Annotated in this window: 66 protein-coding genes, 4 tRNA genes and 1 rRNA gene (1 of these 71 cut by a window edge); 9 read left to right on the top strand and 62 right to left on the bottom strand. The window is 57.8% G+C overall.

Features of this window, described 5'->3' with window-relative positions; all coding sequences use genetic code 11:
- Window positions 1-290 carry the 5' portion of a transcriptional regulator NrdR gene (nrdR, locus tag HCI85_RS19065; protein WP_090255738.1) on the bottom strand. 175 nt of this gene lie to the left of the window's left edge, so 290 of the gene's 465 nt are visible here — the first part of the coding sequence; the start codon lies at window positions 288-290; its stop codon lies off the left edge, out of view.
- A gap of 116 nt (window positions 291-406) precedes the next feature.
- On the opposite strand from nrdR, the gene HCI85_RS19060 reads away from it, so the two are divergent.
- The 3 genes from HCI85_RS19060 (at window position 407) to trxA (ending at window position 2459) form a co-directional block, all read left to right on the top strand.
- Window positions 407-862 (top strand): YbaY family lipoprotein, encoded by a 456-nt coding sequence (locus HCI85_RS19060; protein ID WP_167147158.1) that lies wholly within the window; start codon window positions 407-409, stop codon window positions 860-862.
- Window positions 859-1515, top strand: a complete 657-nt coding sequence (locus HCI85_RS19055) for a class I SAM-dependent methyltransferase (RefSeq protein WP_167147155.1) — start codon at window positions 859-861, stop codon at window positions 1513-1515. The genes HCI85_RS19060 and HCI85_RS19055 overlap by 4 nt, the downstream gene beginning before the upstream one ends.
- 71 nt (window positions 1516-1586) lie before the next feature.
- A complete protein-coding gene (trxA, locus tag HCI85_RS19050; protein WP_167147152.1) occupies window positions 1587-2459 on the top strand; it encodes a thioredoxin in 873 nt (290 codons plus the stop codon).
- 36 nt (window positions 2460-2495) lie between these two features.
- On the opposite strand, the gene HCI85_RS19045 is transcribed toward trxA, so the two are convergent.
- Window positions 2496-2834 (bottom strand): hypothetical protein, encoded by a 339-nt coding sequence (locus HCI85_RS19045; protein WP_167147149.1) that lies wholly within the window; start codon window positions 2832-2834, stop codon window positions 2496-2498.
- 126 nt (window positions 2835-2960) lie between these two features.
- Between HCI85_RS19045 and HCI85_RS19040 the strand changes: the two genes are divergently transcribed.
- From HCI85_RS19040 to HCI85_RS19025, 4 genes are read left to right on the top strand one after another with little or no spacing between them, the layout of a single operon-like run.
- Window positions 2961-3536, top strand: a complete 576-nt coding sequence (locus HCI85_RS19040) for a DUF2796 domain-containing protein (RefSeq protein WP_160089332.1) — start codon at window positions 2961-2963, stop codon at window positions 3534-3536.
- A 47-nt stretch (window positions 3537-3583) separates the two neighbouring features.
- Window positions 3584-4294 (top strand): ABC transporter ATP-binding protein, encoded by a 711-nt coding sequence (locus HCI85_RS19035; protein ID WP_167147146.1) that lies wholly within the window; start codon window positions 3584-3586, stop codon window positions 4292-4294.
- 2 nt (window positions 4295-4296) lie between these two features.
- A complete protein-coding gene (locus tag HCI85_RS19030; protein ID WP_167147143.1) occupies window positions 4297-5562 on the top strand; it encodes an ABC transporter permease in 1266 nt (421 codons plus the stop codon).
- Between the two features lie 9 nt (window positions 5563-5571).
- A complete protein-coding gene (locus tag HCI85_RS19025; protein ID WP_090255756.1) occupies window positions 5572-6093 on the top strand; it encodes a DUF3299 domain-containing protein in 522 nt (173 codons plus the stop codon).
- Window positions 6094-6173: 80 nt separating this feature from the next.
- Here the strand turns inward: HCI85_RS19025 and HCI85_RS19020 are convergent, their stop codons facing one another.
- Genes HCI85_RS19020 through HCI85_RS18995 form a run of 6 tightly spaced genes read right to left on the bottom strand, consistent with a single transcriptional unit; the run spans window position 6174 to window position 11031 of the window.
- On the bottom strand, window positions 6174-7271 hold the full coding sequence (locus HCI85_RS19020) for a tetratricopeptide repeat protein (protein WP_167147140.1): 1098 nt from the start codon (window positions 7269-7271) through the stop codon (window positions 6174-6176).
- 1 nt (window position 7272) lies between these two features.
- On the bottom strand, window positions 7273-7956 hold the full coding sequence (locus HCI85_RS19015; RefSeq protein WP_167147137.1) for an energy transducer TonB: 684 nt from the start codon (window positions 7954-7956) through the stop codon (window positions 7273-7275).
- A complete protein-coding gene (locus HCI85_RS19010) occupies window positions 7956-8366 on the bottom strand; it encodes an ExbD/TolR family protein (protein WP_090255761.1) in 411 nt (136 codons plus the stop codon). Before HCI85_RS19010 ends, HCI85_RS19015 begins: the two co-directional genes overlap by 1 nt.
- 10 nt (window positions 8367-8376) lie before the next feature.
- Window positions 8377-8925 (bottom strand): MotA/TolQ/ExbB proton channel family protein, encoded by a 549-nt coding sequence (locus tag HCI85_RS19005; protein WP_167147134.1) that lies wholly within the window; start codon window positions 8923-8925, stop codon window positions 8377-8379.
- Window positions 8918-10264, bottom strand: a complete 1347-nt coding sequence (locus tag HCI85_RS19000; protein WP_167147131.1) for a MotA/TolQ/ExbB proton channel family protein — start codon at window positions 10262-10264, stop codon at window positions 8918-8920. Before HCI85_RS19000 ends, HCI85_RS19005 begins: the two co-directional genes overlap by 8 nt.
- Window positions 10261-11031, bottom strand: a complete 771-nt coding sequence (locus HCI85_RS18995) for a DUF3450 domain-containing protein (RefSeq protein ID WP_167147128.1) — start codon at window positions 11029-11031, stop codon at window positions 10261-10263. Before HCI85_RS18995 ends, HCI85_RS19000 begins: the two co-directional genes overlap by 4 nt.
- A gap of 264 nt (window positions 11032-11295) precedes the next feature.
- On the opposite strand from HCI85_RS18995, the gene HCI85_RS18990 reads away from it, so the two are divergent.
- Complete coding sequence (locus tag HCI85_RS18990; RefSeq protein ID WP_160089348.1) at window positions 11296-11982, top strand: OmpW/AlkL family protein; 687 nt, start codon at window positions 11296-11298, stop codon at window positions 11980-11982.
- A 55-nt stretch (window positions 11983-12037) separates the two neighbouring features.
- On the opposite strand, the gene HCI85_RS18985 is transcribed toward HCI85_RS18990, so the two are convergent.
- Genes HCI85_RS18985 through HCI85_RS18970 form a run of 4 tightly spaced genes read right to left on the bottom strand, consistent with a single transcriptional unit; the run spans window position 12038 to window position 15769 of the window.
- A complete protein-coding gene (locus HCI85_RS18985; RefSeq protein WP_160089350.1) occupies window positions 12038-12973 on the bottom strand; it encodes an NAD-dependent epimerase/dehydratase family protein in 936 nt (311 codons plus the stop codon).
- Complete coding sequence (locus tag HCI85_RS18980) at window positions 12966-13850, bottom strand: sugar nucleotide-binding protein (RefSeq protein WP_167147125.1); 885 nt, start codon at window positions 13848-13850, stop codon at window positions 12966-12968. Before HCI85_RS18980 ends, HCI85_RS18985 begins: the two co-directional genes overlap by 8 nt.
- Before the next feature lie 21 nt (window positions 13851-13871).
- Window positions 13872-14363, bottom strand: a complete 492-nt coding sequence (locus HCI85_RS18975) for a single-stranded DNA-binding protein (RefSeq protein WP_160089354.1) — start codon at window positions 14361-14363, stop codon at window positions 13872-13874.
- A gap of 17 nt (window positions 14364-14380) precedes the next feature.
- Window positions 14381-15769 (bottom strand): MFS transporter, encoded by a 1389-nt coding sequence (locus tag HCI85_RS18970; RefSeq protein WP_167147122.1) that lies wholly within the window; start codon window positions 15767-15769, stop codon window positions 14381-14383.
- A 134-nt stretch (window positions 15770-15903) separates the two neighbouring features.
- Here HCI85_RS18970 and uvrA point away from each other — a divergent pair, with 134 nt between their 5' ends.
- Complete coding sequence (gene uvrA / locus HCI85_RS18965; protein ID WP_090255822.1) at window positions 15904-18738, top strand: excinuclease ABC subunit UvrA; 2835 nt, start codon at window positions 15904-15906, stop codon at window positions 18736-18738.
- 57 nt (window positions 18739-18795) lie between these two features.
- Here uvrA and bfr read toward each other — a convergent pair whose 3' ends face one another.
- From bfr to rrf, 50 genes are all read right to left on the bottom strand, one after another.
- Window positions 18796-19260, bottom strand: a complete 465-nt coding sequence (gene bfr / locus HCI85_RS18960; RefSeq protein ID WP_167147119.1) for a bacterioferritin — start codon at window positions 19258-19260, stop codon at window positions 18796-18798.
- Window positions 19261-19421: 161 nt separating this feature from the next.
- On the bottom strand, window positions 19422-19808 hold the full coding sequence (gene rplQ / locus HCI85_RS18955; RefSeq protein WP_069519894.1) for a 50S ribosomal protein L17: 387 nt from the start codon (window positions 19806-19808) through the stop codon (window positions 19422-19424).
- 42 nt (window positions 19809-19850) lie between these two features.
- The gene (locus HCI85_RS18950) at window positions 19851-20852 is read right to left on the bottom strand and encodes a DNA-directed RNA polymerase subunit alpha (RefSeq protein ID WP_090255780.1); all 1002 of its coding nucleotides are present in this window, start codon (window positions 20850-20852) and stop codon (window positions 19851-19853) included.
- 22 nt (window positions 20853-20874) lie between these two features.
- The gene (gene rpsD / locus HCI85_RS18945) at window positions 20875-21495 is read right to left on the bottom strand and encodes a 30S ribosomal protein S4 (protein WP_090255783.1); all 621 of its coding nucleotides are present in this window, start codon (window positions 21493-21495) and stop codon (window positions 20875-20877) included.
- 17 nt (window positions 21496-21512) lie between these two features.
- The gene (gene rpsK, locus HCI85_RS18940; protein ID WP_013789773.1) at window positions 21513-21902 is read right to left on the bottom strand and encodes a 30S ribosomal protein S11; all 390 of its coding nucleotides are present in this window, start codon (window positions 21900-21902) and stop codon (window positions 21513-21515) included.
- Between the two features lie 30 nt (window positions 21903-21932).
- Entirely contained in the window at window positions 21933-22289 is a 357-nt protein-coding gene (gene rpsM / locus HCI85_RS18935) for a 30S ribosomal protein S13 (protein ID WP_090255786.1), read from the bottom strand.
- A 131-nt stretch (window positions 22290-22420) separates the two neighbouring features.
- Window positions 22421-22537 carry a 50S ribosomal protein L36 gene (rpmJ, locus tag HCI85_RS18930; protein WP_002555468.1) on the bottom strand — a complete coding sequence of 39 codons (117 nt, stop codon included), beginning with the start codon at window positions 22535-22537 and terminating at the stop codon, window positions 22421-22423.
- A 26-nt stretch (window positions 22538-22563) separates the two neighbouring features.
- A complete protein-coding gene (secY, locus tag HCI85_RS18925) occupies window positions 22564-23892 on the bottom strand; it encodes a preprotein translocase subunit SecY (protein WP_090255788.1) in 1329 nt (442 codons plus the stop codon).
- Window positions 23893-24327: a 50S ribosomal protein L15 gene (rplO, locus tag HCI85_RS18920; protein ID WP_090243121.1), complete on the bottom strand. Its 435-nt coding sequence runs from the start codon at window positions 24325-24327 to the stop codon at window positions 23893-23895.
- Between the two features lie 3 nt (window positions 24328-24330).
- Window positions 24331-24510, bottom strand: coding sequence for a 50S ribosomal protein L30 (gene rpmD, locus HCI85_RS18915; protein WP_079204534.1), 180 nt, complete (start codon window positions 24508-24510; stop codon window positions 24331-24333).
- A gap of 2 nt (window positions 24511-24512) precedes the next feature.
- Window positions 24513-25013, bottom strand: a complete 501-nt coding sequence (gene rpsE / locus HCI85_RS18910; protein WP_090255789.1) for a 30S ribosomal protein S5 — start codon at window positions 25011-25013, stop codon at window positions 24513-24515.
- 3 nt (window positions 25014-25016) lie between these two features.
- Entirely contained in the window at window positions 25017-25367 is a 351-nt protein-coding gene (rplR, locus tag HCI85_RS18905; RefSeq protein WP_003293038.1) for a 50S ribosomal protein L18, read from the bottom strand.
- A 10-nt stretch (window positions 25368-25377) separates the two neighbouring features.
- Complete coding sequence (gene rplF, locus HCI85_RS18900; protein WP_160089362.1) at window positions 25378-25911, bottom strand: 50S ribosomal protein L6; 534 nt, start codon at window positions 25909-25911, stop codon at window positions 25378-25380.
- A gap of 12 nt (window positions 25912-25923) precedes the next feature.
- Window positions 25924-26316 carry a 30S ribosomal protein S8 gene (rpsH, locus tag HCI85_RS18895; RefSeq protein WP_069519903.1) on the bottom strand — a complete coding sequence of 131 codons (393 nt, stop codon included), beginning with the start codon at window positions 26314-26316 and terminating at the stop codon, window positions 25924-25926.
- Between the two features lie 183 nt (window positions 26317-26499).
- On the bottom strand, window positions 26500-26805 hold the full coding sequence (rpsN, locus tag HCI85_RS18890; protein WP_090255793.1) for a 30S ribosomal protein S14: 306 nt from the start codon (window positions 26803-26805) through the stop codon (window positions 26500-26502).
- 13 nt (window positions 26806-26818) lie between these two features.
- Window positions 26819-27358 carry a 50S ribosomal protein L5 gene (gene rplE, locus HCI85_RS18885; RefSeq protein WP_090255796.1) on the bottom strand — a complete coding sequence of 180 codons (540 nt, stop codon included), beginning with the start codon at window positions 27356-27358 and terminating at the stop codon, window positions 26819-26821.
- Window positions 27359-27378: 20 nt separating this feature from the next.
- Window positions 27379-27693, bottom strand: coding sequence for a 50S ribosomal protein L24 (gene rplX, locus HCI85_RS18880; RefSeq protein ID WP_167147115.1), 315 nt, complete (start codon window positions 27691-27693; stop codon window positions 27379-27381).
- An 11-nt stretch (window positions 27694-27704) separates the two neighbouring features.
- The gene (gene rplN, locus HCI85_RS18875) at window positions 27705-28073 is read right to left on the bottom strand and encodes a 50S ribosomal protein L14 (RefSeq protein WP_003281831.1); all 369 of its coding nucleotides are present in this window, start codon (window positions 28071-28073) and stop codon (window positions 27705-27707) included.
- Between the two features lie 23 nt (window positions 28074-28096).
- Entirely contained in the window at window positions 28097-28363 is a 267-nt protein-coding gene (gene rpsQ, locus HCI85_RS18870) for a 30S ribosomal protein S17 (protein ID WP_090255823.1), read from the bottom strand.
- A gap of 2 nt (window positions 28364-28365) precedes the next feature.
- Window positions 28366-28557 carry a 50S ribosomal protein L29 gene (gene rpmC / locus HCI85_RS18865; protein WP_002555481.1) on the bottom strand — a complete coding sequence of 64 codons (192 nt, stop codon included), beginning with the start codon at window positions 28555-28557 and terminating at the stop codon, window positions 28366-28368.
- Window positions 28557-28970, bottom strand: a complete 414-nt coding sequence (gene rplP, locus HCI85_RS18860; RefSeq protein ID WP_090255798.1) for a 50S ribosomal protein L16 — start codon at window positions 28968-28970, stop codon at window positions 28557-28559. The genes rpmC and rplP overlap by 1 nt, the downstream gene beginning before the upstream one ends.
- Window positions 28971-28982: 12 nt before the next feature.
- Complete coding sequence (rpsC, locus tag HCI85_RS18855; protein WP_069519907.1) at window positions 28983-29669, bottom strand: 30S ribosomal protein S3; 687 nt, start codon at window positions 29667-29669, stop codon at window positions 28983-28985.
- Between the two features lie 13 nt (window positions 29670-29682).
- Window positions 29683-30015, bottom strand: a complete 333-nt coding sequence (rplV, locus tag HCI85_RS18850) for a 50S ribosomal protein L22 (RefSeq protein WP_003210077.1) — start codon at window positions 30013-30015, stop codon at window positions 29683-29685.
- A gap of 11 nt (window positions 30016-30026) precedes the next feature.
- Complete coding sequence (gene rpsS, locus HCI85_RS18845) at window positions 30027-30302, bottom strand: 30S ribosomal protein S19 (RefSeq protein WP_010486981.1); 276 nt, start codon at window positions 30300-30302, stop codon at window positions 30027-30029.
- A 16-nt stretch (window positions 30303-30318) separates the two neighbouring features.
- The gene (gene rplB, locus HCI85_RS18840) at window positions 30319-31143 is read right to left on the bottom strand and encodes a 50S ribosomal protein L2 (RefSeq protein WP_090255801.1); all 825 of its coding nucleotides are present in this window, start codon (window positions 31141-31143) and stop codon (window positions 30319-30321) included.
- Between the two features lie 14 nt (window positions 31144-31157).
- The gene (rplW, locus tag HCI85_RS18835; RefSeq protein ID WP_090255803.1) at window positions 31158-31457 is read right to left on the bottom strand and encodes a 50S ribosomal protein L23; all 300 of its coding nucleotides are present in this window, start codon (window positions 31455-31457) and stop codon (window positions 31158-31160) included.
- Window positions 31454-32056 (bottom strand): 50S ribosomal protein L4, encoded by a 603-nt coding sequence (rplD, locus tag HCI85_RS18830; protein WP_090255805.1) that lies wholly within the window; start codon window positions 32054-32056, stop codon window positions 31454-31456. Before rplD ends, rplW begins: the two co-directional genes overlap by 4 nt.
- 12 nt (window positions 32057-32068) lie before the next feature.
- Window positions 32069-32704, bottom strand: coding sequence for a 50S ribosomal protein L3 (gene rplC, locus HCI85_RS18825; protein WP_090255807.1), 636 nt, complete (start codon window positions 32702-32704; stop codon window positions 32069-32071).
- Between the two features lie 84 nt (window positions 32705-32788).
- Window positions 32789-33100, bottom strand: coding sequence for a 30S ribosomal protein S10 (rpsJ, locus tag HCI85_RS18820; RefSeq protein ID WP_010486970.1), 312 nt, complete (start codon window positions 33098-33100; stop codon window positions 32789-32791).
- A gap of 141 nt (window positions 33101-33241) precedes the next feature.
- A complete protein-coding gene (gene tuf / locus HCI85_RS18815; RefSeq protein WP_090377379.1) occupies window positions 33242-34435 on the bottom strand; it encodes an elongation factor Tu in 1194 nt (397 codons plus the stop codon).
- A 31-nt stretch (window positions 34436-34466) separates the two neighbouring features.
- Window positions 34467-36572, bottom strand: coding sequence for an elongation factor G (fusA, locus tag HCI85_RS18810; protein ID WP_090256283.1), 2106 nt, complete (start codon window positions 36570-36572; stop codon window positions 34467-34469).
- Window positions 36573-36602: 30 nt separating this feature from the next.
- Complete coding sequence (gene rpsG / locus HCI85_RS18805) at window positions 36603-37073, bottom strand: 30S ribosomal protein S7 (protein WP_010490886.1); 471 nt, start codon at window positions 37071-37073, stop codon at window positions 36603-36605.
- 108 nt (window positions 37074-37181) lie between these two features.
- The gene (gene rpsL, locus HCI85_RS18800; RefSeq protein WP_003463319.1) at window positions 37182-37553 is read right to left on the bottom strand and encodes a 30S ribosomal protein S12; all 372 of its coding nucleotides are present in this window, start codon (window positions 37551-37553) and stop codon (window positions 37182-37184) included.
- Between the two features lie 151 nt (window positions 37554-37704).
- On the bottom strand, window positions 37705-41904 hold the full coding sequence (rpoC, locus tag HCI85_RS18795; RefSeq protein ID WP_090256282.1) for a DNA-directed RNA polymerase subunit beta': 4200 nt from the start codon (window positions 41902-41904) through the stop codon (window positions 37705-37707).
- Between the two features lie 64 nt (window positions 41905-41968).
- The gene (gene rpoB / locus HCI85_RS18790) at window positions 41969-46042 is read right to left on the bottom strand and encodes a DNA-directed RNA polymerase subunit beta (protein WP_160089366.1); all 4074 of its coding nucleotides are present in this window, start codon (window positions 46040-46042) and stop codon (window positions 41969-41971) included.
- Between the two features lie 219 nt (window positions 46043-46261).
- Window positions 46262-46627: a 50S ribosomal protein L7/L12 gene (rplL, locus tag HCI85_RS18785; protein WP_090256280.1), complete on the bottom strand. Its 366-nt coding sequence runs from the start codon at window positions 46625-46627 to the stop codon at window positions 46262-46264.
- 78 nt (window positions 46628-46705) lie between these two features.
- A complete protein-coding gene (gene rplJ / locus HCI85_RS18780; protein WP_069522397.1) occupies window positions 46706-47206 on the bottom strand; it encodes a 50S ribosomal protein L10 in 501 nt (166 codons plus the stop codon).
- Window positions 47207-47406: 200 nt separating this feature from the next.
- Window positions 47407-48102 carry a 50S ribosomal protein L1 gene (gene rplA / locus HCI85_RS18775; RefSeq protein ID WP_090256279.1) on the bottom strand — a complete coding sequence of 232 codons (696 nt, stop codon included), beginning with the start codon at window positions 48100-48102 and terminating at the stop codon, window positions 47407-47409.
- Entirely contained in the window at window positions 48102-48533 is a 432-nt protein-coding gene (gene rplK / locus HCI85_RS18770) for a 50S ribosomal protein L11 (protein ID WP_069522401.1), read from the bottom strand. The genes rplA and rplK overlap by 1 nt, the downstream gene beginning before the upstream one ends.
- 116 nt (window positions 48534-48649) lie before the next feature.
- On the bottom strand, window positions 48650-49183 hold the full coding sequence (gene nusG, locus HCI85_RS18765) for a transcription termination/antitermination protein NusG (protein WP_090256278.1): 534 nt from the start codon (window positions 49181-49183) through the stop codon (window positions 48650-48652).
- A gap of 9 nt (window positions 49184-49192) precedes the next feature.
- Entirely contained in the window at window positions 49193-49561 is a 369-nt protein-coding gene (secE, locus tag HCI85_RS18760) for a preprotein translocase subunit SecE (RefSeq protein WP_090256277.1), read from the bottom strand.
- A gap of 43 nt (window positions 49562-49604) precedes the next feature.
- Window positions 49605-49680 (bottom strand) — tRNA-Trp (locus tag HCI85_RS18755).
- A gap of 54 nt (window positions 49681-49734) precedes the next feature.
- The gene (tuf, locus tag HCI85_RS18750) at window positions 49735-50928 is read right to left on the bottom strand and encodes an elongation factor Tu (protein ID WP_090377379.1); all 1194 of its coding nucleotides are present in this window, start codon (window positions 50926-50928) and stop codon (window positions 49735-49737) included.
- Window positions 50929-51011: 83 nt separating this feature from the next.
- A tRNA-Thr gene (locus HCI85_RS18745) sits at window positions 51012-51087 on the bottom strand.
- Between the two features lie 26 nt (window positions 51088-51113).
- Window positions 51114-51187: transfer RNA gene (locus HCI85_RS18740), tRNA-Gly, on the bottom strand.
- A gap of 24 nt (window positions 51188-51211) precedes the next feature.
- Window positions 51212-51296: transfer RNA gene (locus HCI85_RS18735), tRNA-Tyr, on the bottom strand.
- 141 nt (window positions 51297-51437) lie between these two features.
- Entirely contained in the window at window positions 51438-52109 is a 672-nt protein-coding gene (locus HCI85_RS18730) for an SPOR domain-containing protein (protein WP_090256316.1), read from the bottom strand.
- Between the two features lie 8 nt (window positions 52110-52117).
- A complete protein-coding gene (locus HCI85_RS18725; protein WP_167147112.1) occupies window positions 52118-52864 on the bottom strand; it encodes a pantothenate kinase in 747 nt (248 codons plus the stop codon).
- Window positions 52854-53819 carry a bifunctional biotin--[acetyl-CoA-carboxylase] ligase/biotin operon repressor BirA gene (birA, locus tag HCI85_RS18720; RefSeq protein WP_167147883.1) on the bottom strand — a complete coding sequence of 322 codons (966 nt, stop codon included), beginning with the start codon at window positions 53817-53819 and terminating at the stop codon, window positions 52854-52856. The genes HCI85_RS18725 and birA overlap by 11 nt, the downstream gene beginning before the upstream one ends.
- Before the next feature lie 143 nt (window positions 53820-53962).
- Window positions 53963-54067: ribosomal RNA gene (gene rrf / locus HCI85_RS18715) — 5S ribosomal RNA — on the bottom strand; the annotation flags it as partial.

Here is a 54067-nt window from a genome sequence, read left to right as displayed (position 1 = left end):
GCGCGCAGCTTGTGCTTGATGTGGGCAATTGCGGCTTCGAGGCGCTCGATACTCACCGGGCGCTTCTCCAGCGCACGCTGCATGCCGGCACGCAGCTTGTCTTCATCGAAGGGCTGGCGGCTGCCGTCCTGCTTGATCAGGCGCGGCATCACCAGCTCAGCGGTTTCAAAGGTGGTGAAACGCTCTTCACAGGCCAGGCATTCACGCCGACGACGCACCTGCTCACCCTCGGCAACCAGGCGCGAGTCGATCACTTTGGTGTCATTGGCACCGCAGAAGGGACAGTGCATAAATAAGGCCAGCCTTAGAACGAAGGTAGCCATGGTAGCGCATCCCGCAGGCAAGACAAGCCGAGGGGTTTGCGGTATACAGGCGCCCATGCAAACCAGCGCAGTTGAGACCTTCCATGAAAGCCCCCACGCCGTTACAACCGCTGATTCTCGTAAGCCTGATCGCTTTGTTGACGGCCTGTGCCAGCGACAGCCCGCCGCCCGCAAAACCCACCGTGCAGACGCCGACGCCCACACCGGCCGAAGCAAAGCCTCTGCCTGCTTATCAACGCGAGCTGAGCGGCAGCCTGTTGAATGTACCCAATGAAGCGGATGTCGAGCTGGCGCTGCTGGCGGTCGATCAACGCGGCCGGCCACAAACGCTGCTGGGCAATATCCAACTGCGCGGTACCGGCAACCCGCTGGCGTTTCGCTTGCCGTTCAACCCGGAAACCTTCAATAAACACAGCCGTATCGAGCTGCATGGCCGCGCCAATCAGGCTGGCCGGCTGATTCTGCGCCTGCCCGAGCAACCAATTGCCCGCGGCGAAACCCAGAACCTCGGGGAGTTGCGCCTGGTACCTGCGCCATGACAGCACCGGCCGCCCTGCAGGCTGCGCTCAGCGAACTACTGGGTGACGCCCAGCTCAGCGCGCAAACCCTGCCCGGCACGGAAATCAAGCTGTGGCTGATCGACCCGGCGAACATGGACCGCTGCTTCAGCCCGGAAGAAACCCGCCTGATCCTCGAAGATCCGCCCTACTGGTGCTTCTGCTGGGCCAGCGGACTGGTCCTGGCGCGCTGGCTGGCCGAGCACCCTGAGTGGGTGCGCGGCAAGCGCGTGCTGGATTTCGGTGCGGGCTCAGGTGTGGCGGCAATTGCTGCAGCCAAAGCCGGTGCGCTGGAAGTAGTGGCCTGCGACCTTGATCCATTAGCGCTTGCATCCTGTCAGGCTAATGCCGTACTCAACAATGTGCAGCTGAGCTACTCCGCAGACTTCTTTGCCGAGGCTGACCGCTTCGACCTGATTATCGTCGCCGACGTGCTTTACGACCGCGCCAACCTGCCGCTGCTCGACCAGTTCCTCAGTCGTGGACGTGAAGCGCTGGTGGCAGATTCACGCGTGCGCGACTTTCAGCACCCGCTGTACCAGCGCCTAGGCATACTCGAAGCCTGCACCTGGCCGGACCTGGCCGAGCCGGCTGAGTTTCGTCATGTCAGCCTGTACCACGCCGAACGCAGCTAGCAGCCCTTGTATCCGCCAGCCCTAGCCCGCATTTATAGTCCATCCCATTTTTCGCATCGCCGAGACCGATCATGAGCACGTCCCCTTACATCGTTGATATCGCAGGCAGCGCCAGCTTCGAACAGCTGGTGATCGAGAACTCATTCCAGAAGCCGGTGCTGGTGGATTTCTGGGCGGAATGGTGCGCGCCCTGTAAGGCACTGATGCCACTGCTGGCGAAGATCACCGAGGAATATAACGGCGAGCTGCTGTTGGCCAAGGTCAACTGCGATATCGAGCAAGACATCGTTGCCCGCTTCGGCATCCGCAGCCTACCGACCGTGGTGCTGTTCAAGAATGGCCAGCCGGTCGACGGCTTTGCGGGCGCGCAACCAGAGTCGGCGATTCGCGAAATGCTCAAGCCTCACGTCGCCGAGCCGGCACCAGCCGCCGCTGACCCAATGGAAGCCGCGCAGGCACTGTTCAGCGAAGGCCGCTTTGCCGATGCCGAAGCGGTGCTCAAAGTGCTGCTGACGGAAAACAATGAACACGCTGCCGCGCTGATTCTCTATGCGCGCTGCCTGGCTGAGCGCGGCGAGCTGGGTGAGGCCGAAGCCGTGCTGGGCGCGGTAAAAGGCGATGAACACAAACAGGCCCTGGCTGGTGCCCGCGCGCAGCTGACTTTCCTGCGTCAGGCCAGTGAGCTGCCAGATGTGGCCAGCCTGAAAACCCGGTTAGCGCAAAATACCGACGACGATGAAGCCAGCTACCAGTTGGCGATTCAACAACTGGCGCGCCAGCACTACGAACCAGCGCTGGACGCCCTGCTGATGCTGTTTATTCGCAACCGCAGCTACGCCGACGGCCTGCCGCACAAGACCCTATTGCAGGTCTTCGACCTGCTGGGCAATGACCATCCACTGGTCACCGCTTACCGGCGCAAGCTGTACCAAGCGATTTACTGATCCCCACCCGCGTCGATGCAACCCCATCGACGTGAACTAGCCCACCCAGTGGTAAATCGGCGCATCGACGCCGGTTTCCACGCGCACCTGTGCGCAATGGCGCAGCCGCACCAGCAGGCGTTTGCCCGCTGCCTCACCGCCCGCCAGCCCAGCCAACTGCCCGAGCAGCTGCGGCCCGTCGATCTGCCCCGCCCGGCGCAGCAAGTCCAGCGTGGTTTGCCACAGCGCATCATTGGCCACAGGCGCGACAGCGGCTGCGCGGGCTGCAGGCGTTTCAAGGCTTACGTGCTGAGCCAGCTGCGCCCAGTCCTGCGCATCCAGCTCAACCGTTAGGTCCACCGGCCAGGCACCGATCTGCCCACGAATTCGCACCATCACTCTGCCCTCAGCTAATCAGCCACCATGCTCCCACGTCCACTGCAGGCCGCCAAGCAAGGCTGGTCATAGACGCTAAAAAATTGTTATAACGTAACAAGCATTAACTTCTGATCGGAGATCACCATGCGCCGCCTGCTACTTGCCCTGCCGTTTGCCTTACTGCCCCTGGCCGCCCTCGCGGCCGAACACAGCCATGAACATGACCACGCGCATGATCACGCCGAGCACGGCAGCCTGGACGCTCACGAGCACGGCGCCGCACAACTCAACGTGGTACTCGACGGCAAGGTGCTGGAGCTGCAACTGGAAAGCCCGGCAATGAACCTGGTGGGCTTCGAGCATGCTGCCAAGAGCGACGCTGACAAAGCCAAGGTTGCCGCCGCACGCAGCCAGCTGGAACAACCGCAGCCGCTGTTCGGCCTGAACGCTGGCGATTGCCAGATCAGTAAACAAGAGCTGGAAAGCCCGCTGTTTGCTGAGCATAAGCACGAAGAACACCACGACCATGACAGCGAGCACAGTGATATCCACGCGCACTACACACTCGACTGCCAGAAGCCTGAAGAATTGAAACAACTTAACCTCGGCGAACTGTTCAAGCGCTTCCCCGCCACCGAGAAAATTCAGGTACAACTGATCGGCCCGAATGGCCAGCAGGGCCTGGAGCTGACGCCCGCGCAGCCGACCCTGAGTTTCTAACCACCTTTTTGCAGCAGAACGGCCGGGGTAACCCGGCCGCTTACTTTATGAGTTCAGCCTTGATCCACCTGTCCAACCTCGGCTTTGCCTGGCCCGGCCAGCCCGAGTTGCTGGACATCGCCGCGTTCACCCTGCAACGCGGCGAAAGCCTGTTTCTCAAAGGCCCCAGCGGCAGCGGCAAGACCACCTTGCTCGGCCTGCTCGGCGGTGTACAGAAGCCCAACCGTGGCAGCATCCAGCTACTCGACCAGGACTTGAGTACGCTGTCCGCCAGCGCTCGCGACCGCTTTCGCGTCGACCACACCGGCTACATCTTCCAGCAATTCAACCTGCTGCCGTTTCTCTCGGTGCGTGAGAACGTCGAGTTGCCGTGTCATTTTTCCAAACTGCGCGCCAGCCGCGCTGTGCAGCGCCATGGCAGCGTGGCCAAGGCCACCAACGCCCTGCTCGCCCACCTTGGGTTACACCAGCCTGAGCTGCTACAACGCCGCGCAGGTGATCTGTCGATCGGCCAGCAGCAGCGCGTAGCCGCTGCACGTGCGCTGATCGGTCAGCCGGAACTGGTGATCGCCGACGAACCCACCTCGGCGCTGGATGCTGATGCCCGCGAAGCCTTTCTCGAGCTGCTGTTCGCCGAGTGCCGCGAGGCTGGCTCCAGCTTGCTGTTTGTCAGCCACGACCAGAGCCTGGCACGGCTGTTTGACCGCAGCCTGTCGCTGGCCGAGCTGAACAAAGCCACCCGCTTGGCGGAGATTTAACGATGTACCTATTGCGTCTCGCCCTCGCCAGCCTGGGCAACCGCCGTTTTACCGCGTGGCTAACGGTGTTTGCCATCGCCCTCTCTGTGTGCCTGCTGCTCGCCGTCGAGCGGGTGCGCACCGAAGCCCGTGCCAGCTTTGCCAATACCATCAGCGGTACCGACCTGATCGTCGGCGCGCGCTCCGGCAGCGTGAACCTGCTGCTGTACTCGGTATTCCGCATCGGCAACGCCACTAACAATATTCGCTGGGACAGCTTCGAGCAGTTAGCCCAGCACCGTCAGGTCAAATGGGCCATCCCGATCTCACTCGGCGATTCGCACCGTGGCTACCGGGTGATGGGCACCAGCCCGGCGTATTTCGAACACTACCGTTATGCCCGCAGCCAACCGCTGCAGCTGAGCAGCGGCCGCGCCTTTGCCGATGACCCGTTCGAGGTTGTACTCGGCGCAGAAGTGGCGCAAGCGCTCGACTACCAGCTCGATCAGGAGCTGGTGCTGGCCCATGGCGTGGCCACCATCAGCCTAGTCAAGCATGACGACAAACCGTTCAAGGTGATCGGCATCCTCAAGCGCACCGGCACACCGGTGGACCGCACCCTGCATATTTCCCTGGCCGGCATGGAGGCCCTGCATGTCGACTGGCAAAACGGCATGCCCGCACGCGGCGCGGCAAAGGTCAGTGCTGAGCAGGCGCGGGCGATGGACCTGCAACCCAAGCAGATCACCGCCGTCATGCTCGGCCTGAACAGCAAGATCGCCACCTTCAGCCTGCAACGGGAGATCAACGAATTTCGCGGCGAACCGCTGCTGGCAATCCTCCCCGGCGTCGCGCTGCAGGAACTGTGGAGCCTGATGGGCACCGCCGAGAAGGCGCTGTTTGTGGTTTCGCTGTTCGTGGTGCTGACCGGGCTGATCGGCATGCTTACGGCGATTCTCACCAGCCTTAACGAGCGCCGCCGGGAAATGGCGATTCTGCGCTCGGTCGGCGCGCGGCCCTGGCATATTGCCAGCCTGCTGATCGTCGAAGCCTTTGCCCTGGCCCTGGCCGGCGTACTGCTCGGTTTGCTGTTGCTGTACCTGGGCATCGCCGGAGCGCAGGGCTATGTGCAGGCGAATTACGGCCTGTACCTGCCACTGAATCTGCCGACCCGCTATGAGTGGACGCTGCTCGGCGCTATTCTGAGTGCCGCCCTGTTGATGGGATGTGTACCGGCCTGGCGCGCGTACCGCCAATCCCTGGCCGATGGCTTATCGATCCGTTTATGAGGCTCTTGCATGCACCGCTCCCTGCTCGCCACCCTGCTGCTCACCCTGGCCCTGCCCCTGGCGGCTGCCGAGGTGCGCGAGCTGACTTGGTCGGAAATGGTCCCCGCCGATGCGCCGCCGCAAGTCGTTGAGCCGGCACCGATCCACGACCTCTCGCAGTTGGCCGACGCACTCGCCGAATCCGGCCCGGCGGCAATGCAGCAATCGCCCGCAGCGCCGGTGGTGCAGGCACTGGATGGCCAATCGGTAAAACTGCCGGGCTACATCGTGCCGCTGGATGTCACCGATGAAGGCCGGGTGACCGAGTTCCTCTTGGTGCCGTACTTCGGCGCGTGCATCCACGTGCCGCCACCGCCATCGAATCAGATCGTCCATGTCACCAGCGAGCTGGGTGTGCTGCTCGATGCGCTGTATCAGCCGTTCTGGATCGAGGGCCCGCTCAAGGTCGAGCAGACCAGCAGCGAGCTGGCCGAAGCCGGTTATCAGATGGAAGCGGAAAAGATTTATGCCTATGAGCTGCCGGACAGCTGAGACACTACGCGGCGACCAGCCAGAAAAAAGCCAGACTTCGAGTCTGGCTTTTTTATTGGACGTAACCAGCCGGCAGTCGATCAGCCGGCGCTGGCGATCCGCTTGTCACGCTGATAACTCAACTCGCTTTCCGCCCACTGGCGCCAGGCGCGCACTTTGCTGCGCTCGGCGCCAGCACGTTCGGCCTTGGCCAGGGCGTCGAGCCCGGCCTGCCAGCGCGCCTGTTCCAGCTCCAGCTGGGCCAGGTGCAGCCAGTGCTTGGCACTGCCCGAGCGCTGCGCCAGCTCGCGGAATACCTGCGCCGACTTGCTGCGCTCACGCGCCTGCCACCAGAGCAGCCCCAGCCGCTCCTCGCGGGCACTGGTGCGGGGCAACAGGCCTTGGTCGAGCATCCCGGCAAGCAGCTTGGCGCCCTGCCAGGGTTGATCGGCAGCGCCAGCCAGCAGCACCAGGTTGTCCAGTTCACTTTCATTGAAGCGCAGGCCCTTCTGATACGCCGCGCGCAAGGTAGCCAGCGATTTGTCGTGACTGCCGCTCAGCTGCTGCAAGGCCGCCAGCTGACGCCAGCCCTGGGCGTTATTCGGCTGGCGCGCGAGCAACTGGCGCTGCCAGCGCTCAGCGGCAGCGTACTTCTTCAGATCAGCGTTCATTGCGACGAGAAACTGCAACCAGCTGTCGGCGGCCTGCGGATTAGCCTGTACATAACGCTCGGCCAACGGCAGCGCTTTGGCCGGCTGACCGAGGCCCTGATAGGCCTGCACCAGCATCTGCAGCACCTCTTCATTGGCGTTAGCCTGCCCTGGCGCCAGCAGGTTCACCACCTGGGCGTAGCGGCGCTCGACCAGATTTAGGCGGGCCAGGTTCAGCTCTTCAGCGTCCTGCAGCTCGGCGTCCAGCTTGCCGCTCTTCAGTACCTTTTCCAGCAGCTCGATGGCCTGAGCATTCTGCCCTTCGGCCCAGGCCAGATAACCGCGGCTGCGCCATAGCAACGCTTCTTCCAGGCTACCCGGCGTGCCCTTGGCTGCATCCAGAGCGCGGCGCGCGGCCGCGTAGTCGCCTTTCTTCTGTGCGGTCTGCGCCGTATCCAGCGCGCGAAACACGCCCGGATCAACACTCTGTCCAGCCGCCTGCGCGGCACCAGCGCCGCACAGCGCGATCAGCAACAGTAGGCGATACATATCAGCGAGCTCCTTCCAGGCGGAAGTACAGGGTTTTCACCGCTTCACGGGCCACCGCCAGACCGCCTTCGGTGCGCGGCGCAAACCGCCAGCGCACGGCAGCGCGGCGGGCTTCGCGTTCAAACACGTTCTGCGGGCTGGCTTCGATAACCCGCACGTTTTCTACCGCACCTGCGCGGTTGATGGTGAACGCCAGCTTCACATGCCCTTCAATGCCGCGCTGCAAAGCGTAGCGCGGGTAATCCGGGCTGACATCGTTGAGCGGCATCACTTCACTTTCCGGGCCACCTGGCTGACCACCGGCATCGCTCGGGGCCGGTGCGCTTGGCGCCGAGGCACCCGCTGCCAAACCAGTCAAACTCGGCGTCGGCGCGCTGTTGACGGCGATGCCGCTGCTCAGGCTCGGCACCGGCAAGTCCAGGGCCGGTAGGTTGGCGCTTGGGGTAGCAGCCATCGGCGTTGGCGGTGTCGGGGTTTGCGGCGTTTGTGCTTGCGGCGGCTGCGGTGCCTGCTGGCGGGTACGCGTCGCGGTGTCGCTGGAGTCGCCGTCAAGACGGACGAAATTGGCCACCGTCAGCGGCTCCTCACTCGGCTTGCTGCTGGGCGGCGCGACCATGTAAAGCATCAGGCCGAACAGCGCCAGCGCCATCACACAGGCCGCGACAAAGGACAGTGGCAAACGCATCAAAGCGCTCCCGCCGTAGCGGCCAGGGCCACGTCATGTACTCCGGCCAGGCGCGCCTGATCCATCACCTGCACGACCAGGCCGGTACGCGCGTCCTGATCGGCCTGAACCACCACGGCGCCGTCCGGCTGGTCGACGCGCATGCGCTCGACATGGGCACGCACGCTGCGCACGTCGACGACTTTCTTGTCCATCCACACCTGCCCATCGGCGGTGATGGCGATGAGGATATTGCCTTTGTCCTGCGGGCTGGCGGTTTCCGCCTGGGGCCGCTGCACTTCGACGCCGGCTTCCTTGATAAAGGAGCTGGTGACGATAAAGAAGATCAGCATGATGAAAACCACGTCGAGCATCGGCGTCAGGTCGATGCCGGTGTCTTCGTCTTGCTGGTGATGACGGCGCATTCTCATGTGTCGAATCTCAGTCGTGACGCAGCTGGTCAGCCAGCCGCTCTAGAGCCAGGCGTGCATCGCGTTCGAGGCGCGCCAGGCTGAACAATCCACTAATCGCCAAGACCATGCCGGCCATGGTCGGCAGAGTCGCCTGCCAGACCCCGGCCGCCATGCCGCGCGGGTTACCGGTGCCGTTGATGGCCAGCACGTCGAACACCGCGACCATGCCGCTGACCGTGCCAAGCAAGCCCAGCAGCGGGTACATCGCCACCAGGGTCTTGCTTAGGCGCAGCGGGCCGAGCAGGTGTTGCTGCGCCTGGGCCAACCAGGCACTGCGCACCGCGCGCTGCCAGTTGCCAGTGTCGTCGCTCAGCACCTGCTGCCAGGCCTGACGGCGCTCGCTGACCCACTCCGGAAACACCCGGCGCATATACCAGAAGCGCTCGAACACCAGGGTCCAGAACACCACACACAGGCCCGCCAACGCCCACATCACCATGCCACCGGCGCTCATGAAGTCGAGCAGGGCATGGCCGCTGTCAACCAGGCGCCCCCATAGCGCCAGCCAATCAGTCACGGCGCGGCGCCCCGGACAGGTGCAGGGCAATCAGCCCAGCGCTTTGCTGCTCCAGCAGCTGAATCAGGCCCTTGCTGCGACTGGCCAGCAGGGTGTGCAGGAACAGCAGCGGAATCGCCACCACCAGGCCCAACACCGTGGTCACCAGCGCTTGCGAGATGCCATCGGCCATCAGTCGCGAATCGCCACCACCGCCCTGGGTAATCGCCTGGAAGGTGACGATCATCCCGGTCACGGTGCCGAGCAGACCGAGCAGCGGCGCCACGGCGCTGAGCAGTTTGAGCAGGCCCTGGCCTTTTTCCAGCGGTGGGGTTTCCTGCAGGATTGCCTCGTCGAGCTTCAGCTCCAGGGTTTCCAGATCAGCCAGCTGCGGTTTGGGACCCAGCACACCGATGATCCGACCCAGCGGGTTGTCGGCACGCGGTGCGCTCAAGTCATGCATCTGCGCGCTGACGCCACGGCCTACGCGAGTCAGGTAGGCCATGCGCCAGATCGCCAGCAGCAGACCGAACGCACCGAGGACCAGAATCACCCAGCCGACCAGGCCGCCCTGCTGCACGCGATCCCACAGACCGGGCTCACGCTGCAACTGCGCCAGCAAGGTGCCGCGGCTTGGATCAACCGGCAGACTGGCGACGGCGTCGCTGCTATCGAGATAGTCCGCGACCTGGCCCAAACCGGACGGCTGACGCGACGGCGCCAGCAGCTCGCCGGCATCGGCGTCATAACGCAGGAAGGCATCGGCAGCATAGGCGGAGAACGCGCCGACCCGCAGCACATCCTGCGGATTACGCGTACCGTCGGCAGCCACTACCGGCAGTTGCAGCTGTTCAACCCGACCGCTGGCAGTCAGGTCTTCGAGCAGCAGCATCCAGTAGCCATCGAGGTCGGCTGCCGAGGGCAGCGTACGGCTTTCGGCTAGCGCCTTGAGACGCGCCAGGCGCTCGGGGTACTGAGCATTGAGCAGGCTGCCCTGCCACTGGCCGGCAACATCACCGGCACTCTGGCGGACCACGCCAAACAACTCGCCGAGGTGGCCGGCACGCTGGCTAAGGAGTTTTTCCTGCTCGGCCAATTCGGCTTCCTGGCGGTCAAACTCAGCCTTCAGTCGTTCGGCTTCGGCCTTCTGTGTGGCCAGGGCGCTGCGCGCAGTGGCCAACAGTTGGGCACGCTCGCCACGCTCGGCAATAAAGGCCTGCTCGCGGCTTTGCATGGCGCTGACTTCAGCCGCGCGCTCGCTACGAATACGTTGCAGCAGTTGATCCGTGCTCAGCGGTTCTGCAGCGCCAGCCAGGGCGGGCAGCAGGGCCAGGGTAAAAGCGAGAACGCGACGATTCATGGCTTGGCCTCCAGCGCCAGGGTCTTCACGGGCAGGTCAAGCACGGCCGGGGCCTGCTCCTGGCGGGCAATCGCAATAGCTTGGCGCAATGGACGTCGAGCGCTGCCGTCGAGGATCTGCCAGCTGCGGGTTTGCGGGTTCCACCAGCCACTTTCATGGCCATCAAGGGTCTGGAAATACAGCATCACGCGACCCAGACGGAGGAATTCGACGCTGCGCGACGTGCCTTCATTCGGCAGTTCACCGCGCCAAGCTTCCAGGGTGCGGCCGTAATCGCTCTCCACCTGATACGCCTCGAGGATGCGCCGGTATTTTTCGGCCAGGCTGACATCCGCACGCGGCAGCAAGTCCTGCAACTGAGCCAGGCGATCACTGCGCTCATCCGGTAGGAACGGCAAGTCAGCGGCAATAAACTCACCCAGCACCTCAACCATGCGGCGCATCTGTGGCGTCACCGCCTCCTGAGTGCGCTCGATGCCATCGAGCTGCTGCTGATAACCAGCAAGCTCTTTGCGTTGCGCCGCTACCAGCTCGCGTAATTGAGCGTTATAACCCTGCAACGCTTCAGCCTGCTGCAATGCGTTACGGTACTCGGCGAGCATCTCCCGGCTGGCGTCATCGAGCTGCTCGATACGCGCCTGCGAGGCCTTGGCATCGGCAGCCAATTGCTGACTTTCATCCAGCGCGGCATCCAGAGGGGTCGCCGCTAAAGGCGCACTGGCCAGAACCAGAGCGACTGCCAACAGGCGCTTCGGCAGAGGGATCATGAAATATTCCTTGAACTGAGTGGCGCAATAAAGAGAACTATTATCAACTGCATCCCGCCTTTTGAGCAACCAGCAGCAATACTTATTCGCTTGGACACGCAAGAAAAGAAATAATATAACATATTATTTGCGACACACTCGCAAACGAAACCCTACATAATTAGATAGCCAGCTACTTTTATTGAGCTGGATCAACAGTCGTTTTTTTCGCGCCCCTAACATCGTACTCAGCCAATACGAACCGATGCTTTATGGGAGCACACCATGCGTACCTCACTGTTTACCGCTTCACTGCTGGCCCTTGCTATCGCCGCCCCACTGGCGCACGCGCACCAAGCTGGCGACATCATCGTGCGGGCCGGCGCCATCACGGTTGACCCACAGGAAAGCAGCAGTGACATCTGGGTCGGCGCACTCGGCACTGACGTAGCCGGCACCAAAGCGACCCTGGACAGCGACACCCAGCTGGGCCTGAACTTCGCTTATATGCTGACCAACAACATCGGCATCGAGCTGCTGGCGGCCACCCCGTTCAGCCATAACGTCGGCGTAAAAGGCATGCCCGGCGGCTTTGCCGGCTTGAACGGCAATCTCGGTGAACTGAAGCACCTGCCGCCGACCCTGAGCGTGGTGTATTACCCACTGGATTCCAGTTCGGCATTCCAGCCCTATGTAGGCGCAGGCATCAACTACACGTGGTTCTTTGACACCAAACTGAGCAGCGAAGCAGAAGGTAAAGGCTTCAGCGGCCTGGACATGAAAGATTCCTGGGGCCTGGCCGCGCAGGTGGGCATGGACTACATGCTGACTGACAACATCATGCTCAACGCCCAAGTGCGTTATATCGACATCGAAACCACTGGCACCACCAACTTTGGCGGCAGCAAGGTTAAAGTCGATGTAGACGTAGACCCGTTCGTTTACATGGTCGGCCTGGGCTATAAGTTCTAAGCCATCAGCCATAAAAAACCGGCCATCAAGGCCGGTTTTTTATGGAAAAGTGCATTCATCCTTGAGCCAGCAAACGCCGCAGGCCTTCACCGATAGGCGTGGCTGCGGGCAGCTGGTACTGCGCCTGCAAGCGCCGGTTATCCGCACGCGAGTGGCGAATATCACCCGCGCGCGGCGCCTGATACTGCACATCAGGCAAACCACCACACAGCCCACCGATCTGCGCCAGCAGCTGATTCAGACTGACAGCCTGATTCCAGCCAACGTTCACCGCCCCCTCCACCGCCTGCGACGCAGTCAGCGCTTGAGTCAGCAGCACAACCAGGTCCTCGACATAGAAAAAGTCGCGGGTCTGCTCACCATCGCCGAATACGCTGATCGGCAAGCCCTGCTGGACGCGCTGGGTGAAGATGCTGATCACCCCGGAGTACGGCGAAGACGGATCCTGACGCGGCCCGAAGATATTAAAGAAACGAAAAATCGCTGGTTCGAGGCCATGCTGGCGACGATAGAAATCCAAGTAATGCTCACTGGCCAGCTTGTCAGCGGCATAAGGCGTCAGCGGAGCCTTCGCCGTGGCTTCATCAATAGCCTGGCCTTCACCATTGTTGCCATACACCGCTGCACTGGAAGCAAACAGCACACGCTTGACGCCATGCAGGCGCATCGCCTCACAGACATTCAGCGTGCCGACAAAATTGCTCTGGTGCGTCGCCACCGGATCATCCACTGAGGCCTGCACCGAGGCCACTGCAGCCAGGTGCGCCACTGCCTCACATCCGGCCACCGCCTGCGCGACCACTGCAGCATCGGCCACATCGCCCTCGATAAACTGCAACTGCGGATTATCCAACGGCAGATTGGTCAGCTTGCCCATCGACAGGTTGTCCAGCACCCGGACGCTGTAGCCCCGAGCCAGCAACGCATCGACCAGGTGCGAACCGATAAAGCCAGCACCACCAGTAACCAAAACAGAACGTGAGTCAGACATGGCGATAATAACGATCCAGTAGGCTCGGCAGCCCCGAGCGCCAGGCTCGCGGTTTGATGCCGAAGGTGTGAAGGATTTTCTTGCAGGACAGCACCGCATGTTGCGGCTCTTCGGCGGCATCCGGCCGCGCGCTGTGCGCCTGCGGCCCCACGTCCTCAACCAGATTGCTGCGGAAGTGGCGCGCCTCACTGAGCACCGCCTGGCCCAGCGCCAGCGAGGTGGTCGCCTCATGCCCACCGTAGTGGTATGTGCCCCACAGCGGTGTCTGGCAATCCAGCTGCTTGAGCACCGCGAGAATCACCCGGGCTGCGTCATCGATTGGCGTCGGATTACCGCGTCGATCATCGGCCAGTAGCAAAGGTTCATCATGCGCAGCACGGGTCAGAAAGCGCCCGAGCAGGCCATTGGCACTGTCATCCAGCAGCCAGCCAAAGCGCAATAGCACATGCCGCGGACAGGTGGCACGCACGCGCTGCTCGAAGCGCCACAGCGCCTGGCCACGGATACCCAGCGGTGCCGGCTCTTCCCGCTCGCTGTAGGCAGTCGCCCGCGAGCCATCGAAGACGCGATAACTGGAAGGTTGCAGCAGACGGATCTGATGATGCTGACAGAGCTCGGCCAGACGCTCAACGGAACGCTCCTGGGCAGCCAACTGCGCCTCGCTGACCACTTCCGCCTGGAACCAGTCGAAGTAGTAAGCAAGGTTGATCAGGGCATCGGGGCGGGTGTCATCCAGCAACTGAGTGAGGCTGGCGGGGTCCCAGCCTGACTCCGGCGGTTTGGGGGCGAGAAAGCCAATGTCTTCCTCGGCGCCAAGGCGAATCAACGCCTGCCCCAGCGCATTACCGCCACCTAGCAGCATCAGCCGCATACGCATGATCGGCGTTAACTCAGCAGATCAGAACGGGATATCGTCATCGAAACTGTCAAAATCCGCTGCGGGCTGAGGTGCCTGCTGTGGCGCGGGGCGCGGGGCCGACTGCTGCTCGCGCTGCGGTGCAGGGCGCTGCTGACGTGGAGCCGAGTCACCACCACCGGCGTTGTCCGGACGGCCGCCCAGCAGCTGCATGGTGCCCTGCATGTCGACAATGATTTCAGTGGTGTAGCGCTTAACGCCATCTTTTTCCCACTCGCGGGTCTGCAACTTACCTTCGATGTACACCTGCGAACCTTTGCGCAGGTATTCACCGGCGATCTCGGCAACTTTGCCGAACAGAGACACACGGTGCCATTCGGTTTTTTCGACTTTCTGACCGGTCTGTTTGTCGGTCCACTGCTCGCTGGTTGCCAGGCTCAGGTTGGTGACCGCGTTGCCGCTCGGCAGGTAGCGGGTTTCCGGGTCCTGTCCGCAGGTACCGACCAGAATGACTTTGTTAACCCCACGGGCCATAACGTTCTCCTAGGCTTTCAGCACGCCACCGGCGCCGGCTCTATGAGGCGCTCAAGGGACGTGCGGTCCAATTGTTGGGTATCCACTTTGATATAGATGGCCGCTTCGTCGCGCACCACTACGGCATCCGCCACTCCGGGCACAGCCTGTAAACGCTCGACCAACCCCGCCTCTTGCAAAGCCGCAGCTGAAAGCGGCAGACGCAGGCTGGTGACATACGGCGGTTCGCGCATAGTAACAGCAAAGGCCAGCCAAAAAAGAGCCAGCAGGGCACAGCCCGCAAACACACCCGACAGGCTGTAGTGCTGATACAACCAGCCACCCAAGATGCCGCCGAGGGCCGCGCCGAGGAACTGACTGGTGGAATACACCCCCATCGCCGTACCTTTGCCGCCCGCAGGGGCCACTTTGCTAATCAGCGACGGCAACGAAGCTTCCAGTAGGTTGAACGCGGTGAAGAACACCACCGTGCCGAGCACCAGAGCGCGTAGATTGGTGCCAAACCACCAGAAGAACAGTTCACATAACAGCAGCACCGTCACCGCGCCAAGCAGCACATGCTTCATCCGGCGTTTCTTCTCACCGTAGATGATGAAGGGCACCATGCCGAAGAAGCCCACTAGCAGCGCGGTCAGGTAGACCCACCAGTGCTCGTCCTTGGCCAGGCCGCCCTGCTCTACCAGCGCCAACGGCAAGGCGATAAAGCTGGCCATTAGAATCGCGTGTAGCACCAGAATGCCGAAATCCAAACGCAACAAGTCGGCGTGCTTGAGCGTAGGTAGCAACGCCTGCGTGCTTACACCCGACTCACGGTGCTGCAACGGCCCTGCGGAACGCGGCACCAGCCCGGCGACAATCAGAATACCGAGCAGCGCCATGGCGGCGGTGGCGAGAAACAGTCCGGACAGCCCGAACGCACGCGTCAGCAGAGGTCCGACCACCATAGCCACGGCAAACGACAGACCGATACTCATGCCGATCATCGCCATGGCCTTTGTGCGATGTTGTTCACGAGTCAAATCGGACAGCAGCGCCATCACCGCAGCAGAAATCGCCCCAGCACCCTGCAGAATGCGCCCGGCAATCACCCCATAAATCGAATCAGCATTGGCTGCCAACAAGCTGCCCGCGGCAAAGATCAGCAGGCCAACATAGATCACCGGCCGTCGGCCGATGCGGTCACTGAGCATGCCAAAGGGGATTTGCAGAAACGCCTGGGTCAAACCGTAGGCGCCTATCGCCAGGCCGATCAGCGCCGGTGTACTGCCCTGCAACTCCATGCCGTAGGTCGCCAGTACCGGCAGCACCATAAACATACCGAGCATGCGGAACGCGAACACCAACGCCAGGCCACCGGCCGCGCGGGTTTCACTGCCGCTCATGCGCTCGTTGTGCGGATCGTGCATGGAAAACGCCCTGTCGAAATAGGCGGCGATTCTAGCAGCACCAATGGTTACGGCACAGCAGTGACGCTTTGCCGCGCCTACCTTCGGGCCCGTATACTCGGTGGTTTTCCGCCCGCCATGCGAGGCCGTTGTTTGTGGACAAGATTCTGATTCGGGGTGCGCGCACCCACAACCTGAAAAACATCGACCTGACCCTGCCGCGCGACAAGCTGATCGTGATCACCGGCCTGTCCGGCTCTGGTAAGTCGTCCCTGGCCTTCGACACCCTCTACGCCGAGGGTCAGCGTCGCTATGTCGAGTCGCTGTCGGCCTATGCCCGGCAGTTCCTGTCGATGATGGAAAAGCCCGATGTCGACACCATCGAAGGGCTGTCGCCGGCCATCTCCATCGAGCAGAAATCCACCTCGCACAACCCGCGCTCGACCGTGGGCACCATCACCGAGATCTACGACTACCTGCGCCTGCTCTACGCCCGCGCCGGTATTCCACGATGCCCGGACCATGATCTGCCACTGGAAGCGCAAACCGTCAGCCAGATGGTCGACCAGGTGCTGGCCCTGCCCGAAGGCAGCAAGCTGATGCTGCTGGCCCCGGTGATCCGCGAACGCAAAGGCGAACACCTGGCAGTCTTTGATGAGCTGCGCGCCCAGGGTTTCGTCCGCGTGCGGGTCAATGGCAAGATTTACGAGCTGGACGAACTGCCGAAGCTCGATAAGCAGAAGAAGCACAGCATCGATGCAGTGGTTGACCGCTTCAAGGCGCGCGGCGACCTGCAGCAACGCCTGGCCGAATCCTTCGAGACCGCGCTGAAGCTGGCCGACGGCCTGGCACTGATCGCCCCGATGGAAGGTGAAGAAGGCGAAGAAATCATCTTCTCCGCCCGCTTTGCCTGCCCGGTGTGCGGCCACTCGATCAGCGAGTTGGAGCCTAAGCTGTTCTCCTTCAACAACCCGGCCGGCGCCTGCCCGACCTGCGACGGCCTGGGCGTTAAGCAATTCTTTGACACCAAGCGCCTGGTCAATGGCGAACTGACCCTGGCTGAGGGCGCGATCCGCGGCTGGGACCGGCGCAACGTCTATTACTTCCAGATGCTCGGCTCCTTGGCTGCGCATTACGGCTTCAGCCTGGAAGTGCCATTCGATGAGCTCAGCGCCGAACACCAGAAGTGCATCCTGTTCGGCAGCGGCACGCAGAACGTCGACTTCAAATACCTCAACGACCGTGGCGATATCGTCAAGCGCTCGCACCCCTTCGAAGGCATCGTGCCGAACCTGGAGCGGCGTTACCGCGAAACCGAATCCACCAGCGTGCGCGAGGAACTGGCCAAGTTTCTCAGCACCCAGGCCTGCCAGGATTGCCGCGGTACACGCCTGCGCCGTGAGGCGCGGCATGTGTGGGTCGGCGAGAAAACCCTGCCGGCGGTCAGCGGCATGCCGATTGGCGACGCCACCGAGTATTTCGGCAGCCTGGCGCTCCCCGGCCGCCGTGGCGAAATCGCCGAGAAGATCCTCAAGGAAATCCGCGAGCGCCTACAGTTTCTGGTCAATGTCGGCCTCGACTACCTGACCCTGGACCGCAGCGCCGACACCCTGTCCGGCGGGGAAGCGCAGCGTATTCGTCTGGCCAGTCAGATCGGCGCCGGCCTAGTGGGCGTCATGTACATCCTCGACGAACCGAGCATCGGCCTGCATCAACGCGACAACGAGCGCCTGCTCGGCACCCTGCGCCACCTGCGCGATATCGGTAACACGGTGATTGTGGTCGAGCACGACGAAGACGCCATTCGCATGGCCGACTACGTGGTGGATATCGGTCCAGGTGCCGGCGTGCACGGCGGGCAGATCGTCGCACAGGGCACCGCAGCTGAAGTTATGGCCCATCCGGACTCGCTGACCGGTAAATACCTGTCCGGCCGAGTGAAGATCAAAGTGCCAGCCAAGCGCACGCCACGGGACAAGAAGCTCTCGCTGAAGATCAAGGGCGCTCGCGGCAACAACCTGCGCAACGTCGACCTGGAAATACCGATCGGTCTGCTCACCTGCGTCACCGGGGTGTCCGGCTCTGGCAAATCGACGCTGATCAACAACACCCTGTTTCCGCTCAGCGCCACGGCGCTGAATGGCGCCACCACACTAGAAGCCGCCGCCCACGACAGCATCGACGGCCTGCAGCATCTGGACAAGGTGGTGGATATCGACCAGAGCCCGATCGGCCGTACGCCGCGCTCCAATCCGGCGACCTACACCGGTTTGTTTACGCCGATCCGCGAGCTGTTCGCCGGCGTGCCTGAATCGCGCTCACGCGGTTACGGCCCGGGGCGCTTCAGCTTCAACGTCAAAGGTGGGCGCTGCGAAGCCTGCCAAGGCGATGGCCTGATCAAGGTGGAAATGCATTTCCTGCCGGACATCTACGTGCCCTGCGACGTGTGTAAGAGCAAGCGCTACAACCGCGAAACCCTGGAAGTGAAGTACAAGGGCAAGAGCATCACCGAAGTGCTGGATATGACCATCGAGGAAGCGCGGGTGTTCTTCGATGCCGTACCGGCCCTGGCGCGCAAGCTGCAGACGCTGATGGATGTCGGCCTGTCCTACATCAAGCTGGGGCAGAGCGCGACGACGCTGTCCGGCGGCGAGGCGCAGCGGGTCAAGCTAAGCCGTGAGCTGAGCAAGCGCGACACCGGCAAGACCCTGTACATCCTTGATGAGCCGACCACTGGCCTGCACTTTGCCGATATCCAACAACTGCTTGACGTGCTGCACCGCCTGCGCGACCACGGCAATACCGTGGTGGTGATTGAGCACAACCTGGACGTGATCAAGACCGCCGACTGGCTGGTAGATCTCGGCCCGGAGGGTGGCTCAAAAGGCGGCCAGATCATCGCCGTCGGCACGCCCGAAGAAGTCGCTGAGATGCCGCAGTCGCACACTGGCTACTTCCTCAAACCGCTGCTGGAGCGTGATCGCGACTAAGCCCGTGCACAACAAAAAGCCCCGCACATGCGGGGCTTTTTATTGGCTGCAGAAATTTTACATCTGCGTCTGCAGGTAATTCTCCAGGCCAATTCGGTCGATCAACTTTAGCTGAACCTCCAGCCAATAGGCGTGATCCTCTTCGGTATCTTTGAGCTGAACCAAAAGAATATCGCGGGTTTGGTAATCCTGATGCTGCTCGCACAGGGCGATGCCTTTGCTCAGCGCCGTACGCACATGGTACTCAAGGGCGAGGTCCAGCTTGAGCATCTCCGGAACGCTCTGCCCGAAGCGGAAGCTGTCCGGAACCATGTCCGGCGTGCCCTCGAGAAACAGAATGCGTTTGAGGATGGCATCGGCGTGCTGAGTCTCCTCTTCCATTTCATGGTTGATCCGCTCATACAACTTGCTGAACCCCCAATCCTCATAGAGGCGCGAATGCACGAAGTACTGATCCCGGGCCGCCAGCTCACCCTTGAGCAGCATCTTCAGGTAATCGATAACTTCAATATGGCCTTTCATGGATATTTTCCTTAGGACGCCACAAACATAGGCTAATGCTGGCCGCCGAACGCTAACGGGTCAAGCACAGCGCATGCGACCCAGATGAACATGCTACTGCGGGGCATTTTCCAGCCATAAAAAAACCGGGCCAAGGCCCGGTTTTTCGAACAACCTACGACTTACTCAGCGTCTACAGCTGCACCAGCGACCGGACGGTCAACCAGTTCAACATAAGCCATTGGAGCATTGTCGCCAGTGCGGAAACCGCACTTGAGGATACGCAGGTAACCGCCCTGACGGGTGGCGTAGCGCTTGCCCAAGTCGTTGAACAGCTTGCCGACGATGGCTTTCGAACGAGTACGATCGAAAGCCAGACGACGATTGGCAACGCTGTCTTCTTTAGCCAGAGTAATCAGCGGCTCGGCAACGCGACGCAGCTCTTTGGCTTTCGGCAGAGTAGTTTTGATCAGCTCATGCTCGAACAGCGATACCGCCATGTTCTGGAACATGGCCTTGCGGTGTGCGCTGGTGCGGCTGAGGTGACGGCCACTTTTACGATGACGCATGGTTCAATTCCTTACCAAACTCACGTTCGGTGATGATGACGATCAGGCAGTCGCCTTATCGTCTTTCTTCAGACTTGCCGGCGGCCAGTTGTCGAGGCGCATACCGAGGGACAGACCGCGAGAAGCCAGAACATCCTTGATTTCAGTCAGGGATTTCTTGCCCAGGTTCGGCGTTTTCAACAGTTCTACTTCGGTGCGCTGAATCAGATCGCCGATGTAGTAAATGTTCTCTGCTTTGAGGCAGTTAGCCGAACGTACAGTCAGTTCCAGGTCATCAACCGGACGGAGGAGGATCGGATCGATCTCATCTTCCTGCTCGATAACAACAGGCTCACTGTCACCTTTGAGGTCGACGAACGCAGCCAACTGCTGTTGCAGAATGGTTGCAGCGCGGCGGATAGCCTCTTCAGGGTCCAGAGTACCGTTGGTCTCCAGGTCAATAACCAGTTTGTCCAGGTTAGTACGCTGCTCAACACGAGCGTTTTCCACCACGTACGACACACGGCGTACCGGGCTGAACGAAGCATCCAGCTGCAAGCGACCAATGCTGCGGCTTTCATCTTCATCGCTCTGACGAGCATCAGCCGGCTCATAGCCGCGACCACGAGCTATGGTGAGCTTCATGTTCAGCGCGCCAGTGGAAGCCAGGTTGGCGATTACGTGGTCGCCATTGACGATTTCGACATCGTGATCCAGCTGAATATCGGCAGCGGTAACTACGCCCGAGCCCTTCTTCGCCAGAGTCAACGTCACTTCGTCACGACCGTGCAGTTTGACAGCCAGACCTTTCAGGTTGAGCAGGATTTCAATGACGTCTTCCTGAACACCTTCGATGGCGCTGTACTCATGGAGTACACCGTCAATCTCGGCCTCGACTACTGCACAGCCAGGCATGGAGGACAACAGGATGCGACGCAGCGCGTTGCCCAGCGTATGGCCAAAACCACGCTCGAGAGGCTCGAGAGTGATCTTGGCGCGGGTCGAACTGACCACCTGCACATCAATGTGACGGGGGGTCAGGAACTCATTTACCGAAATCTGCATGGATGCACCTATTTTCTAGCCCTTACTTGGAGTAGAGCTCGACAATCAGGCTTTCGTTGATGTCAGCGGAGAGATCACTGCGCGCCGGGACGTTTTTGAACACGCCAGACTTCTTCTCAGTGTCTACTTCTACCCATTCAACGCGGCCACGCTGGGCACACAGCTCAAGAGCTTGAACAATGCGCAGCTGATTCTTCGATTTCTCGCGAACTGCAACAACGTCACCAGCTTTAACCTGGTAGGACGGTACGTTGACAGTTTTACCGTTTACGCTGATCGCCTTGTGCGATACCAGCTGACGGGATTCAGCGCGAGTTGCGCCGTAGCCCATGCGGTAAACCACGTTATCCAGGCGGCACTCGAGCAGTTGCAGCAGGTTCTCACCAGTAGCGCCTTTCTTGCCGGCAGCTTCTTTGTAATAACCGCTGAATTGACGCTCAAGCACACCGTAGATACGACGAACTTTTTGCTTCTCACGCAGCTGGGTGCCGTAGTCGGACTGACGGCCACGGCGCTGACCGTGAATACCTGGGGCTGCTTCGATGTTGCACTTCGATTCCAGAGCGCGTACACCGCTTTTCAGGAAAAGATCTGTGCCTTCACGACGAGACAGTTTGCATTTGGGACCAATGTAACGAGCCATTTCTCACTGTCTCCTGATTACACGCGACGCTTCTTCGAAGGACGGCACCCGTTATGCGGGATTGGCGTCACATCGGTGATGCTGGCGATCTTATAGCCGCAGCCGTTCAAAGCACGGACAGCGGACTCACGACCCGGACCTGGGCCCTTGACGTTAACGTCGAGGTTCTTCAGACCGTATTCCAGCGCAGCTTGACCAGCACGCTCAGCAGCCACCTGGGCAGCGAACGGGGTGCTTTTACGCGAACCGCGGAAACCCGAACCACCAGAGGTAGCCCAAGACAGAGCGTTGCCCTGACGGTCAGTAATGGTCACGATTGTGTTGTTGAAAGAAGCGTGGATGTGGGCGATGCCATCAACCACCGTCTTTTTGACTTTCTTACGAGTACGAGCAGCAGGTTTTGCCATGACTAGATTCCTGTCGATGCGCGAATGCGATTACTTGCGGATCGGCTTACGCGGGCCCTTACGGGTACGCGCGTTGGTCTTGGTACGCTGACCGCGAGCCGGCAGACCACGACGATGACGCAGGCCGCGGTAGCAACCCAGGTCCATCAAGCGCTTGATTTTCATGTTCACTTCACGACGCAGGTCGCCTTCGGTATTCACCTTGGCTACTTCGCCACGCAGCTGCTCGATCTGCTCGTCAGAGAGATCTTTGATCTTTGCAGCCGGATTAACGCCGGCGGCAGCACAGACTTTCTGTGCAGTAGTACGACCAACACCATAGATGTAGGTCAACGAGATAACAGTGTGCTTGTTATCCGGAATGTTAACGCCTGCAATACGGGCCATTCAGTGGAACTCCAATTGACAGCTACCTACGCCCCGGAAGCCAAGAAATAGGGCGCGAGATATTAGCGCTGTAGAAACAAATAATCAACCCGGCAGCGCACTAGCTGCCGGGCTTGTAACTTCACTCACACTCAGCCTTGGCGCTGTTTGTGACGCGGCTCCGCGCTGCAAATGACGCGAACAACACCTTCGCGACGGATAATCTTGCAGTTACGGCACAGCTTTTTCACCGATGCACGAACTTTCATCACCAACTCCTCGAACCTTATGGACTTCAGCGCAGCATGCCGCTGCCGTAGCCCTTCAGGTTGGCTTTCTTCATCAGGGATTCGTACTGGTGCGAAACGAGGTGCGATTGTACTTGCGACATAAAGTCCATAACAACCACGACCACGATCAGCAACGAGGTCCCGCCAAGATAGAACGGTACGTTGGCAGCCACCACCAGGAACTGGGGCAACAAGCATACGGCCGTCATGTACAGAGCACCGAACATGGTCAAGCGAGTCAACACGCCATCGATATAGCGCGCCGATTGCTCACCGGGACGGATACCCGGAATAAAGGCACCGGACTTCTTCAGGTTCTCCGCTACGTCTTTCGGGTTGAACATCAACGCTGTATAGAAGAAGCAGAAGAAAACGATCCCTGCACTAAACAGCAAAATGTTCAACGGCTGACCAGGAGCGATAGCCTGTGAAATATCCTGCAGCCAGCCCATACCTTCAGACTGACCAAACCAGGCACCCAGCGAAGCCGGGAATAACAGAAGGCTGCTGGCGAAAATAGCTGGGATAACGCCCGCCATGTTCACCTTCAACGGCAAGTGGCTAGTCTGCGCAGCGAAGACCTTACGGCCCTGCTGACGCTTGGCGTAGTGCACCGCAATGCGACGCTGACCACGCTCAATGAACACCACGAAACCGATAATCGCTACTGCCAGCAAACCGATGGCAATCAGAGCAAAGATATTGATATCACCCTGACGAGCAGACTCGAAAGACTGCCCAATCGCCGACGGCAGACCGGCCACGATGCCTGCAAAAATCAGCATCGAAATACCGTTGCCAACACCACGCTCAGTGATTTGCTCGCCCAGCCACATCATGAACATTGCACCCGCCACAAAAGTGGTGACCGCAACGAAGTGGAAGCCGAAATCGACTGTAAACGCTACGCCCTGACTGGCCAGGCCGACGGACATGCCGACTGCTTGGACAATAGCCAGGACGAGGGTGCCGTAGCGGGTGTACTGGCTAATCTTGCGACGGCCAGCTTCACCTTCCTTCTTCAACTGCTCCAGCTGCGGGCTAACAGCGGTCATGAGCTGCATGATGATCGACGCCGAAATGTACGGCATGATCCCCAGTGCAAAAATGCTCATGCGCTCCAGCGCGCCGCCGGAAAACATGTTGAACAAGCTAAGAATGGTCCCCTCATTCTGTCGAAACAGGTCCGCTAGCCGGTCCGGATTGATACCTGGAACTGGGATGTGTGCACCTATCCGATAGACGATGATCGCCATGAACAGAAAGCGCAAACGAGCCCAGAGTTCGGACAACCCGCCATTGCTGAGCGCTGAGAGAGCACCTTGCTTAGCCATTTATTCCTCGAACTTACCGCCAGCTGCTTCGATAGCCGCGCGCGCACCTTTGGTGACGGCGATACCTTTAAGGGTGACTGCCTGAGTAACTTCGCCGGACAGCATGACTTTCACACGCTGTACGTTTTGGTTGATCAGGTTGGCATCCTTCAGCGACTGCAGAGTAACAATGCCGCCTTCGATTTTATTCAGCTCGGAAGTACGCACTTGTGCGCGATCCATAGCCTTCAAAGAAACGAAACCGAACTTAGGCAGACGGCGGTGCAGAGGCTGCTGGCCGCCTTCGAAACCCGGAGCAATGGTGCCACCGGAGCGGGAGGTTTGACCTTTGTGGCCGCGGCCACCAGTCTTACCCAAACCGCTACCGATACCACGGCCCGGACGGTGCTTCTCGCGACGGGAACCCGGCGCAGGACTCAAATCGTTCAGGTACATGTATTAACCCTCGACTCGCAGCATGTAGTAAGCCTTGTTGATCATCCCGCGATTCTCGGGAGTATCCAGCACTTCTACGGTGTGACCGATGCGACGCAGACCCAGACCCTTAACGCAGAGCTTATGGTTAGGGATGCGGCCGGTCATGCTTTTGATCAGCGTGACTTTTACGGTATTAGCCATGATTAGAGAATCTCCTCGACGCTCTTGCCACGCTTAGCCGCAACAGAACCTGGCGACTGCATAGCTTTCAAACCTTTGAAAGTGGCGTACACCACGTTCACTGGGTTAGTCGAGCCGTAGCACTTAGCCAGAACGTTCTGCACGCCAGCCACTTCCAGAACGGCACGCATAGCGCCGCCGGCGATGATGCCGGTACCTTCAGAAGCAGGCTGCATATACACCTTGGAGGCGCCATGAGCAGACTTCATTGCGTACTGCAGAGTGGTGCCGTTCAGATCAACCTGGATCATGTTGCGACGAGCAGCTTCCATCGCTTTCTGGATGGCAGCAGGCACTTCACGGGATTTACCACGGCCGAAACCGACGCGACCCTTACCATCACCAACCACGGTCAACGCGGTGAAAGTGAAGATACGGCCACCCTTAACGGTCTTGGCAACGCGGTTAACCTGTACCAGCTTCTCGATATAGCCTTCGTCGCGCTTTTGGTCGTTATTTGCCATAACTTAGAACTCCAGCCCGCCTTCACGAGCAGCATCAGCCAGCGCCTTGACGCGGCCGTGGTACTTGAAGCCAGAACGGTCGAATGCAACCTGAGTTACACCAGCGGCTTTCGCACGCTCGGCAACCAGTTCGCCAACTTTCTTGGCCGCGTCGACGTTGCCAGTGGCGCCGTCACGCAGTGCTTTGTCCAAGGTAGAGGCGCTGGCCAGAACCTTGCTGCCGTCGGCCGAAATGACCTGGGCATAGATGTGCTGCGAAGAGCGATACACGCAGAGACGCACGGCTTCGAGCTCGTGCATTTTCAGGCGTGCTTTGCGAGCGCGACGCAGTCGAGTAACTTTTTTGTCGGTCATTTGCTATGCCCTACTTCTTCTTGGCTTCTTTACGGCGGACGACTTCGTCAGCGTAACGAACACCTTTGCCCTTATAAGGTTCAGGACGACGGAAGTCACGAATCTCCGCAGCGACCTGACCAACCAGTTGTTTGTCGACACCCTTGATCAGGATCTCGGTCTGGTTCGGGGTTTCAGCAACTACACCGTCCGGCAACTCATAGTCGATCGGATGGGAGAAGCCGAGAGCGAGGTTCAGCACCTGACCTTTGGCTTGCGCTTTGTAACCAACACCAACCAGCTGCAGCTTACGCTCGAAGCCAGTGCTAACACCGATCACCATATTGTTGACCAGGGCGCGAGTGGTACCGGCCATTGCACGAGTCTGCTGATCACCATTGCGAGCAGCGAAACGCAGCTCACCGGCTTCTTGCAGAACTTCAACGGACGAGTGAACGTTCAGTTCGAGAGTGCCCTTGGCACCCTTTACCGAAAGCTGTTGGCCGGCGAGTTTGATCTCAACACCAGCGGGCAGCTTTACGGGGTTCTTAGCAACGCGAGACATGCTTATCCCCCCTTAGAACACTGTGCAAAGCACTTCGCCGCCGACACCGGCAGCGCGCGCAGCGCGGTCCGTCATCACACCCTTGTTGGTGGAGACGATGGATACACCGAGACCGCCACGAACTTTCGGCAGATCATCGACGGATTTGTATTGGCGAAGGCCTGGACGGCTAACGCGCTTAACTTCTTCGATAACCGGACGGCCTTCGAAGTATTTCAGCTCGATGGACAGCTGCGGCTTAACTTCACCGCTGATCTGATAACCCGCAATATAACCTTCGTCTTTCAAAACTTTGGCTACAGCCACCTTCAACGTGGAAGACGGCATGCTTACGACGGACTTTTCAGCCATCTGGGCATTACGGATACGAGTTAGCATGTCCGCTAACGGGTCCTGCATACTCATGGGCTAGACGCTCCTGATACAAAAAGAATTAGCCTTGCGGCTACAGTCGCTGAGAATTCTGAGAAAAATTGAACCCAGGCTCAGGCGAGCCGAGCATTCTAGAGACTGATCAAAAATGAATCAAGCCCCAAAGGGGCCTGATTCACAGATAAGACAAAGCCGGCACAAGGCCGGCTTTGTTTTTTACCAGCTGGCTTTAACCAGACCTGGTACATCACCACGCATTGCAGCTTCACGCAGCTTGATACGCGACAGACCGAACTTGCGATAAACGCCGTGCGGACGACCGGTAATGCGGCAGCGATTACGCAGGCGCGAAGCGCTGGCGTCACGCGGCTGCTTCTGCAGCGCTACTTGTGCTGCCCAACGCGCTTCTGGACTGGCGTTCAGATCGGCGATGGTAGCTTTCAGCTCGGCACGCTTCTTAGCGTACTTGGCTACCGTTTGCTGACGCTTCAGCTCGCGGTTTTTCATGCTGGTTTTGGCCATGATCCAACTCCAATCAGTTGCGGAACGGGAATTTGAAAGCACGCAGCAAGGCGCGACCTTCATCATCCGTACGAGCAGTGGTGGTCAGGGTAATGTCCAGACCACGCAGAGCATCGATCTTGTCGTAGTCGATTTCCGGGAAGATGATCTGCTCTTTCACGCCCATGCTGTAGTTGCCACGACCATCGAAGGACTTGGCATTCAGGCCGCGGAAGTCACGCACGCGCGGCAGGGAGATGGACAGCAGACGATCCAGGAACTCGTACATACGCTCACGGCGCAGAGTTACTTTAACGCCGATCGGCCAGCCCTCACGAACCTTGAAGCCTGCAATCGACTTACGGGCATGAGTCACAACGACTTTCTGACCGGTAATCTTTTCCAGGTCGGCAACAGCGTGCTCGATGATTTTCTTGTCACCGATTGCTTCGCCCAGGCCCATGTTAAGGGTGATCTTGGTGATACGCGGAACTTCCATCACGTTGGCAAGCTTAAGTTCTTCCTTAAGCTTGGGAGCGATTTCTTTCCGATAAATCTCTTTTAGTCGTGCCATGGTCTTCTACCTAGCAGTGTTCAAGCATCAACCGCTTTTTGGGTCGACTTGAAGACACGAATTTTTTTACCTTCTTCTACTTTGAAACCAACGCGATCAGCCTTGTTGGTTTCGCCATTGAAGATGGCCACGTTAGAAGCGTGCATTGGCGCTTCTTTCTCGACGATACCGCCCTGAACGCCCGACATCGGGTTCGGCTTGGTATGGCGCTTCACCAGGTTGATCCCACCAACGACCAAACGGTCGTCAGCGAGAACCTTGAGCACCTTGCCACGCTTACCTTTGTCTTTACCGGCGATCACGATGATCTCGTCGTCACGACGAATCTTTTGCATGTCGGATCTCCTTAGAGCACTTCAGGGGCGAGCGAGACGATCTTCATGAACTTCTCAGTACGAAGTTCACGAGTCACTGGCCCAAAAATACGAGTGCCAATTGGCTCTTGCTTGTTGTTCAGCAGAACAGCAGCGTTGCCATCAAAGCGAATGATCGAGCCATCAGGGCGACGAACGCCGTGACGAGTGCGGACTACAACAGCAGTCATCACTTGGCCTTTCTTCACTTTACCGCGCGGAATTGCTTCCTTAACGGTGACTTTGATGATGTCGCCGATGCCAGCATAACGGCGGTGCGAACCGCCCAGCACCTTGATACACATAACGCGACGAGCACCGCTGTTGTCAGCGACGTCGAGCATGGATTGAGTCTGAATCATATAATTTCTCCGACCCTTAGCCCTTAGACGTCCACTGCGCGTTCGAGGATCTCAACCAGCGCCCAAGACTTAGTCTTGGCAACGGGACGAGTTTCGCGAATGGAAACTTTGTCACCGATCTTGCTCTGGTTGGTTTCGTCGTGTGCGTGCAGCTTGGTCGAACGCTTGACATATTTGCCGTAGATCGGGTGCTTAACGCGACGCTCGATCAATACGGTGATGGTCTTGTCCATCTTGTCGCTGACGACACGGCCGGTCAGCGTACGGACTGTTTTTTCGGCTTCAGCCATGATCACTTACCTGCCTGCTGGTTGAGCACAGTTTTCACACGAGCGATGTCGCGCTTAACTTGCGAGAGCAGGTGAGACTGCCCCAACTGGCCAGTTGCTTTCTGCATACGCAGATTGAACTGGTCGCGCAGCAGGCCGAGCAGTTGCTCGTTCAGCTGCTGTGCTGATTTTTCACGAAGTTCATTCGCCTTCATCACATCACCGTCCGCTTAACAAAAGTGGTGGCGAGTGGCAGCTTTGCAGCAGCCAGGGCGAAAGCCTCACGCGCCAACTCTTCGGAAACGCCTTCGATCTCATACAGGACTTTGCCTGGCTGGATCTGGGCTACCCAATATTCAACGCTACCCTTCCCTTTACCCATCCGCACTTCAAGAGGCTTCTTGGAGATCGGCTTGTCCGGGAAAACGCGAATCCAGATTTTCCCGCCACGCTTAACGTGACGAGTCAGAGCACGACGAGCGGACTCAATCTGACGGGCGGTGAGACGACCGCGGGCAACAGACTTCAGAGCAAATTCGCCGAAGCTGACTTTGCTACCGCGCTGAGCCAGACCACGGTTGTGGCCGGTCATCTGCTTACGGAACTTCGTACGCTTTGGTTGCAACATTTTGCGTACTCCTTACTTAGCAGCTTTTTTACGAGGCGCAGGCGCTTGGGGTTTCAGTTCTTCTTTAAGGCCACCAATCACTTCGCCTTTGAAGATCCAAACCTTGACACCGATCACACCGTAAGTGGTGTGCGCTTCGTACGTGGCATAGTCGATATCGGCACGCAGGGTGTGCAACGGCACACGACCTTCGCGATACCATTCGGTACGTGCAATTTCAGCACCGCCGAGACGACCGCTCACTTGGATTTTGATGCCCTTGGCACCAATGCGCATGGCGTTCTGTACAGCGCGTTTCATAGCGCGACGGAACATCACACGACGCTCCAGCTGCTGAGCTACGCTCTGCGCAACCAGCATACCGTCGAGCTCCGGCTTGCGGATCTCTTCGATATTGATGTGCACAGGCACACCCATTTGCTTGGTCAGGTCCTGACGCAGCTTCTCAACATCTTCACCTTTCTTACCGATAACGATACCGGGACGAGCGGTGTGGATGGTGATACGTGCGGTTTGAGCCGGGCGAGCAATGTCGATACGGCTTACGGACGCGCTTTTTAGTTTGTCTTGGAGATACTCACGCACCTTCAGATCAGCGAACAAATAGTCCGCATAAGTCCGACCGCTGGCGTACCAGACGGAGGTGTGCTCCTTGACGATTCCCAGGCGAATGCCAATGGGATGTACTTTCTGACCCATCTGATCGACTCCGTTACTTGTCCGCAACCTTGACAGTGATATGGCAAGACCGCTTGACGATGCGATCAGCGCGGCCTTTGGCACGCGGCATGATGCGCTTCAGCGAACGCCCTTCGTTGACGAAAACGGTGCTGACCTTCAAGTCATCAACATCTGCGCCTTCGTTGTGCTCGGCGTTGGCTACAGCCGACTCCAGCACTTTCTTGATGATCTCGGCGGCTTTCTTACTGCTGAAAGCCAGGAGGTTGAGCGCTTCGCCCACCTTCTTCCCACGAATCTGGTCAGCGACCAAGCGGGCTTTTTGGGCGGAGATGCGAGCGCCCGACAACTTAGCGGCTACTTCCATTTCCTAACCCCTTAACGCTTGGCTTTCTTGTCAGCCACGTGCCCACGATAGGTACGAGTGCCGGCAAATTCGCCCAGTTTGTGACCGACCATGTCTTCGTTCACGAGAACTGGGACATGTTGACGACCGTTATGTACAGCGATGGTCAGACCGACCATTTGTGGCAGGATCATCGAACGGCGCGACCAGGTTTTCACCGGCTTGCGATCATTCTTTTCCACCGCCACTTCGATCTTCTTCAGTAGGTGAAGATCAATAAAAGGACCTTTTTTCAGAGAACGTGGCACTGTCGTATCCCTCTATTTACTTGCGACGACGGACGATCATGTTGTCGGTGCGTTTGTTACCACGAGTCTTCGCGCCCTTCGTCGGGAAGCCCCATGGAGACACCGGATGACGACCACCAGAGGTACGACCTTCACCACCACCATGTGGGTGGTCAACCGGGTTCATGGCAACACCACGAACGGTTGGGCGAACGCCACGCCAGCGTTTGGCACCAGCTTTACCCAGCGAACGCAGGCTGTGCTCGGAGTTCGAGACTTCGCCCAGGGTCGCACGGCACTCGGCCAGTACTTTACGCATCTCACCGGAACGCAGACGCAGGGTCACGTAGACACCTTCACGCGCAATCAGCTGAGCCGAAGCACCAGCGGAACGAGCGATCTGAGCACCTTTACCCGGCTTCAGTTCGATACCGTGAACAGTGCTACCAACTGGAATGTTGCGCAGTTGCAGACTGTTGCCCGGTTTGATCGGAGCCATGATGCCAGCTACCAGCTGATCGCCAGCACTTACGCCTTTAGGGGCGATGATGTAGCGACGCTCGCCGTCTGCATACATCAGCAGAGCGATGTGTGCGGTACGGTTCGGATCGTATTCAATACGCTCGACAGTGGCTGGAATGCCATCTTTGTCGTTGCGACGGAAATCGACCAGACGGTAATGCTGCTTGTGGCCACCACCGATATGACGGGTGGTGATACGACCATTGTTGTTACGACCGCCAGTCTTCGACTTCTTCTCAAGCAGCGGAGCGTAAGGAGCGCCTTTATGCAGCTCCTGATTGACCACCTTGACCACAAAACGGCGGCCAGGGGAAGTCGGTTTGCATTTAACGATTGCCATGATGCACCCCTTCCTTACTCAGCACTGCTGGCGAAATCGAGATCTTGGCCTGGCTGAAGCGAAATGATCGCTTTCTTCCAGTCGTTACGCTTGCCCAGGCCGCGAGCATTGCGCTTGGTCTTACCGAGAACATTCACGGTATTAACAGCAGCAACATTCACGTTGAACAGGCTTTCGACGGCCTTCTTGATTTCCAGCTTGGTTGCATCGGTTGCAACCTTGAAAACGAACTGACTTTTCTTGTCAGCGAGAACCGTGGCCTTCTCGGAGATGTGCGGGCCAAGCAGCACTTTAAATACGCGTTCCTGGTTCATCCCAGCAGCTCCTCGAATTTCTTCACGGCAGAAACGGTGACCAGCACCTTTTCATACGCGATCAGACTAACTGGATCGGAACCTTGCACGTCACGGACATCAACGTGTGGCAGGTTGCGAGCAGCCAGGTACAGATTCTCATCAATAGCATCGGACACGATCAGCACATCGGTCAGACCCATGCCATTCAACTTGCCCAACAGTTCTTTAGTCTTCGGAGCTTCAACGCTGAAGTCTTCGACGACGATCAAACGATCAGTACGAACCAGCTCGGCAAGAATCGAACGCAATGCAGCGCGATACATTTTCTTGTTCAGCTTTTGATCGTGATTCTGCGGACGAGCCGCGAAGGTCACACCACCGCCACGCCAGATCGGACCACGAGTGGTACCTGCACGAGCACGGCCAGTACCCTTCTGACGCCAAGGGCGCTTACCGCCACCGGATACGTCGGAACGAGTCTTCTGCTGCTTGCTGCCCTGACGGCCGCCGGCCATGTAGGCCACAACTGCTTGGTGAACCAGGGTCTCGTTGTATGCGCCGCCAAAAGTGGCTTCGGATACTTCGATTGCTTGAGCGCCATTTACATTTAATTGCATGTCAGCTTCCCCTTAACCGCGAGCCTTGGCCGCTGGACGTACAACCAGGTTGCCGCCAGTAGCGCCAGGAACAGCACCCTTGACCAGCAACAGATTGCGTTCAGCGTCAACCCGCACTACTTCCAGGGACTGCACGGTCACGCGCTCAGCGCCCATATGACCGGACATTTTTTTGCCCTTGAATACGCGACCCGGAGTCTGGCACTGGCCAATGGAACCCGGAACACGGTGGGACACGGAGTTACCGTGAGTGTTGTCTTGGCCGCGGAAGTTCCAACGCTTGATGGTACCGGCAAAGCCTTTACCTTTGGACTGACCGGTGACATCCACCAGTTGACCAGCTTGGAATATTTCAGCGTTGATCAGATCACCTGCCTGGTACTCGCCTTCTTCAAGACGGAATTCCATAACAGTACGACCTGCCGCGACATTCGCCTTAGCGAAGTGACCGGCTTGCGCCTTGCTGACACGTGAAGCACGACGCTCGCCGACAGTGACTTGCACTGCACGATAGCCATCGGACTCTTCAGTTTTGAACTGAGTGACGCGATTCGGCTCGATCTCAATGACCGTAACCGGAATGGAGACACCTTCTTCGGTGAAAATACGGGTCATACCCGCCTTTCGACCGACTACACCAATAGTCATGTTGTAACCTCATGAGTGTACGGGGCTTTCACCCGCTATGGCCGCCCATTTCAGAGCGTTACACGACTAAAACCTAAAGCGGTCTTAGCCGAGGCTGATCTGCACTTCCACACCAGCCGCAAGATCAAGCTTCATCAGCGCGTCAACGGTTTTATCCGTTGGCTGGACGATGTCCAGAACACGCTTATGAGTACGGATCTCGAACTGATCGCGCGCGTCTTTGTTGACGTGTGGCGAGGTCAGTACGGTGAACCGCTCTTTGCGGGTAGGCAGAGGAATAGGACCACGCACCTGAGCACCAGTACGTTTCGCGGTTTCCACGATTTCCTGGGTTGATTGATCGATCAGGCGATGGTCAAAAGCCTTCAACCGAATACGGATTTGTTGGTTTTGCATTTTGACCTCAGATTCCAAGCTGCTATTCCCAACGGACGCAATACGCCCGTTAAAAGGAGGCGTGATTCTATAGACGCCCCTAGCAGGTGTCAACCCAATAAAAAAGCCCCCGCAAGCGGGGGCTTTTTCTCAAACCATCACTTACGCGATGATTTTGGCTACGACGCCGGCGCCGACGGTACGACCGCCTTCACGAATGGCGAAACGCAGACCTTCTTCCATTGCGATGGTCTTGATCAGAGTGACAGTCATCTGGATGTTGTCACCTGGCATTACCATCTCAACGCCTTCCGGCAGTTCGCAGTTACCAGTTACGTCAGTAGTACGGAAGTAGAACTGAGGACGATAGCCTTTGAAGAACGGAGTGTGACGACCGCCTTCTTCTTTGCTCAACACATACACTTCTGCAGTGAAGGTGGTGTGCGGCTTAACCGAGCCTGGCTTGACCAGAACCTGACCACGCTCTACGTCGTCACGCTTGGTGCCGCGCAGCAGAACGCCGCAGTTCTCGCCAGCACGACCTTCGTCGAGCAGCTTGCGGAACATTTCAACACCGGTACAGGTGGTCTTGGTGGTGTCACGCAGACCAACGATCTCGATTTCTTCCTGGATCTTGACGATACCGCGCTCGATACGACCAGTTACCACGGTGCCACGACCGGAGATCGAGAATACGTCTTCGATTGGCATCAGGAACGGCTTGTCGATTGCACGAACTGGCTCTGGGATGTAGCTGTCCAGAGTTTCAACCAGCTTCTTAACAGCGCTGGTGCCCATTTCGTTGTCGTCTTGACCGTTCAGAGCCATCAGAGCGGAACCGATGATGATCGGAGTGTCGTCGCCTGGGAAATCGTAAGTGCTGAGCAGGTCGCGCACTTCCATTTCAACCAGTTCCAGCAGCTCAGCGTCATCAACCATGTCAGCCTTGTTCAGGAAGACAACGATGTACGGAACGCCTACCTGACGGGACAGCAGGATGTGCTCACGAGTTTGCGGCATCGGACCATCAGCGGCCGAGCAAACCAGGATAGCGCCGTCCATCTGCGCAGCACCAGTGATCATGTTTTTTACGTAGTCGGCGTGACCCGGGCAGTCAACGTGTGCGTAGTGACGCACAGACGAATCGTATTCAACGTGAGCGGTGTTGATGGTGATGCCGCGAGCTTTTTCTTCTGGGGCGCTGTCGATCTTGTCGAAGTCAACCTTGGCCGAACCGAATACTTCGGAGCAGACGCGGGTCAGAGCAGCGGTCAGAGTGGTTTTACCGTGGTCAACGTGACCGATAGTGCCAACGTTGACGTGCGGTTTGTTACGTTCAAATTTTTCTTTAGCCACGACAATTAACTCCTAGCTTAAAGGGGCTGAATCAGCCTTGTTTTTTGGTTACCGACTCGACGATGTGCGACGGAGCCGTATTGTATTTTTTGAATTCCATGGAGTAGCTTGCGCGACCCTGAGACATGGAACGGACGTCGGTCGCATAACCGAACATCTCACCCAGCGGAACTTCAGCACGAATCACCTTGCCGGAGATCGTGTCTTCCATACCCAGGATCATGCCGCGACGACGGTTAAGGTCGCCCATCACATCACCCATGTAGTCTTCTGGGGTAACAACCTCTACCGCCATGATCGGCTCGAGCAACTCACCACCGCCCTTCTGGGCCAGTTGCTTGGTCGCCATGGATGCAGCCACCTTGAACGCCATCTCGTTGGAGTCGACGTCGTGGTAGGAACCATCGAACACGGTAGCCTTCAGGCCGATCAGCGGATAACCGGCAACAACGCCGTTCTTCATCTGCTCTTCGATACCCTTCTGGATCGCCGGGATGTATTCCTTCGGAATCACACCACCTACGACTTCGTTCAGGAACTGCAGACCTTCCTGACCTTCGTCAGCAGGTGCAAAGCGGACCCAGCAGTGACCGAACTGACCACGACCACCGGACTGACGAACGAACTTGCCTTCGATTTCACAGCTCTTCGTGATGCGCTCACGATAAGAAACCTGAGGCTTACCGATGTTGGCTTCGACGTTGAACTCGCGGCGCATGCGGTCGACCAGGATGTCCAGGTGCAACTCGCCCATACCGGAGATGATCGTCTGACCAGTCTCTTCATCAGTTTTGACGCGGAAAGACGGGTCTTCCTGAGCAAGCTTGCCCAGTGCGATACCCATTTTTTCCTGGTCGTCCTTGGTCTTAGGCTCTACGGCAACCGAGATAACCGGCTCCGGGAAGTCCATGCGAACCAGGATGATTGGCTTGTCAGCGTTGCACAGAGTCTCACCAGTGGTGACGTCCTTCATGCCGATCAAGGCCGCGATGTCACCAGCACGTACTTCCTTGATCTCTTCGCGGGCGTTTGCGTGCATCTGCACCATACGACCCACGCGCTCTTTCTTACCTTTAACCGAGTTGATCACGCCGTCGCCGGATGCCAACACGCCCGAGTAAACGCGGACGAAGGTCAAGGTACCCACGAATGGGTCGGTGGCGATCTTGAACGCCAGCGCCGCGAACGGTTCGTCATCACTTGCATGACGCTCCATTTCCTCTTCCTCGTTATCTGGGTTGGAACCCTTGATAGCAGGAATGTCGGTAGGAGCAGGCAGGAAGTCGATTACGGCGTCGAGAACCAGGGGAACACCCTTGTTCTTGAAGGAAGAACCGCAAACAGCCAGAACGATTTCGCCAGCGATAGTACGCTGACGCAGAGCACCCTTAATTTCTTCGATGGTGAGCTCTTCACCTTCGAGGTACTTGTTCATCAGCTCTTCGTTGGCTTCGGCCGCAGCCTCAACCATGTTGCCGCGCCACTTCTCGGCTTCTTCCAGCAATTCAGCTGGAATGTCCTTGCGAACAGGGACCATACCTTTGTCGGCATCGTTCCAGTAGACAGCTTGCATGTTGATCAGATCGATCTGACCCTGGAAGTTGTCTTCTGCACCGATGGCCAGCTGGATCGGCACCGGGGTGTGACCCAGACGCTGCTTGATCTGACCGATAACGCGCAGGAAGTCAGCACCAGCACGGTCCATCTTGTTGACGTAAACAAGACGTGGAACGCCGTACTTGTTGGCCTGACGCCATACGGTTTCCGACTGAGGCTCAACGCCCGAAGTACCGCAGAACACAACGACCGCGCCGTCGAGTACACGCAGCGAACGCTCAACTTCAATGGTGAAGTCAACGTGGCCGGGGGTATCAATTACGTTGAAGCGATGCTCATCTTTGTACTGCTTCTCGGAACCTTTCCAGAAGGCGGTAATAGCAGCCGAAGTGATGGTAATACCACGCTCCTGCTCCTGCACCATCCAGTCTGTGGTCGCGGCGCCGTCATGCACCTCGCCCATCTTGTGGCTTTTGCCAGTATAGAAAAGCACACGCTCAGTGGTCGTGGTTTTACCCGCATCCACGTGAGCCACGATACCGATGTTACGGTAACGGTTAATCGGTGTAGTACGAGCCATAAAGCCCTCGCAAATTTAGAAGCGCGATAATTAGAAGCGGTAGTGCGAGAAAGCCTTGTTGGCTTCAGCCATACGGTGCACGTCTTCACGCTTCTTAACTGCAGCACCTTTGCCTTCAGCGGCATCCAGCAACTCACCAGCCAAACGCAGAGCCATAGACTTCTCGCCACGCTTACGGGCGAAATCTACCAGCCAGCGCATGGCAAGAGCATTACGACGGGACGGACGAACTTCGACCGGAACCTGGTAAGTAGCACCGCCTACACGGCGCGACTTCACTTCGACCAGCGGAGCGATGGCGTCGAGAGCTTTCTCGAAGATTTCCAGGGGATCGCTGTTCTTACGCTCTTTAACCTTGTCCAGGGCGCCATAAACGATACGCTCGGCAACGGCTTTCTTGCCGCTTTCCATCACGTGGTTCATGAACTTGGCCAGGATTTGGCTTCCGTATTTTGGATCATCAAGCACTTCGCGCTTGGCTGCTACACGACGTCTTGGCATGTGATAAGCCCTCAAACGGTCTTCAGGTTAGCTCGGGACCGCATTGCGCCCGACCTTACTCTTATCGACTCAGAAAATTAGAAATTCGCAATTCAGTACAAACGCCGATTACTTCGGACGCTTGGTACCGTACTTCGAACGACCCTGCTTACGGTCTTTAACGCCGGAAGTATCCAGCGAACCGCGCACGGTGTGGTAACGCACACCTGGCAAGTCTTTTACACGGCCGCCGCGAATCAGTACGACGCTGTGCTCTTGCAGGTTGTGGCCTTCACCGCCGATGTACGAGGAAACCTCGAAACCGTTGGTCAGGCGTACACGGCATACTTTACGCAGTGCCGAGTTAGGTTTTTTCGGCGTAGTGGTATACACGCGAGTGCACACACCACGACGCTGCGGGCAGTTCTGCAGCGCAGGCACGTCGGATTTCTCGACGATACGCTTACGCGGCTGACGTACCAGCTGGTTGATAGTTGCCATCTTAAGCTCCACTGTTGTCTTGCGACGCTATTGCCCTACAAACAAAATGGCAGAGCACGTGCCCTGCCAAATTTAGGGGTGCATGAGTCTAAAGAGACTCACCGCCCCAGTCAAGACAAAGCCCCGCTAGCGAACTAGCGGGGCTTTGAACTTAATTGCTGCTGGAGTTCAGCGCTTCGGTCAGTGCGGCTTCCACTTCACTGGCACTGACACGTACCGGCTGAGCTGCATCACGCTTACGCTTACGCTCGCTGTGATACGCCAGACCGGTACCGGCTGGGATCAGACGACCCACAACCACGTTTTCTTTCAGACCACGCAGGTAGTCGCGCTTGCCAGTAACCGCCGCCTCAGTAAGAACGCGAGTGGTTTCCTGGAAAGAAGCCGCCGAGATGAACGACTCGGTGGACAACGACGCCTTGGTGATACCCAGCAGAACGCGGGTGTACTTGGCAACGAACTTGTCTTCTGCAGCCAGACGCTCGTTTTCACCCAGTACCGCGGTCAACTCCATCTGGTCGCCCTTGATGAAGGAGGAATCGCCCGACTCAGCCACTTCAACCTTGCGCAACATCTGACGCAGGATGGTTTCGATGTGCTTGTCGTTGATCTTCACGCCCTGCAGGCGGTAAACGTCCTGAATCTCGTTAACGATGTACTTGGCCAACGCACTGACACCCAGCAAACGCAGGATATCGTGCGGGTCGCTAGGACCGTCGGAGATGACTTCACCCTTGTTGACCTGCTCACCCTCGAACACGTTCAGGTGACGCCACTTCGGAATCAGCTCCTCATACGGATCGCTACCGTCGTTCGGGGTAATAACCAGACGGCGTTTGCCTTTGGTCTCTTTACCGAACGCGATGGTGCCGCTGATTTCCGCCAGAATCGAAGCTTCTTTCGGACGACGCGCTTCGAACAAGTCGGCAACGCGCGGCAGACCACCGGTGATGTCACGGGTCTTCGAAGTTTCTTGCGGAATACGAGCGATAACATCACCGATCGCGATCTGCGCACCGTTCGCCACACCCACCAGGGCGTTGGCCGGCAGGAAGTACTGAGCCAGTACGTCAGTACCCGGCAGCAGCAGATCCTTACCGTCTTCGCCAACCATCTTCACCGCAGGACGGATGTCCTTGCCGGCAGCCGGACGATCTTTCGGATCGAGGACTTCGATGTTGGTCAAACCAGTCAATTCGTCCGTCTGACGCTTGATGGTGATGCCTTCTTCCATGCCCACGTAGGTCACGGTACCTTTCATTTCGGTAACGATCGGGTGGGTGTGCGGGTCCCACTTGGCGACGATGGCGCCAGCATCAACCTTGTCGCCTTCCTTCACGGAAATCACAGCACCGTATGGCAGCTTGTAGCGCTCGCGCTCACGACCGAACTCGTCAGCAATCGCCAGCTCACCGGAACGGGAAACCGCTACCAGGTTGCCGTCAAGACGCTCAACGTGCTTCAGGTTGTGCAGACGAATCGCACCGCCATTCTTCACTTGTACGCTGTCAGCAGCCGAGGTCCGGCTAGCCGCACCACCGATGTGGAACGTACGCATGGTCAGCTGGGTACCCGGCTCACCGATCGACTGAGCAGCGATAACACCGACGGCTTCACCGATATTGATCTGGTGACCACGGGCCAGGTCGCGACCGTAGCACTTGGCGCAGATCCCGTAGCGAGTTTCACAGCTAATCGGCGAACGTACGATCACTTCGTCGATGCTGTTCAGCTCGATGAATTCAACCCACTGCTCGTCAACCAAGGTACCGGCCGGAACCAGAAGCTCCTCGGTGCCAGGCTTGAACACGTCACGGGCGATGACACGACCCAGTACGCGTTCACCCAACGGCTCAACTACGTCACCGCCTTCAATGTGCGGCGTCATCAGCAGGCCATGCTCGGTGCCGCAATCGATTGCGGTAACCACCAGATCCTGGGCCACGTCGACCAGACGACGAGTCAGGTAACCGGAGTTAGCAGTTTTCAACGCGGTATCCGCAAGACCCTTACGAGCACCGTGCGTCGAGATGAAGTACTGCAGAACCGACAGACCTTCGCGGAAGTTCGCGGTGATCGGCGTTTCGATGATCGAACCGTCTGGCTTGGCCATCAGACCACGCATACCAGCGAGCTGACGGATCTGCGCAGCAGAACCCCGCGCACCGGAGTCGGCCATCATGTACATCGAGTTGAACGACTCTTGCTCAACGGTTTTGCCTTCGCGATCAACCACTTTCTCTTTCGAGAGGTTGGCCATCATCGCTTTGGACACTTCGTCGTTAGCCTTGGACCAGAGGTCGATCACCTTGTTGTACTTCTCGCCCTGGGTTACCAGGCCGGAAGCGTACTGCGATTCGATCTCTTTAACTTCCTCGGTGGCGGCGTCAATGATGCGCGCCTTCTCATCCGGGATAACGAAGTCGTTCACGCCGATCGACACACCAGAGATGGTCGAGTAAGCGAAACCGGTGTACATCAGCTGGTCAGCGAAGATAACGGTGTCTTTCAAGCCAACGGTGCGGTAGCACTGGTTGATCAGCTTGGAGATCGCCTTCTTCTTCATCGACTGGTTAACCACGTCATACGACAGGCCATCCGGCACGATCTGGAACAGCAACGCACGGCCGACAGTGGTGTCGACGATACGGGTGTTCTTGGTGATGGTGCCGTCGCGGTCTTTGATCACTTCGTTGATGCGCACTTTTACGCGAGCATGCAGCGAGGCTTCGCCACCACGGAAAACCCGGTCAACTTCCTGTAGGTCAGCGAATACGCGGCCTTCGCCCTTGGCGTTGATCGCTTCGCGGGTCATGTAATACAGACCCAGTACCACGTCCTGCGAAGGAACGATGATTGGCTCACCGTTGGCAGGCGACAGGATGTTGTTGGTCGACATCATCAGTGCGCGCGCTTCCAGCTGGGCTTCCAGCGTCAGCGGTACGTGCACGGCCATCTGGTCACCGTCGAAGTCGGCGTTGTACGCGGCGCAGACCAGCGGGTGCAGCTGAATCGCTTTACCTTCGATCAGAACCGGTTCAAACGCCTGGATGCCCAGACGGTGAAGGGTTGGTGCACGGTTGAGCAGCACTGGGTGTTCGCGAATCACTTCGGCAAGAACGTCCCAAACCTCTGGCAGCTCGCGCTCGACCATTTTCTTCGCGGCTTTGATGGTGGTCGCGAGACCACGCATTTCCAGCTTGCCGAAGATGAACGGCTTGAACAGCTCGAGCGCCATCTTCTTCGGCAGACCGCACTGGTGCAGACGCAGAGTCGGGCCCACGGTAATAACGGAACGACCGGAGTAGTCCACGCGCTTACCGAGCAGGTTCTGACGGAAACGACCTTGCTTACCCTTGATCATGTCAGCCAAGGACTTCAGCGGACGCTTGTTCGAGCCAGTGATGGCGCGACCGCGACGGCCGTTGTCGAGCAGGGCGTCGACCGCTTCCTGCAGCATGCGCTTTTCGTTGCGCACGATGATGTCCGGTGCGGACAGATCGAGCAGGCGCTTGAGGCGGTTGTTACGGTTGATCACGCGGCGATACAGATCGTTGAGATCCGAAGTCGCGAAACGGCCACCGTCGAGCGGAACCAGCGGACGCAGATCTGGCGGCAGAACCGGCAGAACGGTCAACACCATCCACTCAGGCAGGTTGCCCGAGCCGAGGAAGGCTTCCATCAGCTTCAGACGCTTGGACAGCTTCTTGATCTTGGTTTCCGAGTTGGTTTGCGGAATTTCTTCGCGCAGACGGCCAATCTCGTGCTCCAGGTCGATCGCGTGCAGCAGTTCGCGAACGGCTTCAGCACCCATACGGGCGTCGAAGTCATCACCGAACTCTTCGAGGGCTTCGAAGTACTGCTCGTCGTTCAGCAGCTGGCCTTTTTCAAGGGTGGTCATGCCCGGGTCGATAACGACATAGCTCTCGAAGTAGAGCACGCGTTCGATATCGCGCAGGGTCATGTCCATCAGCAAACCGATACGGCTCGGCAGCGATTTCAGGAACCAGATGTGGGCAACCGGCGAAGCCAGTTCGATGTGCGCCATGCGCTCACGACGAACCTTAGCCAGTGCAACTTCAACACCGCACTTCTCGCAGATCACGCCGCGATGCTTCAAGCGCTTGTACTTACCGCACAGGCACTCGTAATCCTTTACCGGGCCAAAGATCTTGGCGCAGAACAGGCCGTCACGCTCAGGCTTGAACGTACGGTAGTTAATGGTTTCCGGTTTTTTAACTTCACCGAACGACCACGAACGGATCATCTCAGGCGAAGCAAGGCCGATGCGAATGGCATCGAACTCTTCGACTTGACCCTGGTTTTTCAGCAAATTCAGTAGGTCTTTCAAGGCCTTTCCTCCTGGCGGAGCAGAGAGCGGGCTAGATAGCCCCGCTCTCGATTCGCGTCACGTGTTATTCGGTTTCCAGATCGATGTCGATACCCAGCGAACGGATCTCTTTGATCAGTACGTTGAAGGACTCGGGCATGCCCGGCTCCATACGGTGATCACCGTCCACGATGTTTTTGTACATCTTGGTACGGCCGTTCACGTCGTCCGACTTCACGGTCAGCATTTCCTGCAGGGTGTAGGCGGCGCCGTAGGCTTCCAGTGCCCAGACCTCCATCTCACCGAAGCGCTGACCACCGAACTGCGCCTTACCACCCAGCGGCTGCTGAGTAACCAGGCTGTAGGAACCCGTGGAACGCGCGTGCATCTTGTCGTCCACCAGGTGGTTCAGTTTCAGCATGTACATGTAGCCAACGGTGGTCGGACGCTCGAACTGGTTACCAGTACGACCGTCGATCAGGCGCATCTGGCCGCTTTCTGGCAGGTCTGCCAGTTTCAGCATGGCCTTGATTTCGCTTTCCTTGGCACCGTCGAACACCGGGGTGGCCATTGGCACACCGCCTTTGAGGTTGTGCGCCAAACGAAGGATTTCCTGATCGCTCAACTCATCCAGGCTTTCCTGACGACCGCCGATCTCGTTGTAGATCTGCTGCATGAACTTACGCAGTTCAGCGACCTTGCGCTGCTCTTCGAGCATGCGGTTGATCTTCTCGCCCAGACCTTTGGCCGCGAGGCCCAGGTGGGTTTCAAGGATCTGACCGACGTTCATACGCGATGGTACGCCCAGCGGGTTCAGTACGATGTCCACCGGCGTACCGTGGATGTCGTGCGGCATGTCTTCAACCGGCATGATCACCGAGACCACACCCTTGTTACCGTGACGACCGGCCATCTTGTCGCCCGGCTGGATGCGGCGACGGATTGCCAGGTAGACCTTGACGATCTTCAGCACGCCTGGAGCCAGGTCATCGCCCTGCTGCAGTTTGCGCTTCTTGTCTTCGAACTTGTCGTCGAGCAGCTGACGGCGGTCGGAGATGTAGGCCTGGGCCTTTTCCAACTGCTCGTTCAGGGCATCGTCAGCCATACGCAGCTTGAACCACTGGCCGCGCTCGAGGCCGTCGAGGAACTCGTCGGTGACTTCTGCGCCTTTCTTCAGGCCAGCGCCGCCTTCAACTTTCTTACCAACCAGAGCGGAACGCAGACGCTCGAAGGTTGCACCTTCAACGATGCGGAACTCTTCGTTGAGGTCCTTACGGATCTCGTCGAGCTGGCTCTTCTCGATCGACAGGGCACGCGCATCGCGCTCCACGCCATCACGAGTGAAGACCTGCACGTCGATAACGGTACCTTTGGTGCCAGTTGGCACACGCAGGGAGGTGTCTTTAACGTCAGACGCCTTCTCCCCGAAGATCGCACGCAGCAGCTTCTCTTCCGGAGTCAGTTGGGTTTCGCCTTTTGGCGTGACCTTGCCGACCAGAATGTCACCTGGGCCCACTTCAGCGCCGACATACACGATGCCTGCTTCGTCCAGCTTGTTCAGCGCAGATTCACCGACGTTCGGGATGTCGGAAGTGATTTCTTCCGAGCCGAGCTTGGTGTCACGCGCCACACAGGTCAGTTCCTGAATGTGGATGGTGGTGAAACGATCTTCTTGCACCACGCGCTCGGAGAGGCAGATGGAGTCTTCGAAGTTGTAACCGTTCCACGGCATGAACGCGACGCGCATGTTCTGACCCAGAGCCAGTTCACCCATATCGGTGGACGGGCCGTCGGCCAGGATGTCGCTGCGCTCAACCTTGTCACCTTTGCTCACCAGCGGACGCTGGTTGATGCAGGTGTTCTGGTTGGAGCGGGTGTATTTGGTCAGGTTGTAGATGTCGACACCAGCTTCGCCAGTTTCAACTTCGTCGTCATTGACGCGAACTACAACACGGCTGGCATCGACGGAGTCGATCACACCGCCACGGCGAGCCACGACGCAAACGCCGGAGTCGCGCGCTACGTTGCGCTCCATGCCGGTACCGACCAGCGGCTTGTCAGCGCGCAGGGTTGGTACAGCCTGACGTTGCATGTTCGAGCCCATCAACGCACGGTTGGCGTCGTCATGCTCGAGGAACGGGATCAACGAAGCAGCAACCGAAACTACCTGCTTAGGCGATACGTCCATCAGGGTGACGTCTTCAGGCGCTTTAACGGTGAATTCGTTGAGGTGACGTACGGCCACCAACTCATCAACCAGCTGACCTTTGTTGTTCATGGTCGCCGAAGCCTGGGCGATCACGTGATCAGCCTCTTCGATGGCGGACAGGAACACGATTTCGTCGGTAACCAGGGTGTCTTTCACCACACGGTACGGGCTCTCGAGGAAACCGTACTGATTGGTGCGAGCATAGGCTGCCAGGGAGTTGATCAGACCGATGTTCGGACCTTCAGGGGTCTCGATCGGGCACACACGGCCGTAGTGGGTCGGGTGTACGTCACGGACTTCGAAGCCAGCACGCTCACGGGTCAGACCGCCTGGGCCAAGAGCCGAAACACGGCGCTTGTGGGTGATCTCGGAGAGCGGGTTGTTTTGGTCCATAAACTGCGAGAGCTGGCTGGAACCGAAGAACTCTTTCACCGCTGCCGCAACCGGCTTGGCGTTAATCAGGTCTTGCGGCATCAGGCCTTCGCTTTCGGCCATCGACAGACGCTCTTTGACCGCACGCTCAACACGTACCAGGCCAACGCGGAACTGGTTCTCGGCCATTTCGCCTACGCAGCGAACACGACGGTTACCCAGGTGGTCGATGTCGTCGACGATGCCTTTGCCGTTACGGATATCGACCAGGGTCTTGAGGACCGCAACGATATCTTCCTTGCTCAGCACGCCCGAACCTTCGATTTCGGTGCGACCGATACGACGGTTGAACTTCATCCGGCCCACGGCCGACAGATCGTAACGCTCGGCGCTGAAGAACAGATTGTTGAACAGAGTCTCGGCAGCATCCTTGGTTGGCGGCTCGCCAGGACGCATCATGCGGTAGATCTCGACCAGCGCTTCCAACTGATTGGTGGTGCTGTCGATCTTCAGGGTATCGGAGATAAACGGACCGCAATCGATGTCGTTGGTGTACAACGTTTCGATGCGTACGACCTGAGCCTTGACCACTTTGGCCAGGATCTCAACGTTCAGCTCGGTGTTGCACTCAGCGATGATTTCGCCGGTAGCCGGGTGCACGATGGCCTTGGCCGAGGTGCGACCGATCAGGTAGTCGATCGGCACTTCCAGCTCTTTGATGCCGGCTTTGTCCAGCTGGTTGATATGGCGCGCGGTAATCCGACGGCCTTGCTCAACGATGACCTTGCCCTTGTCATCGAGGATATCGAGGACGGCAATTTCACCGCGCAGACGCTGCGGAACCAGCTCCAGGTTGAGGGACTCGCCCTTAACGTGGAAAACGTTGGTCGCATAGAAAGCGTCCAGCACTTCTTCAGTGCTGTAGCCCAGCGCGCGCAGGAGCACAGAAGCCGGCAGTTTGCGACGACGGTCGATACGCACGAACACGGCGTCCTTCGGATCGAACTCGAAGTCCAGCCAGGAGCCGCGGTAAGGAATGATGCGCGCCGAGTACAGCAGCTTGCCCGAGCTGTGCGTCTTGCCACGGTCGTGGTCAAAGAACACGCCTGGGGAGCGGTGCAGCTGGGAAACGATAACGCGCTCGGTACCGTTGATAACGAAGGTACCGTTCTCGGTCATGAGCGGAATTTCGCCCATGTACACTTCTTGCTCTTTGATGTCCTTGATCGCTTTGTTCGACGATTCTTTGTCGAAAATGATCAGACGGACTTTTACCCGCAGCGGTACGGCATAGGTTACGCCGCGCAGCGTACATTCCTTGACATCAAAAGCCGGCTCGCCCAAGCGATAACCGACGTACTCCAGAGCAGCATTGCCGGAGTAGCTGATAATCGGGAAAACAGACTTGAAGGCCGCATGCAGGCCAATGTCGCGGAACTGGTCCTTGGTCGCCCCTGCCTGCAGGAATTCACGATACGAATCCAGCTGGATGGCCAGGAGATAAGGCACATCCATGACATCCGGCAACTTGCTAAAGTCCTTGCGGATACGTTTTTTCTCAGTATATGAGTAAGCCATCAGCGTTCCCCAGCTTGGTCACCTGCTTATTTGGCCCCTCCGACGGGAGTTGCCAGAAACTCTTGCAAACCCGAGGTTTGCGCCACCTCATCGGGTGGGTATTTCACGCCTTAGAGCAGCGAACGATTCGCCGACCTAGAACGGAAAAAGGCCGGTGGCAAAAGCCACCAGCCATCAGCCTTTCGCTTAACGCTTGGGCTGTAGACGCAAGGTCGTCGCTTACTTGAGCTCGACTTTGGCGCCAGCTTCTTCCAAAGCAGCTTTGGCTTTGTCAGCTGCGTCTTTCGCAACAGCTTCCAGAACCATGGCAGGAGCGCCGTCAACTACAGCCTTGGCTTCTTTCAGGCCCAGACCGGTCAGTTCACGAACTGCCTTGATCACGTTTACTTTCTTCTCGCCGGCTTCAACCAACATCACGTTGAATTCGGTTTGCTCTTCAACAACAGCGGCAGCAGCAGCTGGACCAGCAGCAGCAACAGCAGCGGTAACGCCGAAGGTTTCTTCCATTGCTTTGATCAGTTCAACAACTTCCAGAACAGTTTTCTGGCCAATTGCTTCGATGATTTGTTCGTTAGTCAGAGACATGACTTAAATCCTGTATTGGGGTGACAGCCTACGCAGCCATCAAATTAAACATATGATTTTGAAAGAGCTTGCGATGCCTTAGGCAGCGGTAGCTTCTTTCTGGTCGCGAATGGCCGCCAGAGTACGAGCCAGCTTGCTGGTAGCGCCTTGGATCACGCTCATCAGCTTCGCAATAGCTTCGTCGCGAGTTGGCAGCGAAGCCAACACGTCGATCTCGTTTGCTGCGAGGAACTTGCCCTCGAACGCAGCTGCCTTGATCTCGAACTTATCCTGACCCTTGGCGAACTCTTTGAAAATACGAGCAGCAGCGCCCGGATGTTCCTTGGAGAATGCAATCAGGGTCGGGCCTTTGAACACGTCGTTGAGGACCGAATACTCGGTGCCTTCAACAGCGCGCTTGAGCAGGGTATTACGTACAACACGTACGTATACGCCAGCTTCGCGGGCCTCTTTACGGAGTCCGGTCATAGCGCCTACAGTCACGCCACGGGCATCAGCCACGACAGCGGAAAGGGCTACTTTGGCAGCCTCGTTGACTTCAGCGACGATGGCCTTCTTGTCTTCGAGTTTAATTGCCACGGGTAAAACTCCTGCTTGTTACCGTTTCATCTGGCCGAAGCCGGATGTCGTTTTGGTGTCTGATTCGGTAAGGAACCGGGAGCACCATCTGCGTAGGCGGTTAATTTAAGGCTTGCGCCACCTACGGTCTTGGATAGCCCCCGCAAAGCAGGGACCCCAAAGATTCGAGACAGCGCAATTACTCGCACTGCCTCTATGTATTACGCGTCGAGCGAGCCTTGGTCGATGACCAAACCAGGACCCATGGTAGTGCTCAGGGTTACGCGCTTGACGTAAACACCTTTCGAAGTCGATGGCTTCAGACGCTTGAGGTCGGAAATCAGCGCTTCAACGTTCTGCTTCAGCTTCTCGGCGTCAAAACCAACCTTGCCGACGGAACCGTGGATGATGCCGTTCTTGTCAGTACGGAAACGTACTTGACCAGCTTTGGCATTCTTCACAGCGGTAGCCACGTCAGGGGTAACGGTGCCGACTTTCGGGTTAGGCATCAGACCACGTGGGCCGAGCACTTGGCCCAGCTGACCCACAACGCGCATTGCATCCGGGGAAGCAATTACTACGTCATAGTTCAGGTCGCCGCCTTTCATTTCGGCAGCCAGATCGTCCATACCAACGCGATCAGCGCCGGCAGCCAAAGCAGCTTCAGCAGCTGGACCCTGGGTGAACACGGCAACGCGAACGCTTTTGCCCGAACCGTTCGGCAGAACGGTGGCGCCACGTACAACCTGGTCGGATTTACGCGGGTCAACACCGAGGTTGACGGCGATATCTACCGACTCAGAGAACTTAACTGCAGACAGCTCAGCCAGCAGAGCGGCAGCTTCAACAAAGTTGTAAGCCTTACCAGCTTCAACTTTCTCAGCGATTGCCTTTTGACGCTTGGTCAACTTAGCCATTACACACCCTCCACGTTGAGGCCCATGCTACGAGCGGAGCCGGCGATAGTACGCACAGCTGCATCCATATCAGCGGCAGTCAGATCAGCCTGTTTGGTTTTGGCGATCTCTTCCAGCTGAGCACGAGTCACGGTGCCAACCTTAACGGTGTTCGGACGAGCCGAACCGCTGGTCAGGCCAGCAGCCTTCTTCAGCAGAACCGAAGCAGGGGTGCTTTTGGTTTCAAAGGTGAAGCTACGGTCGCTATAAACAGTGATGATCACTGGAGTCGGCAGACCAGGTTCCATGCCCTGGGTGCGGGCGTTGAACGCCTTGCAGAATTCCATGATGTTCACGCCGTGCTGACCCAGAGCTGGGCCGACAGGTGGCGAGGGGTTGGCTTGTGCAGCCTTTACTTGCAGCTTGATATAAGCCGTAATTTTCTTAGCCATGAGCTACTCCAGTTTTGGGTTCTAGCGCCTTTCAGCTCCCCAGTTATTGCCTATTTATCCCAGTGACGACAAAACCCCGCAGCCTATGGCTGCGGGGTAAGGGATGCTTATGTCAGTTATGCCTTTTCGACCTGACTGAACTCCAGCTCGACCGGTGTAGAGCGACCAAAAATAGTCACTGCCACCTGGATGCGACTCTTCTCGTAATTAACTTCTTCAACAACACCACTGAAATCGGCAAACGGACCATCAGTCACGCGCACCATTTCACCGGGCTCGAACAATGTTTTCGGCTTCGGCTTGTCACCACTGTCGGCAACACGACGCAGAATGGCATCAGCTTCTTTTTCAGTGATCGGTGCAGGCTTATCTGCAGTACCACCGATGAAGCCCATGACGCGCGGGGTGTTCTTGATCAAATGCCAAGTAGCCTCGCTCATCTCCATCTGCACCAGGACATAACCTGGGAAGAACTTACGCTCACTCTTGCGCTTTTGACCGTTCCGCATCTCCACTACTTCTTCAGTGGGGACCAGAATCTCGCCAAAAACGTCTTCCATACCAGCGAGCTTCACACGCTCGACTAACGAGCGCATAACATGCTTCTCGTAACCCGAGTAAGCATGCACAACGTACCAACGCTTAGCCACGGGACACCCTTAGCCGACAATCAACGAAACAAGCCAACCAAGCAGGGAATCTAAACCCCACAACAACAGCGCCATAACCAAAACAACAGCCACAACGATCAACGTTGTCTGCGTGGTTTCCTGGCGAGTCGGCCAAACGACCTTGCGAATTTCAACGCGAGCTTCTTTTGCCAACACCCAAAAGGCCTGGCCTTTTGATGTTTGCAGGGCAATCACACCAGCCAATGCTGCAACAACAAGCAAGGCCAAAACGCGATACAGAATAGGCTCAGCAGAGAAATACTGATTACCGACTACGCCTGCGATTACCAGAGCAGCAACTACGAGCCACTTAAGCAGATCGAAGCGAGAGTCTTTGGCTTCAGCCTTAACATTCATCTACTAATATCCTGTAAAAAGACGCGCCAAATTCTAGGGAAAATGGCAGGTCAGGAGGGAATCGAACCCCCAACCTACGGTTTTGGAGACCGTCGCTCTGCCAATTGAGCTACTGACCTAAAAACTGAATCAGGCCGACCATTATGCCGGCCCGATCAAAACAGATCAATCGATTAAGCGATGATCTTAGCTACGACGCCAGCGCCGACGGTACGACCGCCTTCACGAATAGCGAAACGCAGACCTTCTTCCATTGCGATGGTCTTGATCAGAGTGACAGTCATCTGGATGTTGTCACCTGGCATTACCATCTCAACGCCTTCCGGCAGTTCGCAGTTACCAGTTACGTCAGTAGTACGGAAGTAGAACTGAGGACGGTAGCCTTTGAAGAACGGAGTGTGACGACCGCCTTCTTCTTTGCTCAACACATACACTTCTGCAGTGAAGGTGGTGTGCGGCTTAACCGAACCTGGCTTGACCAGAACCTGGCCACGCTCTACGTCGTCACGCTTGGTGCCGCGCAGCAGAACGCCGCAGTTCTCGCCAGCACGACCTTCGTCGAGCAGCTTGCGGAACATTTCAACACCGGTACAGGTTGTCTTGGTGGTATCACGCAGACCAACGATCTCGATTTCTTCCTGGATCTTGACGATACCGCGCTCGATACGGCCAGTTACCACGGTGCCACGACCGGAGATCGAGAATACGTCTTCGATTGGCATCAGGAACGGCTTGTCGATTGCACGAACTGGCTCTGGGATGTAGCTATCCAGAGTTTCAACCAGCTTCTTAACAGCGCTGGTACCCATTTCGTTGTCGTCTTGGCCGTTCAGAGCCATCAGAGCGGAACCGATGATGATCGGAGTGTCGTCGCCTGGGAAATCGTAAGTGCTGAGCAGGTCGCGCACCTCCATTTCAACCAGCTCCAGCAGCTCTGCGTCGTCAACCATGTCAGCCTTGTTCAGAAAGACAACGATGTACGGAACGCCTACCTGACGGGACAGCAGGATGTGCTCACGAGTTTGCGGCATCGGACCATCAGCGGCCGAGCAAACCAGGATAGCGCCATCCATCTGCGCAGCACCGGTGATCATGTTTTTTACGTAGTCGGCGTGACCCGGGCAGTCAACGTGCGCGTAGTGACGCACGGACGAATCGTATTCAACGTGAGCGGTGTTGATGGTGATACCGCGAGCTTTTTCTTCCGGGGCGCTGTCGATCTTGTCGAAGTCAACCTTGGCCGAACCGAACACTTCGGAGCAGACGCGGGTCAGAGCAGCGGTCAGAGTGGTTTTACCGTGGTCAACGTGACCGATAGTGCCAACGTTGACATGCGGCTTGTTACGCTCAAACTTTTCTTTAGCCATTTTGACTGCCTCCCAGAGAAGAATTGACTCAGCATCACCGCCATAAAACAAAGGCAGATACTTGCATATCTGCCTTTATTAGATGGAGCTCATGAGCGGACTCGAACCGCTGACCTCACCCTTACCAAGGGTGTGCTCTACCAACTGAGCTACATGAGCAAAACACATTGCGAAAACAACAATGCTGGAGCGGGTAGCGGGAATCGAACCCGCATCATCAGCTTGGAAGGCTGAGGTTCTACCACTGAACTATACCCGCGGAGCCTGCAGCTCTCGCTAAATCTGGTGGAGGGAGAAGGATTCGAACCTTCGAAGTCGATGACGTCAGATTTACAGTCTGATCCCTTTGGCCACTCGGGAATCCCTCCAAACGGGGCGGCATTCTCATTCTATGCCGACCTACTGTCAAGCAATTTCTCATTAAAAAACCTGAGGTTAGCTTCATTGACAGTAACTTCGCAGAACACTTGTTAGCACCACCCTGCGAAGCGGGCGCCATTCTATGCATTCTATTGAGGGCTTGCAACCCCTTCGCAAGGCATTAATTGCTGCTCTAAGCCTTTGAAGTCAAAAGCCAAACGCTGCAGCAAGGAATCATCCGCCAGACGCCTACTTTGTGGAGAGATACGCACCCAGAAACTGCGATGCGCACGCGTCAGCTCACGCAGGGACGGCTCGTACCCGGCATCACGCAAACGCTGCATCACACTCTGCGCTGAATCGCTACGCGGAAAGATGCCCAGGGAGATACCGTTGGCCAGATCGCCCTGAGTAATGATGTAGCTATCGATCTTGCGTGCTTGCAACTCACGCAATTGGCGCAATGAAGCCTGCCGCGAAGCCAGCGGAGGTAGATACACCCAGTAATCTACGCCCGCCGCCGCATCCATACTTTGCACGCGCGACTGAATATCCAAGCTCAACAACCGCTGCTCGACGGCAGACGCATCCGCCATCACCTCAAAACTACCGAGAAACAAGCACACCGCCTCAGCAGGTTGCGCCACAGCCACCTCTCGCCGCGGCGGCGCGCTCGACTCACTGAGCAGGCGAATATCGCGCTTACTGTCTTGCGCCATATTCAGCGGTGCAATCTCAGTAACCCGCAGAGGGGCCTGCTGCTGATGCCACACGTAATAGAACAGATTCAGTACAACCAACCACAAGAACATCCAGCGCATGCATGACCTCAATCTATGGGGCAAGCGATCGCCAAGCCGATAAACACCAAGTCCGGCACAACCCGCGCACCCGGAATAACATCCATAACCAGCGGGGCATCACCACCAGTGAGGAAAACATCAAAGTCACTGCCCAGCAGCTCTGCCGCCATCGCCACCTGACCGCTGACAAAACCGCGCAGCATCAACAAGCATCCACGCTCAACAGCTTCAGCAGTCGCCCGCCCCGGCACCAGATCTTCAAGCGCCTTGGCCGCCTCATCACTGTCATAGCGCGTTCTGCGGGTGTGGGTTCGCAACTGCGTGCGCATCAGCGGCATACCCGGGCAAATAAAGCCGCCCTGGTGCCCACCATCTGCACCCACAAAATCCGAAGTAACCGCAGTGCCCAGGTCAATAACCAGCACGGCCTTGCCCGATAACTGATAAGCCCCTACCACTGCAAGCCAGCGATCAAGCCCAAGGCGCTCGTACTGCTCATAACCATTGCGAACACCCGACAAGGAAACAGCAGAGCGAGCCGCACGACACTCGACAGCAAAAGCCTGCTCAAGCAGCGAGATCAACCGCGCTGTCTCTTCGTCGCTGCGCACACTCACCAGACGACAGGCACGCAGCTGCACAGCTTGCTCGCGGACCACCTCTATAAGCGCTTGATCCGACTCAACGACACCACCTACGTCTGCCGTAGCCTTGCCACCACCCAGCAAGCGCCACTTAATAAAGGTATTACCGCAGTCGAGCTCAAGAATCATCACGCAACCTCAGACTGAGCTCACCGCCGCTAAAGCTTCGCTCAGCCCCATCAACACGAAGACGAATGGCTCCGGAACGATCCACCCCTAAAACCTCACCTTCAATAGGCTCACCGCCAGCCGTTAACGCAACCGATCGCCCCTGCCAAAGGTGACAAGCCTGCCACTCATCTTGCAAAGCTGCGAAACCATCACGCAGCTGAATATCCAGATAGCGCGACAGCTGCCGATTCAACTCACTAACTAGCTCATTGCGATTTAACAGACGCCCCAACTCAGCACGCATCGAAGTCCAGGGCTGACCAATAGCCCCCTGATCGGCCGCGAGCATATTCACATTCAAGCCAATCCCGATGACCACATGACACACATCAGCCGGATCGCCAGACAGCTCTAATAGGATGCCCGCCAGCTTCCGCTCACCCACCAGCACATCATTGGGCCACTTCAATCCAGCCTCAGCCACGCCAAAGCTGCGAATAACCTGTAGCAGGGCCAAGCCGACAGCGAGGCTCATGCCCTCAAGCTGGCGCATGCCACCTTCAACACGAACAACAAGGCTGTAATACAGATTCTCGCCGAAGGGACTTACCCAACTACGCCCCCGCCGCCCTCGTCCACTGGTTTGCCGCTCAGCGATCACATAGAACGGCAGCGCTTGCGCTTCTGGCAACAGCCGCAGCGCCTCAGCATTGGTCGAGTCCACGCTGGGCATAACGCACGCACGCCACGGCGGGACATCCACTTGAGCATTTAGCCAATCCTCATCCAGCAACTGCAGCGGCGTCGCCAGCTGATAGCCGCGCCCGCGCACCTTGTGCAACGGTAACGACAACTCGACCTGCAAAGCCTGCAGCTTCTTCCACACAGCAGAGCGGCTCACGCCCAAAGCCGCGCCAAGCGCCTCACCAGAGTGGAAGCGCCCGTCTTGAAGAAGCCTTAACAATGCAAGCATATGAGTCCCGCCAAGCAATAAGGCACGCATGATAACGATGCCCTGTTTAGTTGCCTATCAAAGGCTGAGCTGGGCGTGGTTTGTTTTCGCGCCACAAAGTAAAACCCCCGACCGTTTTCACGATCGGGGGTTTTGGTATAGGTGCTTGACGATGACCTACTCTCACATGGGGAAACCCCACACTACCATCGGCGATGCATCGTTTCACTACTGAGTTCGGGATGGGATCAGGTGGTTCCAATGCTCTA

The sequence above is a fragment of the Pseudomonas sp. OTU750018 genome (genome assembly GCF_011636575.1).
GTDB lineage: Bacteria > Pseudomonadota > Gammaproteobacteria > Pseudomonadales > Pseudomonadaceae > Aquipseudomonas > Aquipseudomonas peli.
Note: the sequence above shows the minus strand (reverse complement) of the source record. Positions and strands in the feature narration are given on the sequence as shown.

Excerpts from the sequence above, each read along its gene's own strand:
- HCI85_RS19060 (WP_167147158.1), top strand. The coding sequence starts at position 407 with ATGAAAGCCCCCACGCCGTTACAACCGCTGATTCTCGTAAGCCTGATC.
- HCI85_RS19055 (WP_167147155.1), top strand. The coding sequence starts at position 859 with ATGACAGCACCGGCCGCCCTGCAGGCTGCGCTCAGCGAACTACTGGGT.
- trxA (WP_167147152.1), top strand. The coding sequence starts at position 1,587 with ATGAGCACGTCCCCTTACATCGTTGATATCGCAGGCAGCGCCAGCTTC.
- HCI85_RS19045 (WP_167147149.1), bottom strand. The coding sequence starts at position 2,834 with ATGGTGCGAATTCGTGGGCAGATCGGTGCCTGGCCGGTGGACCTAACG.
- HCI85_RS19040 (WP_160089332.1), top strand. The coding sequence starts at position 2,961 with ATGCGCCGCCTGCTACTTGCCCTGCCGTTTGCCTTACTGCCCCTGGCC.
- HCI85_RS19035 (WP_167147146.1), top strand. The coding sequence starts at position 3,584 with ATGAGTTCAGCCTTGATCCACCTGTCCAACCTCGGCTTTGCCTGGCCC.
- HCI85_RS19030 (WP_167147143.1), top strand. The coding sequence starts at position 4,297 with ATGTACCTATTGCGTCTCGCCCTCGCCAGCCTGGGCAACCGCCGTTTT.
- HCI85_RS19025 (WP_090255756.1), top strand. The coding sequence starts at position 5,572 with ATGCACCGCTCCCTGCTCGCCACCCTGCTGCTCACCCTGGCCCTGCCC.
- HCI85_RS19020 (WP_167147140.1), bottom strand. The coding sequence starts at position 7,271 with ATGTATCGCCTACTGTTGCTGATCGCGCTGTGCGGCGCTGGTGCCGCG.
- HCI85_RS19015 (WP_167147137.1), bottom strand. The coding sequence starts at position 7,956 with ATGCGTTTGCCACTGTCCTTTGTCGCGGCCTGTGTGATGGCGCTGGCG.
- HCI85_RS19010 (WP_090255761.1), bottom strand. The coding sequence starts at position 8,366 with ATGAGAATGCGCCGTCATCACCAGCAAGACGAAGACACCGGCATCGAC.
- HCI85_RS19000 (WP_167147131.1), bottom strand. The coding sequence starts at position 10,264 with ATGAATCGTCGCGTTCTCGCTTTTACCCTGGCCCTGCTGCCCGCCCTG.
- HCI85_RS18995 (WP_167147128.1), bottom strand. The coding sequence starts at position 11,031 with ATGATCCCTCTGCCGAAGCGCCTGTTGGCAGTCGCTCTGGTTCTGGCC.
- HCI85_RS18990 (WP_160089348.1), top strand. The coding sequence starts at position 11,296 with ATGCGTACCTCACTGTTTACCGCTTCACTGCTGGCCCTTGCTATCGCC.
- HCI85_RS18985 (WP_160089350.1), bottom strand. The coding sequence starts at position 12,973 with ATGTCTGACTCACGTTCTGTTTTGGTTACTGGTGGTGCTGGCTTTATC.
- HCI85_RS18980 (WP_167147125.1), bottom strand. The coding sequence starts at position 13,850 with ATGCGTATGCGGCTGATGCTGCTAGGTGGCGGTAATGCGCTGGGGCAG.
- HCI85_RS18975 (WP_160089354.1), bottom strand. The coding sequence starts at position 14,363 with ATGGCCCGTGGGGTTAACAAAGTCATTCTGGTCGGTACCTGCGGACAG.
- HCI85_RS18970 (WP_167147122.1), bottom strand. The coding sequence starts at position 15,769 with ATGCACGATCCGCACAACGAGCGCATGAGCGGCAGTGAAACCCGCGCG.
- bfr (WP_167147119.1), bottom strand. The coding sequence starts at position 19,260 with ATGAAAGGCCATATTGAAGTTATCGATTACCTGAAGATGCTGCTCAAG.
- rplQ (WP_069519894.1), bottom strand. The coding sequence starts at position 19,808 with ATGCGTCATCGTAAAAGTGGCCGTCACCTCAGCCGCACCAGCGCACAC.
- HCI85_RS18950 (WP_090255780.1), bottom strand. The coding sequence starts at position 20,852 with ATGCAGATTTCGGTAAATGAGTTCCTGACCCCCCGTCACATTGATGTG.
- rpsD (WP_090255783.1), bottom strand. The coding sequence starts at position 21,495 with ATGGCTCGTTACATTGGTCCCAAATGCAAACTGTCTCGTCGTGAAGGC.
- rpsK (WP_013789773.1), bottom strand. The coding sequence starts at position 21,902 with ATGGCAAAACCTGCTGCTCGTACTCGTAAGAAAGTCAAAAAGACGGTG.
- rpsM (WP_090255786.1), bottom strand. The coding sequence starts at position 22,289 with ATGGCCCGTATTGCAGGCGTTAACATTCCGGATAACAAGCACACTGTT.
- rpmJ (WP_002555468.1), bottom strand. The coding sequence starts at position 22,537 with ATGAAAGTTCGTGCATCGGTGAAAAAGCTGTGCCGTAACTGCAAGATT.
- secY (WP_090255788.1), bottom strand. The coding sequence starts at position 23,892 with ATGGCTAAGCAAGGTGCTCTCTCAGCGCTCAGCAATGGCGGGTTGTCC.
- rplO (WP_090243121.1), bottom strand. The coding sequence starts at position 24,327 with ATGTACCTGAACGATTTGAGTCCTGCGCCGGGTTCCCGTCGCGAGAAG.
- rpmD (WP_079204534.1), bottom strand. The coding sequence starts at position 24,510 with ATGGCTAATACCGTAAAAGTCACGCTGATCAAAAGCATGACCGGCCGC.
- rpsE (WP_090255789.1), bottom strand. The coding sequence starts at position 25,013 with ATGGCAAATAACGACCAAAAGCGCGACGAAGGCTATATCGAGAAGCTG.
- rplR (WP_003293038.1), bottom strand. The coding sequence starts at position 25,367 with ATGACCGACAAAAAAGTTACTCGACTGCGTCGCGCTCGCAAAGCACGC.
- rplF (WP_160089362.1), bottom strand. The coding sequence starts at position 25,911 with ATGTCTCGCGTTGCTAAGAACCCCGTAAAGCTGCCCGCTGGTGTTGAG.
- rpsH (WP_069519903.1), bottom strand. The coding sequence starts at position 26,316 with ATGAGTATGCAGGACCCGTTAGCGGACATGCTAACTCGTATCCGTAAT.
- rpsN (WP_090255793.1), bottom strand. The coding sequence starts at position 26,805 with ATGGCCAAAACCAGCATGAAAAACCGCGAGCTGAAGCGTCAGCAAACG.
- rplE (WP_090255796.1), bottom strand. The coding sequence starts at position 27,358 with ATGGCACGACTAAAAGAGATTTATCGGAAAGAAATCGCTCCCAAGCTT.
- rplX (WP_167147115.1), bottom strand. The coding sequence starts at position 27,693 with ATGCAAAAGATTCGTCGTGACGACGAGATCATCGTGATCGCCGGTAAA.
- rplN (WP_003281831.1), bottom strand. The coding sequence starts at position 28,073 with ATGATTCAGACTCAATCCATGCTCGACGTCGCTGACAACAGCGGTGCT.
- rpsQ (WP_090255823.1), bottom strand. The coding sequence starts at position 28,363 with ATGGCTGAAGCCGAAAAAACAGTCCGTACGCTGACCGGCCGTGTCGTC.
- rpmC (WP_002555481.1), bottom strand. The coding sequence starts at position 28,557 with ATGAAGGCGAATGAACTTCGTGAAAAATCAGCACAGCAGCTGAACGAG.
- rplP (WP_090255798.1), bottom strand. The coding sequence starts at position 28,970 with ATGTTGCAACCAAAGCGTACGAAGTTCCGTAAGCAGATGACCGGCCAC.
- rpsC (WP_069519907.1), bottom strand. The coding sequence starts at position 29,669 with ATGGGTCAGAAAGTACATCCCATTGGCATTCGCCTGGGAATCGTCAAG.
- rplV (WP_003210077.1), bottom strand. The coding sequence starts at position 30,015 with ATGGAAGTAGCCGCTAAGTTGTCGGGCGCTCGCATCTCCGCCCAAAAA.
- rplB (WP_090255801.1), bottom strand. The coding sequence starts at position 31,143 with ATGGCAATCGTTAAATGCAAACCGACTTCCCCTGGCCGCCGTTTTGTG.
- rplW (WP_090255803.1), bottom strand. The coding sequence starts at position 31,457 with ATGAACCAGGAACGCGTATTTAAAGTGCTGCTTGGCCCGCACATCTCC.
- rplD (WP_090255805.1), bottom strand. The coding sequence starts at position 32,056 with ATGCAATTAAATGTAAATGGCGCTCAAGCAATCGAAGTATCCGAAGCC.
- rplC (WP_090255807.1), bottom strand. The coding sequence starts at position 32,704 with ATGACTATTGGTGTAGTCGGTCGAAAGGCGGGTATGACCCGTATTTTC.
- rpsJ (WP_010486970.1), bottom strand. The coding sequence starts at position 33,100 with ATGCAAAACCAACAAATCCGTATTCGGTTGAAGGCTTTTGACCATCGC.
- fusA (WP_090256283.1), bottom strand. The coding sequence starts at position 36,572 with ATGGCTCGTACTACACCGATTAACCGTTACCGTAACATCGGTATCGTG.
- rpsG (WP_010490886.1), bottom strand. The coding sequence starts at position 37,073 with ATGCCAAGACGTCGTGTAGCAGCCAAGCGCGAAGTGCTTGATGATCCA.
- rpsL (WP_003463319.1), bottom strand. The coding sequence starts at position 37,553 with ATGGCAACTATCAACCAGCTGGTACGTCAGCCGCGTAAGCGTATCGTC.
- rpoB (WP_160089366.1), bottom strand. The coding sequence starts at position 46,042 with ATGGCTTACTCATATACTGAGAAAAAACGTATCCGCAAGGACTTTAGC.
- rplL (WP_090256280.1), bottom strand. The coding sequence starts at position 46,627 with ATGTCTCTGACTAACGAACAAATCATCGAAGCAATTGGCCAGAAAACT.
- rplA (WP_090256279.1), bottom strand. The coding sequence starts at position 48,102 with ATGGCTAAGTTGACCAAGCGTCAAAAGGCAATCGCTGAGAAAGTTGAA.
- rplK (WP_069522401.1), bottom strand. The coding sequence starts at position 48,533 with ATGGCTAAGAAAATTACGGCTTATATCAAGCTGCAAGTAAAGGCTGCA.
- secE (WP_090256277.1), bottom strand. The coding sequence starts at position 49,561 with ATGAATGTTAAGGCTGAAGCCAAAGACTCTCGCTTCGATCTGCTTAAG.
- tuf (WP_090377379.1), bottom strand. The coding sequence starts at position 50,928 with ATGGCTAAAGAAAAGTTTGAGCGTAACAAGCCGCATGTCAACGTTGGC.
- HCI85_RS18730 (WP_090256316.1), bottom strand. The coding sequence starts at position 52,109 with ATGCGCTGGATGTTCTTGTGGTTGGTTGTACTGAATCTGTTCTATTAC.
- HCI85_RS18725 (WP_167147112.1), bottom strand. The coding sequence starts at position 52,864 with ATGATTCTTGAGCTCGACTGCGGTAATACCTTTATTAAGTGGCGCTTG.
- birA (WP_167147883.1), bottom strand. The coding sequence starts at position 53,819 with ATGCTTGCATTGTTAAGGCTTCTTCAAGACGGGCGCTTCCACTCTGGT.